Origin of the sequence: Lachnospira multipara ATCC 19207 (assembly GCF_000424105.1) — a bacterium.
In the GTDB taxonomy this organism is placed as follows: Bacteria; Bacillota; Clostridia; order Lachnospirales; family Lachnospiraceae; genus Lachnospira; species Lachnospira multipara.
Window position 1 is genome coordinate 288,358 of the sequence record NZ_AUJG01000001.1, and the last position, 57,671, is coordinate 346,028.

46 protein-coding genes (1 of these 46 running past the window's edge) are annotated in these 57,671 nt (G+C 33.6%); 41 read left to right on the forward strand and 5 right to left on the reverse strand.

What is annotated here, in order from left to right; translation table 11 throughout:
* The 4 genes from G600_RS0101285 to G600_RS0101300 form a co-directional block, all read left to right on the forward strand.
* Positions 1–1,097, forward strand: the 3' portion of a protein-coding gene (locus G600_RS0101285) for a methyl-accepting chemotaxis protein (protein WP_027430310.1). Its footprint begins 631 nt before the window's first position; only the last 1,097 of its 1,728 coding nucleotides appear in the window; the start codon falls outside the window, past its left edge; the stop codon is at positions 1,095–1,097.
* 175 nt (positions 1,098–1,272) lie between these two features.
* Entirely contained in the window at positions 1,273–2,235 is a 963-nt protein-coding gene (locus tag G600_RS0101290) for a calcium/sodium antiporter (protein ID WP_027430311.1), read from the forward strand.
* Positions 2,236–2,308: 73 nt separating this feature from the next.
* Entirely contained in the window at positions 2,309–4,318 is a 2,010-nt protein-coding gene (locus tag G600_RS14865) for an HD domain-containing phosphohydrolase (protein WP_027430312.1), read from the forward strand.
* Positions 4,319–4,702: 384 nt separating this feature from the next.
* Positions 4,703–5,164, forward strand: coding sequence for a leucine-rich repeat domain-containing protein (locus G600_RS0101300; RefSeq protein WP_027430313.1), 462 nt, complete (start codon positions 4,703–4,705; stop codon positions 5,162–5,164).
* Positions 5,165–5,308: 144 nt separating this feature from the next.
* Here G600_RS0101300 and G600_RS0101305 read toward each other — a convergent pair whose 3' ends face one another.
* The gene (locus G600_RS0101305) at positions 5,309–6,265 is read right to left on the reverse strand and encodes an alpha/beta fold hydrolase (protein WP_081669367.1); all 957 of its coding nucleotides are present in this window, start codon (positions 6,263–6,265) and stop codon (positions 5,309–5,311) included.
* Positions 6,266–6,512: 247 nt separating this feature from the next.
* Between G600_RS0101305 and pyrF the strand changes: the two genes are divergently transcribed.
* The 8 genes from pyrF to G600_RS0101345 all read left to right on the forward strand — a co-directional run bounded on the left by pyrF (position 6,513) and on the right by G600_RS0101345 (position 13,510).
* On the forward strand, positions 6,513–7,436 hold the full coding sequence (pyrF, locus tag G600_RS0101310) for an orotidine-5'-phosphate decarboxylase (protein WP_027430315.1): 924 nt from the start codon (positions 6,513–6,515) through the stop codon (positions 7,434–7,436).
* Positions 7,437–7,834: 398 nt separating this feature from the next.
* Positions 7,835–8,629 (forward strand): dihydroorotate dehydrogenase electron transfer subunit, encoded by a 795-nt coding sequence (locus G600_RS0101315; RefSeq protein WP_027430316.1) that lies wholly within the window; start codon positions 7,835–7,837, stop codon positions 8,627–8,629.
* On the forward strand, positions 8,629–9,540 hold the full coding sequence (locus G600_RS0101320) for a dihydroorotate dehydrogenase (RefSeq protein WP_027430317.1): 912 nt from the start codon (positions 8,629–8,631) through the stop codon (positions 9,538–9,540). The genes G600_RS0101315 and G600_RS0101320 overlap by 1 nt, the downstream gene beginning before the upstream one ends.
* Before the next feature lie 177 nt (positions 9,541–9,717).
* On the forward strand, positions 9,718–10,401 hold the full coding sequence (pyrE, locus tag G600_RS0101325; RefSeq protein WP_027430318.1) for an orotate phosphoribosyltransferase: 684 nt from the start codon (positions 9,718–9,720) through the stop codon (positions 10,399–10,401).
* 52 nt (positions 10,402–10,453) lie between these two features.
* Positions 10,454–10,606 (forward strand): hypothetical protein, encoded by a 153-nt coding sequence (locus G600_RS15880; RefSeq protein WP_169449134.1) that lies wholly within the window; start codon positions 10,454–10,456, stop codon positions 10,604–10,606.
* Positions 10,607–10,666: 60 nt separating this feature from the next.
* Positions 10,667–11,125 carry a VanZ family protein gene (locus G600_RS0101335; protein ID WP_051195303.1) on the forward strand — a complete coding sequence of 153 codons (459 nt, stop codon included), beginning with the start codon at positions 10,667–10,669 and terminating at the stop codon, positions 11,123–11,125.
* Positions 11,126–11,139: 14 nt separating this feature from the next.
* Positions 11,140–11,454 (forward strand): DUF6142 family protein, encoded by a 315-nt coding sequence (locus G600_RS0101340; protein ID WP_027430320.1) that lies wholly within the window; start codon positions 11,140–11,142, stop codon positions 11,452–11,454.
* 1 nt (position 11,455) lies between these two features.
* On the forward strand, positions 11,456–13,510 hold the full coding sequence (locus G600_RS0101345) for an aminopeptidase (RefSeq protein WP_027430321.1): 2,055 nt from the start codon (positions 11,456–11,458) through the stop codon (positions 13,508–13,510).
* Positions 13,511–13,603: 93 nt separating this feature from the next.
* On the opposite strand, the gene G600_RS0101350 is transcribed toward G600_RS0101345, so the two are convergent.
* The 3 genes from G600_RS0101350 to G600_RS0101360 form a co-directional block, all read right to left on the reverse strand.
* Positions 13,604–14,344: an amino acid ABC transporter ATP-binding protein gene (locus G600_RS0101350; protein ID WP_027430322.1), complete on the reverse strand. Its 741-nt coding sequence runs from the start codon at positions 14,342–14,344 to the stop codon at positions 13,604–13,606.
* Positions 14,334–15,863, reverse strand: a complete 1,530-nt coding sequence (locus G600_RS0101355) for an ABC transporter substrate-binding protein/permease (RefSeq protein WP_027430323.1) — start codon at positions 15,861–15,863, stop codon at positions 14,334–14,336. Before G600_RS0101355 ends, G600_RS0101350 begins: the two co-directional genes overlap by 11 nt.
* Positions 15,864–15,990: 127 nt before the next feature.
* Positions 15,991–17,367: an MATE family efflux transporter gene (locus tag G600_RS0101360; RefSeq protein ID WP_027430324.1), complete on the reverse strand. Its 1,377-nt coding sequence runs from the start codon at positions 17,365–17,367 to the stop codon at positions 15,991–15,993.
* Between the two features lie 431 nt (positions 17,368–17,798).
* On the opposite strand from G600_RS0101360, the gene G600_RS0101365 reads away from it, so the two are divergent.
* From G600_RS0101365 to G600_RS0101450, 18 genes are all read left to right on the forward strand, one after another.
* Positions 17,799–22,319, forward strand: coding sequence for a vWA domain-containing protein (locus G600_RS0101365; RefSeq protein WP_027430325.1), 4,521 nt, complete (start codon positions 17,799–17,801; stop codon positions 22,317–22,319).
* 508 nt (positions 22,320–22,827) lie between these two features.
* Positions 22,828–26,535 carry a vWA domain-containing protein gene (locus G600_RS0101370; protein ID WP_027430326.1) on the forward strand — a complete coding sequence of 1,236 codons (3,708 nt, stop codon included), beginning with the start codon at positions 22,828–22,830 and terminating at the stop codon, positions 26,533–26,535.
* A gap of 364 nt (positions 26,536–26,899) precedes the next feature.
* Complete coding sequence (locus tag G600_RS0101375) at positions 26,900–29,059, forward strand: hypothetical protein (RefSeq protein ID WP_027430327.1); 2,160 nt, start codon at positions 26,900–26,902, stop codon at positions 29,057–29,059.
* Positions 29,060–29,335: 276 nt separating this feature from the next.
* On the forward strand, positions 29,336–29,875 hold the full coding sequence (locus G600_RS0101380; RefSeq protein ID WP_027430328.1) for a UBA domain-containing protein: 540 nt from the start codon (positions 29,336–29,338) through the stop codon (positions 29,873–29,875).
* Between the two features lie 60 nt (positions 29,876–29,935).
* Positions 29,936–30,643, forward strand: a complete 708-nt coding sequence (locus tag G600_RS0101385) for a response regulator transcription factor (RefSeq protein ID WP_027430329.1) — start codon at positions 29,936–29,938, stop codon at positions 30,641–30,643.
* A 3-nt stretch (positions 30,644–30,646) separates the two neighbouring features.
* Positions 30,647–32,011: a sensor histidine kinase gene (locus G600_RS0101390; protein WP_027430330.1), complete on the forward strand. Its 1,365-nt coding sequence runs from the start codon at positions 30,647–30,649 to the stop codon at positions 32,009–32,011.
* Positions 32,012–32,212: 201 nt separating this feature from the next.
* Positions 32,213–32,719 carry a 5-(carboxyamino)imidazole ribonucleotide mutase gene (gene purE / locus G600_RS0101395; RefSeq protein WP_027430331.1) on the forward strand — a complete coding sequence of 169 codons (507 nt, stop codon included), beginning with the start codon at positions 32,213–32,215 and terminating at the stop codon, positions 32,717–32,719.
* Positions 32,720–32,872: 153 nt separating this feature from the next.
* Positions 32,873–33,898: a phosphoribosylformylglycinamidine cyclo-ligase gene (gene purM, locus G600_RS0101400; protein ID WP_027430332.1), complete on the forward strand. Its 1,026-nt coding sequence runs from the start codon at positions 32,873–32,875 to the stop codon at positions 33,896–33,898.
* Positions 33,892–34,482 (forward strand): phosphoribosylglycinamide formyltransferase, encoded by a 591-nt coding sequence (gene purN, locus G600_RS0101405; RefSeq protein WP_027430333.1) that lies wholly within the window; start codon positions 33,892–33,894, stop codon positions 34,480–34,482. The genes purM and purN overlap by 7 nt, the downstream gene beginning before the upstream one ends.
* An 83-nt stretch (positions 34,483–34,565) precedes the next feature.
* Positions 34,566–35,843: a phosphoribosylamine--glycine ligase gene (gene purD / locus G600_RS0101410; protein ID WP_027430334.1), complete on the forward strand. Its 1,278-nt coding sequence runs from the start codon at positions 34,566–34,568 to the stop codon at positions 35,841–35,843.
* 840 nt (positions 35,844–36,683) lie between these two features.
* The gene (locus G600_RS0101415) at positions 36,684–37,541 is read left to right on the forward strand and encodes an ABC transporter ATP-binding protein (protein ID WP_027430335.1); all 858 of its coding nucleotides are present in this window, start codon (positions 36,684–36,686) and stop codon (positions 37,539–37,541) included.
* Positions 37,541–38,194 (forward strand): hypothetical protein, encoded by a 654-nt coding sequence (locus G600_RS0101420; protein WP_027430336.1) that lies wholly within the window; start codon positions 37,541–37,543, stop codon positions 38,192–38,194. The genes G600_RS0101415 and G600_RS0101420 overlap by 1 nt, the downstream gene beginning before the upstream one ends.
* 10 nt (positions 38,195–38,204) lie before the next feature.
* A complete protein-coding gene (locus G600_RS0101425) occupies positions 38,205–38,579 on the forward strand; it encodes a GntR family transcriptional regulator (protein WP_051195304.1) in 375 nt (124 codons plus the stop codon).
* Positions 38,580–38,665: 86 nt separating this feature from the next.
* Positions 38,666–39,334 (forward strand): ATP-binding cassette domain-containing protein, encoded by a 669-nt coding sequence (locus G600_RS0101430; RefSeq protein ID WP_027430338.1) that lies wholly within the window; start codon positions 38,666–38,668, stop codon positions 39,332–39,334.
* Complete coding sequence (locus tag G600_RS0101435; protein ID WP_027430339.1) at positions 39,321–39,851, forward strand: hypothetical protein; 531 nt, start codon at positions 39,321–39,323, stop codon at positions 39,849–39,851. The genes G600_RS0101430 and G600_RS0101435 overlap by 14 nt, the downstream gene beginning before the upstream one ends.
* Before the next feature lie 135 nt (positions 39,852–39,986).
* Complete coding sequence (locus G600_RS0101440) at positions 39,987–40,325, forward strand: hypothetical protein (protein ID WP_027430340.1); 339 nt, start codon at positions 39,987–39,989, stop codon at positions 40,323–40,325.
* Between the two features lie 187 nt (positions 40,326–40,512).
* The gene (gene hisS, locus G600_RS0101445; protein WP_027430341.1) at positions 40,513–41,793 is read left to right on the forward strand and encodes a histidine--tRNA ligase; all 1,281 of its coding nucleotides are present in this window, start codon (positions 40,513–40,515) and stop codon (positions 41,791–41,793) included.
* Positions 41,794–41,987: 194 nt separating this feature from the next.
* Complete coding sequence (locus G600_RS0101450) at positions 41,988–43,304, forward strand: MATE family efflux transporter (protein ID WP_027430342.1); 1,317 nt, start codon at positions 41,988–41,990, stop codon at positions 43,302–43,304.
* Between the two features lie 57 nt (positions 43,305–43,361).
* Here G600_RS0101450 and G600_RS13425 read toward each other — a convergent pair whose 3' ends face one another.
* Positions 43,362–44,252 (reverse strand): ion transporter, encoded by an 891-nt coding sequence (locus G600_RS13425; RefSeq protein WP_155885913.1) that lies wholly within the window; start codon positions 44,250–44,252, stop codon positions 43,362–43,364.
* Between the two features lie 226 nt (positions 44,253–44,478).
* Between G600_RS13425 and G600_RS0101460 the strand changes: the two genes are divergently transcribed.
* From G600_RS0101460 to G600_RS0101515, 11 genes are all read left to right on the forward strand, one after another.
* Positions 44,479–47,754 (forward strand): PD-(D/E)XK nuclease family protein, encoded by a 3,276-nt coding sequence (locus G600_RS0101460; protein ID WP_027430343.1) that lies wholly within the window; start codon positions 44,479–44,481, stop codon positions 47,752–47,754.
* Position 47,755: 1 nt separating this feature from the next.
* Positions 47,756–51,562 (forward strand): helicase-exonuclease AddAB subunit AddA, encoded by a 3,807-nt coding sequence (addA, locus tag G600_RS0101465; RefSeq protein WP_027430344.1) that lies wholly within the window; start codon positions 47,756–47,758, stop codon positions 51,560–51,562.
* Between the two features lie 16 nt (positions 51,563–51,578).
* The gene (locus G600_RS0101470; protein WP_027430345.1) at positions 51,579–51,935 is read left to right on the forward strand and encodes an arsenate reductase family protein; all 357 of its coding nucleotides are present in this window, start codon (positions 51,579–51,581) and stop codon (positions 51,933–51,935) included.
* A gap of 4 nt (positions 51,936–51,939) precedes the next feature.
* Complete coding sequence (locus G600_RS15320) at positions 51,940–52,089, forward strand: DUF488 family protein, N3 subclade (RefSeq protein ID WP_278244382.1); 150 nt, start codon at positions 51,940–51,942, stop codon at positions 52,087–52,089.
* A gap of 295 nt (positions 52,090–52,384) precedes the next feature.
* Positions 52,385–52,588: a hypothetical protein gene (locus tag G600_RS0101480; RefSeq protein WP_027430346.1), complete on the forward strand. Its 204-nt coding sequence runs from the start codon at positions 52,385–52,387 to the stop codon at positions 52,586–52,588.
* Between the two features lie 70 nt (positions 52,589–52,658).
* Positions 52,659–53,183, forward strand: a complete 525-nt coding sequence (locus tag G600_RS0101485; RefSeq protein ID WP_027430347.1) for a hypothetical protein — start codon at positions 52,659–52,661, stop codon at positions 53,181–53,183.
* Between the two features lie 685 nt (positions 53,184–53,868).
* A complete protein-coding gene (locus G600_RS15605) occupies positions 53,869–54,603 on the forward strand; it encodes a hypothetical protein (protein ID WP_155885914.1) in 735 nt (244 codons plus the stop codon).
* A complete protein-coding gene (locus G600_RS0101500; RefSeq protein ID WP_027430349.1) occupies positions 54,597–55,259 on the forward strand; it encodes an ATP-binding cassette domain-containing protein in 663 nt (220 codons plus the stop codon). The genes G600_RS15605 and G600_RS0101500 overlap by 7 nt, the downstream gene beginning before the upstream one ends.
* Entirely contained in the window at positions 55,246–55,758 is a 513-nt protein-coding gene (locus G600_RS0101505) for a stage II sporulation protein M (protein ID WP_027430350.1), read from the forward strand. The genes G600_RS0101500 and G600_RS0101505 overlap by 14 nt, the downstream gene beginning before the upstream one ends.
* Positions 55,759–55,767: 9 nt before the next feature.
* Positions 55,768–56,463 (forward strand): ATP-binding cassette domain-containing protein, encoded by a 696-nt coding sequence (locus tag G600_RS0101510; protein WP_027430351.1) that lies wholly within the window; start codon positions 55,768–55,770, stop codon positions 56,461–56,463.
* 1 nt (position 56,464) lies between these two features.
* Complete coding sequence (locus G600_RS0101515; RefSeq protein WP_027430352.1) at positions 56,465–57,397, forward strand: hypothetical protein; 933 nt, start codon at positions 56,465–56,467, stop codon at positions 57,395–57,397.
* The last annotated feature ends 274 nt before the right edge of the window (positions 57,398–57,671 follow it).

Genomic DNA, 57,671 nt, shown 5'->3' on the forward strand with positions numbered 1-57,671 from the left:
TAATGATTAGATATATTAGAATTAATCTTGTTAAGGTGGATGATGATATTAATACTTTAGCTAATAATGATTTGGCTTTTGACCCATTTATTCTAGATAATAACGATGAAATTGGTTCTTTATCTAAGTCGGCAGATAAGCTACAGGAAGGATTATCAGATATTGTAGGTCAGATTTATGATTCTTCTGATAGCGTTTCAGCTTCAAGTAGAAATATTTCACAACTTGCTTCAGTTTGTAATGAGCAGATTGAATCAGTGGCTCAGGCTGTTAATGATATGGCTACAACAGCCACAACACAGGCTGGTGATATTACTCAGTTATCTAACAACATGAATGATATTCAAGGTCTTATTGATGAGAATGGAAATGCATCTCAAAACCTTGCAGATGCTTCCGGTGAAATTGATAATGTAACAGCAGAAGGTATGAAGGAAGTAGAAAGACTTATGGAGGTTACAAAGGCATCTCTAGAGTCATTCAATCAGATTTTCTCTTTGCTTACAGGAATTACAGAATCTGCTACAAAGATTGGAGAGGCAAGTTCCCTTATTACAGATATTGCTTCTCAGACAAATCTCCTTTCATTAAATGCTTCTATTGAGGCAGCAAGAGCAGGTGAGGCAGGTAGAGGTTTTGCTGTTGTAGCAGAACAGATTAGACAGTTATCAGAGCAGTCAGCAGGTTCTGCTAGCACAATTAATGAAATGTTAGATGCCTTAAAGAAGGCCAGTGATTTAGCAGATAAACAGAGTAAGGTAGTTAAAGATAACGTTAATTTACAGAATGAGTCTGTTGAGGCTACTAGAGGTAAGTTTGTAGATATTGTTGATTCTATTAATAAGGTTAATGAAGCTATTAAGAGAATTACAGAGGTTAATGACGTTATTAATACAAACTTCTCACAGGTTAATGACTTAGTAACTTCTCTTTCAGCAGCGGCAGAGGAAAATGCAGCAAGCAGTGAAGAGATTGCTGCTACAACAGATATGATTAAGTCTAGTGTTGGAAATGTTTACGAAGTATCTAAGGAAATCGATAGGGAAGCAGATACCCTTGCAGATGAGGTTAAACATTTTAAGATTAGAGGCCGTTAATACCATAAGTATATAAAATACACACAAAAAATCGGAAACGTGCGAAATTTGCACGTTTCCGATTTTTAAAGTTCAGTATAAAAAATTGACCTAGATTAAGAAATTACATATCATTAATATATTGTTACAAAATTATGTAACAGAATATATTAAAAAATAAATCGGAGGAATGAATATGGATATTTTAAGCCTATTAAAATTCATTTTATTTTTAGTTGTGGGCTTTGCTTTATTAGTTAAAGGCGCGGATTGGTTTGTAGAAGGCGCTGCTGGATTAGCTGTTAAATTAGGTATTCCAGAAATTATTGTAGGTTTGACAATTGTAGCTATGGGTACTTCAGCTCCAGAAGCCGCTGTTAGTATTACATCAGCGTTTAAGGGCAGTGCCGATATTACAATTGGTAATGTAGTTGGTAGTAACATTATGAATGTTGCTATTATTCTAGGTTTAACAGCGGTTATAACAACTATTGCTGTTTTAAAGACAACAATTTTTATTGATATTCCATTTACACTTGCAGTAACACTTGTACTTTTAGTACTTGGTCTTGATGGTCAGGTTAGCAGAGTAGATGGTGTTATTTTATGGGTATTATTTATTGGCTATCTTGCTTACTTATTTATCTGGACTAAGAAGAATAAGGATAATGGCGAAGCAGAGGAATCAGATGAAATTGAAGCAGGTAAGAAGTTACCAATCTGGAAGTTACTTTGCTTAATCGTTATTGGTATTGTCTTAATTGTATTTGGTTCAAATGTAGCAGTCGATGGTGCAAAGGGAATTGCTAAGATTTGCGGTATGTCAGATAGACTTATTGGTCTTACAATCGTAGCATTAGGAACTTCACTTCCTGAACTTGTAACATCTGTTACAGCAGCAAGACGTGGTAGTGCAGATCTTGCAGTTGGTAATATTGTCGGTAGTAACATTTTTAATATCTTATTTGTTGTAGGTACTTCTGCTCTTATTATTCCTGTTACTTTCCAGGCAGCATTTATTGTGGATTCTATCATCGCAGCAGTTGTTATGGTGATTTTATTCCTTTGCGTAGTAAGAAAGAAGGAACTTAATAGATTAGGTGGATTTGTGTTACTAATTTCCTACTTTGCTTACTTTATTTATTTGCTTGTAAAGTAGCATAATTACTTGATTAAAACAGCTGCAATAGTTATAATATAGTTAAATCATTTGTTGTAAAGGGGAGGAGTCTATGAACGTTGGTTTACTAGTATTATATTGGGCAGCAGCTGTAATGTTAATCGGACTCATGATTAAAGTATATAAAGAACATGAAGCTATAGGTAAAAGTTTACTTATGGCTTCATTTTGTGCTATTGGATCAATTCTTAGTTATTCCGTAAATTTTCTGACTAACGATTACACAGTAATGTCCATAGGCGTTAGTATCAATTTAATTTTCCAAGATTATTTACTTATTAGTTTGCTTCACTACTGTGTGGATTTTACAAGACTTAGAAATCTCTATTTAACAGTAGTTGAGTGGATCTTTATTATTGTAGGGCTTGCAGATGCCTTCGTGTTTATTATGAACATTTTCAATGAAAGAGCACTAAAATTTAGCTATAACATGGTGGGTAACGGCTATGTTTTAGGCTATGAGGCAAGTACAGGCTTTGCAATTCATGCTATCTATGACATTTTCATTTTGGCATTTATTATATCTATATTATTTATAAAATGTCTTCGAATCCCTTATGTTTACTGGGGAAGATACAGTTCTTTAATCATTGGTAGCATATCAGTTTTATTAGTAAAGTATCTTTTTATTTCAGATTATGTGGATATTCGATTTGATATTTCTATTTTGTTTTACGCTTTGTTGGGAGTGTTGCTTTATTGGAACACCTTCTGGTATTCAAAAAAAACAATGCTTCATATCACTCATACCATGATTATTGACCACATGAGGGTGCCGGTAATTCTTTTTGATTATGAGGGCGTAGTTGCGGATTTTAATACAGCCCTAGCAGAGATTTTCCCAGATATTGAACTTGATAACAGGGATCAGACTATTGAATGGTTTATCTTTAATAAAAAATGTAAAGACCTTGCCGCAAAGACTGAATTTACTTGGATTGTTAATGAAAAAATCTATGAGTGTAAGGTTCACAAGCTTTATAGTAGTGCGAGGAGATTACTAGGCGTAATCCTTGTAATGCAGGATGTAACGGATTTAACAAAGGCCTATGATGACTTGGAAAGATCAGTTACCTTTGATGCTCTAACAGGACTTTATAACAAGCGCAGCTTTTACAGAGAGTGTGCCAAAAATCTAAACAACTACCTTACAATCTGCGTCACAGATATAGATAATTTAAGCCGTATTAATGACAATTACGGTCAGGACGTGGGAGATAGAGTACTTATGGGCTTTGCCAACATTTTAACAGAAAAAACTTCTAAGAAGGATTTCATAGCACGTCTTGATGGTGGTAACATCGTAATCCTTTCAAGAAAGAGGGATAAGGCACTATACCTTGAGATGGAAGAGATTATGGAGACAATTCAGAAGCGACTTTCTACAAAGAAGATGAGAGTTACTGCGGAATTTGGTCTTGTGGCTCTTAATAAAAATGAACCAGTAGACACCAATGTAAACATCGCCATAACTTCTATGCGTAATAAGAAAATGTTGTCGAAGGATTCAGCTAGAAGCTCCCTTGTGGACTCTCTAAAGCAGGGACTTAACGAGTATGACACAGGTGCTGATAAGCAGATTGAAAGAGAGAGAATTCTTTGTAATAAATTTGCATTGGCTCTTGATTTAACAGAATTAGAGATGGGACAGCTAGCCATGCTTGCTACTCTTCATGATATTGGTAAGGTTTCAATTCCAAACTCTGTGCTTATGAAAAATGGAGCACTTGACGAGGATGAGAAGGCGCTTATGAGAACCCATGCAGAAAAGGGTTATAGAATTGCAAAGGCAGCCAAGGAGCTTGAAGGCATCGCCGATGCCATTCGTTCACATCATGAAAGATATGATGGTAGCGGCTATCCTGATGGTCTTAAAGGAGAGGACATTCCCCTCCTTGCAAGAATCTTTTCTATTGTAGATGCTTACGATGCTATGACCCACGATAGACCATATAGAAAGACTCTTACAAAGGAAGAGGCTGTAAAAGAACTTATAGATTTTAGCGGAAGCCAGTTTGATCCAAAGCTAGTGGAGGTTTTTGTAACTAAGGTTATAAGATAGGATTTTTGTGACTTGTTAATTTATATCCGATTCGGTAAGACTTGCTTTTGCAGGCGACATTGGCCTATGAATCGGCGATTGAACGCAGTGTAAGCAATCCCCCGCTTCAAAAGCGTAAGCTTTAAGCGGGGGTATAAAGCTTACTAGTGTCAGAAGGGGTTAAAGCCCCTTCTGACAGGTGGCACAAAGTGCCACTGCGTTCATGAGGAAGTAGCGAAGCGGATTCCGAATGTCCGCTTTACAAAATAAGAGTGGGGGAGCACTATGAAAAAGAGGGGAAGACATAATTTCAAATCTAAAACAGAGCAAAATCTCATATCCATAGGAATTGGCCTAGTGATAGGCATTGTGCTGATTATATCCATAATCGGAGTAATACAGCTAATGAGCAAGAACAAAAGCATAATAAAGCCAAAGATCTTTAGCTATGAGATTGATGAAAATGATGAAGTTACCATTCTTGGACTATCTGACTGGGGAAAGGATGCCGCCCTTGTGGTTATCCCAGAGACTATTGATGGAAAGCGGGTTGAGTCAATTGCAGACAATGCCTTTAGCGACAACAACAATATAACCAGCATCAGCCTTCCAAATGGTCTTGAAAAGATAGGCAACAGAGCTTTTTATAATTGCAGTAAGCTAACAGAAATCACACTGCCGGATAGCCTAATTTCCGTAGGCTCTGAGAGCTTTGCAAATTGTGGTGTAACTACAATTCGCTTCCCGAAAAACATGGTAAGCATAGGAATTAACGCTTGCCTAAATATTGAAAATGTAGAGTATTATAGCGGCTTTGTCACAGGAGCCCCTTGGGGCGCAGCTAATGCAACGGCTGTGACAGAATAGTGGGGCTAGATACATTTTCATAATTTAAATGTAAGTCAAAAATAAGCCAACTAACGGATTGCAATGCTTTCAATTAGTTGGCTTTTATTATTGTTCTGATTGAATATTAAAGCTTAAGTCTTAAATCTTAAACTGGTGTAGTTTCTACTTTCCAAGCTGGACTAAAATCCAATTTAAAATATCCTGATAAACTGTCTCTCTATCAAGTTCGTTTAAAATCTCGTGGCGGTCGCCCTCGTAGAGCTTAAGAGTGATATTGTTAATGCGCTTAGAATATCTTTGATAGAGCTTCTTCACATCCTTAGCATAGCCACCTACTGGATCCATAGTGCCGGAAGCCATAAGCATAGGTAAATCTGCTGGAATCTTGTCGATGTTGTGTTGCTTTGAGATATACTTGATAGTTCTAAACATACCCTTGTAGGCATTGATTGTGAATAGGAAAGTGCAGTATTTATCGTGCACGTAGCGGTCCACAATCTCCTCGTCGCGGCTAATCCAGTCGCTTGGAGTCTTTGGATTCTTGATTTTATTGTTGTAACTTGACATCATGGCATTTGCAAGAAGCTGTGAGCGGTGACGCTCCCCCTTAAATAAGCCGATAATGTTAGTTAATGTTAATGCAAATGAGATCAATGGCTTTGCCTGGTTTCCTGTGCCAGAAAGAATCACGCCATCAAGTTCGTCTCCGTAAATGCTAATGTACTTTCTTGTCATAAAAGAGCCCATGCTGTGACCTAATAGAAAATATGGCACATTAGGGTATTTCGCCTTGATTATGTTAGTTAAGTGGTGCATGTCGTGAACCAGCGCATTCTCTGGATTCTCGTGTCTAAAGTAGCCTAAGTCCTCATCGCAGCTTGCAGTATGACCGTGTCCCAGATGGTCATTGCCTACCACTAAGATTCCTGCTTGTGTAAGAAAATGTGCAAAGTCCGCATATCTTTCGATATACTCCACCATGCCATGCGCAATCTGTAAAATTGCAATTGGTTTTGGATAAAGAGCCTTATCAGGCTTCCAAATCATCACGTGTACATTTGATTTTTGGTCACATGATATAAAGTTTCGTTCTCCCATATTATGTCGTTGTCCTTTCATTTCCTCTACTCTTTATTCAGTTTTTCACTGTACTTATTATACATTTTTAGTTAATTAAAAACAAGATTAATTAGCCGGCATAAAAGGTGACTTCTAAGGAATTCCCCCAAAATTTGATGTTGTATTTTGGGCTTTATTACTGTATAATTTTTCAGATAAGAAAGTTGTACGTAATTTTTTTTATCCAAACAGGAAGATATGACCTAAGAGCATATACTATTTATGTTTAAGAGAGAAAGGAAAAATTATGATTAGTAAATTAATTAAGAAAATTGTTGAGACAGATGCACCAATCGTTGTAGGTCTTGACCCTCAGATGAAGTTCATTCCACAGCACATTAAGGAGGCTGCTTTTGAGGAGTATGGCGAAAGTTTAGAAGGCGCAAGTGAGGCTATATGGAGATTTAACAAGGAAATCATCGATAAGATTTATGATGTTGTTCCAGCTGTTAAACCACAGATTGCCATGTATGAACAATTTGGTATTCCTGGTTTGGTAGCATTTAAAAGAACTGTTGACTATTGCCACGAAAAGGGCTTAGTAGTTATTGGTGATGTTAAGAGAGGCGATATTGGCTCAACTTCAGAGAGCTATGCAATCGCTCATATTGGTAAGATTAAGGTTGGTTCTAAGGAATTCACACCTTTCGATGAGGATTTTGCAACAGTAAATCCATATCTTGGTTCAGATGGTATCGATCCATTTGTTAAGGTTTGTAATGAGAATGACAGAGGTTTATTCATTCTTGTTAAGACATCTAATCCTTCTTCAGGAGAATTTCAGGATAGATTAATTGATGGCAAGCCACTTTACGAAGTAGTTGGTCAGAAGGTAAGAGAATGGGGCGAGGCTTCAATGGATGGAGATTACTCTAACATTGGTGCTGTAGTCGGTGCTACATATCCAGAAATGGGTAGAGCACTTCGTAAGATTATGCCTAAGAATTTCATCTTAGTACCTGGTTACGGTGCTCAGGGTGGTCAGGGTAAGGACTTAGTAGATTTCTTTAACCCAGACGGTTTAGGTGCAATCGTTAACAGCTCAAGAGGAATTATTGCAGCATATACAAAGGATGCATATGCTAAGTTTGGTGATAAGAACTTTGGCGATGCAGCAAGACAGGCTGTGATGGATATGAAGGCGGATATTAACGGGGCTCTTGGTAAGTAGAGAAGCGAGTAGCTGCCTGAGTTTTGATAAGAATCAAACTTAGCTGGGCTTGGTTAGTTTGATATATATAAAGGGGTGGCTCTTTCTAAAAAAAACACGCTTTCGCTTATTACGTCTCGTAGCGGTACTAAACTTTTTCCTGGGTCGAATTTAAAAGCTTGCTTTTAAATTTCTCCCGCAAAAAGTTAAGTGCCGACGGACGTAAACAGTATTTTTTTAGAAAGGCCGCCCCTATTATAAAATTCAACGAAAGCCCAGCAAAGTTTATTCCACAAAATCTCAGTCAGGATATGGCTTTCTACTTACTGCGAAGTGTGATAGGGCGTGAGAAGGCTGAGGGCTACTGCAATGAATGGGAGTTTGTGGCTTAATTACAGGTGATTAAAGAAGGAGATTTTATGACTTTTAGAGAAAATGCAACTATTACCAAGGCAACTAAACTTGCTACTGGTGTTTTTGAAATTTGGTTTGAAACTAAGGACATTGCCAAGGCTGCAATTCCAGGACAGTTCATTTCGGTTTATTCTAATCACGGGGAGAGATTGCTCCCTAGACCAATTAGTATTTGTAGGATAGATGGAAATTTACTTAGAATCGTATATAGAGTTGTAGGCGCTGGAACTGATGAATTTTCACAGATGAAGGCCGGCGAAAAGCTTACAATTCAGGGGCCACTGGGAAATGGCTATGAACTTGATAAAATAAAAGCTGCCCTTGAAAGCAAGGGCGGAAACTTTAAGAAGGCTCTTTTATTTGGTGGTGGAATTGGCGTGCCTCCAATGCTTGAACTTGCAGCAAGTCTTGATATTGAAACAGATGTAGTTTTAGGTTACAGAGATAGTGAGAATTTCTTAAAGGATGAATTTGAAAATGTATCAACTGTTCACATCGCAACAGATGACGGTTCAGTTGGTTTCCATGGAAATGTAATCGATGCGGCTAAGGCAGAAGAGCTTAAGGCTGATGTTATATTTGCATGCGGACCACTTCCAATGCTTAAGGGAGTAAAGGCTTATGCTAAAGAACTTGGCGTTCCTGCCTACATTTCCCTTGAAGAGAAGATGGCTTGCGGCATTGGCGCCTGTCTTGCTTGTGTCTGTAAGACACATAAAAAGGACGAGCATTCACAGGTAAACAACGCAAGAGTATGTAAAGAAGGTCCTGTATTTGATGCAGCGGAGGTGGAAATTTAATGAGTAATGTAAATTTAGGAGTTAGCCTTTGTGGCGTTGATTTTAAGAACCCTGTAACAGTTGCTTCTGGTACATTTGGTTCAGGTATGGAATATTCAGAATTTGTTGATCTAAATAGACTTGGCGCAGTTACAACTAAGGGCGTTGCTATCACACCTTGGGCTGGTAATCCTACACCTAGAATTGCTGAAACTTATGGTGGTATGATTAATGCTATTGGTCTTCAAAATCCAGGTCTTGATACATTTTTAAAAAGAGACATCCCATTTCTAAAAAACTACGATACTAAGATTATTGTAAATGTATGCGGTCACTCTGAGGAAGAGTATGTGGAAGCGGTTAAGCGCCTTGCAGATGCACCAGTTGATATGCTTGAAATCAATATTTCATGTCCTAATGTTAAGGAAGGCGGTATTGCCTTTGGTACTGTACCAGCTTCTGCTGAAAAAATCACTAAGGCAGTAAAGGCAGTTGCAAAGCAGCCTATTATTATGAAGCTTTCACCAAATGTAACAAGTATTGCTGATATGGCTAGAGCTTGTGAGGCTGGTGGCGCTGATGCAGTTTCTCTTATTAACACTCTTACAGGTATGAAGATTGATATTAATAGAAGAACATTTGCCGTTGCTAATAAGACTGGTGGTATGTCAGGTCCTGCTGTTAAGCCAGTGGCTGTGCGCATGGTTTACGAGGTTGCTAATGCTGTTAATCTTCCTATCATTGGTATGGGTGGTATTAGAAATGCAGAAGATGCCCTTGAATTCATCATGGCCGGCGCAACTCTTGTTTCTGTTGGTACAGCAAACTTCAACGACCCACTTACAACTATTAAGGTAGTTGAAGGCTTAGAAGCTTTCTGTGAAAAGAATGGTGTTAAGGATATTAATGAATTAATCGGTTGCGTGAAGTAGTTGTAAGCTCCGACTGAGTTAAACGCTCACCTAGCTTTAAAGGCGCAGGTGAGCGTTTTCTTTTGTTTTTGCTAGGTCTAATTTCACATTGAAACTGATAAAAAATTATAGTAGAATAGAGAAGATAATGATGGGCTTACTAGGAGTCCGTAGAATATATAGTGAGGAAACAAGATAATGGAACAGTATAAGCAGGAATTTATTGAATTTATGGTAGATAGCGACGTGTTAAGATTTGGAGAATTCACTCTTAAGAGTGGTAGAAAGTCTCCTTTCTTTATGAACGCTGGATTATATGTAACAGGACAGCAGTTAACAAAGCTTGGCGAATACTACGCTAAGGCTATTCATGATAACTACGGTGATGACTTTGATGTATTATTTGGACCAGCCTATAAGGGTATTCCACTATCAGTTGCAACTGTAATGGCATTCCACAAGTTATATGGCAAGGAAATCAGATATTGCTCTAACCGTAAGGAAGCTAAAGACCACGGTGATGCAGGCATTTTACTTGGTAGCCCAATTAAGGATGGCGACAAGGTAGTTATTATTGAAGATGTTACAACAAGTGGTAAGTCAATTGAAGAAACATTCCCTATCATTCAGGCTCAGGGCGATGTTGAAATCAAGGGTCTTATGGTTTCTCTTAACAGAATGGAAAGAGGAAAGGGTGAGAAGTCAGCATTAGTTGAGATTCAGGAAAAGTATGGCTTCCCAGCTAACGCTATCGTTTCAATGGCTGATGTTGTTGAGCATTTATATAACAAGGAAGTTAATGGCAAGGTTGTAATCGATGATAAGATTAAGGCTGCTATTGATGAGTATTATAAGCAGTACGGCGCTAGTGATTGCCAGTAATAATTGATATAACTAACATGTAATAACTAATAAACACTAGGAGGTAGAGATAATGGATGAAAAGCTTTATAAAAAAGTAAAATCAGTAGGTGTTTCAAATCTTGTGTTTGGAATAATTACAATTGCAGCAGGCATTGGCATTGGAATTGTAATGCTTGTGAATGGTGCTAGATTATTAGCTCATAAGTCTGATACATTATTTTAATAAGATTACTAGAAGATAATGTCCTAGCAATAGGGCATTATCTTTAGTTATGGAGACAATATGAAGAACGAAAAAACTAAATTGCTAGCTTATTGGTTTGCATTTATTTGTTATATTGCAGTTGTTGTTTACTTGGTATTTTTTGCTGAGAGCCTAGGTAGAAGTGGTTCTTGGGCAACAACAACTGATAATGGATATAGCTATAATTATATCCCTTTAAATGAAATTAAAAGATTTATTGAGAGTCTATCTGTACCAGAATATAGAGAGATGGCAATACTTAACCTAGGGGGTAACATTTTATTATTCCTTCCACTAGGCTTTTTATTACCAACAATTCTTAGAAGGATTGGATTCTTAGGAACAATGATGTCTGCAGTGGTACTTAGCTTGCTTATTGAGCTTACTCAGCTTTTTACAAAACTTGGCACCTTTGACATTGATGATATTATTCTTAATACTTTTGGAGCTTTACTTGGCTTTATATTTTTCTTGATTATAAGGCCCATTAAGAATTAAGTAAGGAGTATAACATGAAGGTTTTTAATAAGTATAAATTTTCCAATAAAAATCAGACTCTAGGCGGCACAATTTCCACAGCCCTTGGAGTTTTATCCCTTGCAAGTTTATCTTACGGAATTCATATTTCCGTAGTGGCTAACGGACATGCAGGTTTAAAGGTTGGAACTTTGGCACTTTTAAGCTTAGTTTTAGCAGTAAGCGGTACAGTAATTGGCCTACTTAGCTTTAGAGAATCAGATAAATTCTATGGTTTATCAAAGGTTGGCTCAATGCTTTGCGGCGTATTAACTGTATTTATGCTAGCTGTGTTATTGATGGGAGTGTAATATGTTTAAAGATAATTTAGATGAAAGATTTGACCTTTCCTTTGAAAGAATTAAGGAGATAAGTCTAAATCCAGAATTAGAGAACAAGAGTTTAGCTAGCTACTATAAATATGTAGCAGCTTTTATTGTAAAGCTTGAAGGTCTATATAGAGACTTAAAGGCTGGAAAGCTTGAGAATTTAAGCCTTGAGGAATTATCAAAGCTTAACAAGTCCCTTTACGAGGACGTTTTAGTAGAGAATTATGATAAGTCTTACGCTAATCCTACATTTTCAAAAAAGGAATTAGGAGAGAAGTTAGGTAATTTACTATCTTTCCTTTATGTAGAAATTAGAGGAATGATTGTCTTAGTATATGAGGACAGAATCGATGAGATGGTAGCTTTAATGGAATTATTCATTGAGTGTTACTGCCTTGGCGAGGATGCAAGCCAGGTTAAGGAATCTATTTACTGGTATGTAAGCGATTATTCAGATGACTTAATCGAGGAGAGAATCAAGGAATTACTTGATCCAGACTATGATTTTGCAACTAAGATTATTATGGAGTCTGACTTAACAGACCTTAGATATCTTTATAAGTTTGGTGAATACATTACTGATAATGAAATTAAGACAGCTACTTTCATTAACTCATTATCAGAGGCTGAAGTTAATGCTATGGCAAGAACCTTTACAGAGGGCTATAGAAAGGGCTTTGAACTTACAGGTAAGGATATTACAAAGAAGAAGACAGTTAACATTAGATTCTGCCTTGGTTTTGAAAGACTTGTAAGAGAAGAGATAAAGGAATTTGCAAAGATTGGTCTTAAGCCAACAATTTATAGAGCAGCAACAAATTCAATTAATAAGACTATTAGCGGCGCTAAGGTAGGTTTCTATGGAGCAAGCCCTAATAAGCAGTATGAATTTGATCATAGACAGGATTATGCCCTTTACTTTAATGGGGATTTTGTTGAAAGAAAGCTTGGAGCTACACGTTTAGCTTATGAGCATTACAAGGATTTGGCAGCAGTACACGGCGGCCCAGCAGTTATGGAAGTCTTTGGTGAGATTCCATTTGAGCCAGCTAATAATGCAGATGCCTATAAGTTATCAGATAAGCAGCAAAAGCTTGTGGTTAAGTACTCTAATGAAGCCTCACAGATAGTCAATAACTATATTAAGGGCGAAGAGAGAAGCTTTACAATTATTGCTTATCCAACAGCAGAAATTGGAGATAAGTTTGAGGAAATTTTTGCTGAAACAGTAAAGATTAATACTCTTGATTATGAGAAGTATAAGGTAATTCAGGAACACATTATTGACGCTCTTGATAAGGCTGAATATGTAGAAGTTAAGGGAACTAACGGCAACACTACAGACATGAAGGTTTCTATTATGAAGGTCAAGGACCCAGAAAAGGAAACTGTTTTTGAAAATTGTCTTGCAGACGTTAACATTCCACTTGGCGAAACATTTACATCACCAGTATTAAAGGGTACAACAGGTGTTTTAAACGTTTCGTCTGTATTCTTAAACGATCTTAATTTCACAAACCTTACAGTTAAGTTTGAGGACGGTTTCGTTACAGATTATAGCTGCGATAACTTCAAGGACGAAGAAGGCGGCATGGAAAAGGGTAGAGAGATGTTTAAGGCAAATGTACTTTATAACCATGACACACTACCACTTGGAGAATTCGCCATAGGAACTAATACAACAGCTTATGTAATGGCTAACAAGTATGACATTGTTTATAAGCTTCCAATTCTTATTGTTGAGAAAATGGGACCACACTTTGCTATTGGTGATACATGCTATTCAAAGTCTGAGGACGTTAAGGTTTATAATCCAAACGGCAAGGAAATCATCTCAAGAGATAACGAAGTATCTATCTTAAGAAAGACAGAGCTTGATAAGGCTTACTTTAACTGCCATACAGATATTACAATTCCTTATGATGAAATTGGTAATATCACAGTTGTTGAATATGACGGTAAGAGAGTGGATATTATTAGAGATGGTAGATTTGTTCTTGAGGGAACTCTAGGACTTAATGATGCTTTTGAGAACTAGTTAAAGTGTTACTATTAAAGCTGTATGCTTAAAAACTACAATTAACTATAAAAATAAGGCAGTTACCAAATCTGGTAACTGCCTTTTAATATTCTATAAGACTTTACTTAAGAAGTCCTTAAGTCTTTCTGACTTAGGATTAGTAAAGATTTCTTCAGGTGTAGAATCTTCTGCTATTATACCTTCATGTATAAATAAAACTCTGTTAGCAACTTCTCTAGCAAAGCCCATTTCGTGAGTAACAACCACCATTGTCATGCCGTCTGCTGCAAGCTCTTTCATGAGGCTTAAAACCTCTCCTACCATTTCAGGATCAAGTGCTGAAGTTGGTTCATCAAAAAGCATTACATCAGGATTCATAGCAAGGGAACGAGCAATGGCAATACGTTGCTTTTGTCCACCAGATAACATATCTGGATAGCTATTAGATTTGTCTGGAAGTCCAACTCTTAAAAGAAGTTCATCAGCCTTCTTTGAAGCTTCTTCCTTTGTCATCTTGCCTAGTTGAACTGGAGCAAGCATTATATTTTCCTTAATAGTCATATTAGGGAAGAGGTTGAACTGCTGGAAAACCATACCAATTCTTTCGCGCATCTTATCGATGTTAATCTTAGGATCTGTGATATCATTTCCTTCAAATGTAATAGTTCCGCTTGTTGGTACCTCTAATAGGTTAAGGGAACGAAGAAATGTTGACTTACCACATCCAGATGGACCAATGATTGCAATAACCTCGCCCTTACTAATAGTTGTTGAGATTCCTTTTAAAACCTCATGTTTATCAAAGGACTTATGCAAATCCTTAACTTCAATTAAAATTTCATTATCGTTCATTTTTTCTTAGACTCCTTTCGAGTTTAGAAACAAGTGCTGAAAGTATTGTTACAAGTAAAAGGTAGATAATAGCTACAGCTGTAAGAGGTAATAAAGCCTCATAAGTTACGCTTCGAATAATATCACTACCCTTTGTTAAGTCCATAAGACCGATGTAACCACTAATAGATGTTTCCTTAAGTAAGGTAATCATTTCATTTCCAAGGGCTGGTAAAATGTTCTTAAAGGCCTGAGGTAAAATGATTAATCTCATGGTCTTGTTATAAGGAAGTCCAAGAGAACGTCCTGCCTCAAACTGACCCTGGTCAACAGACATGATACCTGAACGAACTACCTCTGCTACGTAAGCGGCTGAATTAAGACCAAAGGCAATGATTGCAACAACGATCTTGCTTACATTTACAGATGAAAATACAACATAGTATATAATAAGTAACTGCACCATAGTTGGTGTGCCTCGAATGATTGTAAGATAGAGTTTAGCAAAGAAGTTTAGTATTGTTAAACCGCCATTCCTATCATGTGTTGTTCTTACAATAGCAAGTAAAGAACCAAGTACAATACCAATGATTAAGGCAAAGAAAGTGATAATTAAAGTGTTTCTTAAACCTGTTAATAAATAGTTATATCTTCCATTTTCAATGAAGTTCTGATATAGCTTTTCAGAAAGTGAAAGACTACTGTCTGAATCACTAGATTTTACAATAACAACCTGTTTAGCGGTTGTATAAGAACTAGTAAAATCAACATTTTTTTGTCTGTCCTCTGTAACTGTTAAACCAGCAGCACCAACGTCTGCCTTGCCTGTACGAATAGATGTGATAATAGAATCAAATTCCATATCTTCAATTACAAGCTCGTAACCTAATTTATCGCAAACAGCCTGCATAATATCGATATCGATACCTACAATGCTATTATTTTCATAATATTCATAAGGTGGGAATGTAGCATTAGTAGCTACTACAAGCTTTCCATTCTCACGAGATACATCCTGCTTAACATAAGGTGTCTGGCCAATTTCATCTTCTGAACCAATATAGTTATTAATTATAGAAGTAATTGTTCCATCTGCCTTTAACTCTTCAAGTGCAAGATTAATAGAAGCAGTTAAACTAGAATTGTCCTTTGAAATTGCAAAGGCATATTCTTCTTCAGTGAATGCCTCATCTAAAATTGATAGTGATGAATTTTTGGCTGTATAAGCCTTTGCTGGCTGTTCATCAATCATAACGCAGTCGATTTTGCTTTGAAGAAGGGCCTGAATTGCATCTGTACCTTTATTGTATCTAACAACATTAGTACCTGCATCGTCTCCCTCGTATTCATCAGCTACATATATATCAGCTGTTGTACCTAACTGAACACCAATAGTTGAACCAGCTAAATCCTCCACGGAGCTGATAGTTTTCTCTTCCTTATTATTGCCTTTTAGCTTTACAAATGCAGTAACTGCCACAACAATTGCCACAAGAATAAAAGCTGCTAAGGCAAAATATTTTTTATTTTTAGCCCTCATAATGGCTCCTCCTATAAGTAAATGTTTAAAATGCATGCAAGTATTAATATTACTGCATGTGATTTTAAAAGTAAAGGATTTTGTGAATATTTATGCATGATTTGTGAATAAATATTCAAAGCTGCCATTATAAGGAATTCTTATTCCCCTTGATCTTAAATATATAAACAGTAAGGGCTATCATTAATACAGCACAAACAACAAAGGATGTTGGATATGTAAGTAACACTCCCCACATTGAATTAAAACGCTTTGCAATAGTTAAAATCCAAAAAATTCTAAATAGACATAGGGATAAAAGCATAATAACCATTGGAGCAAAGGTGTTTCCAGTTCCTCTAATTGTGCCAGCTAGAGAGTGGCAAATGCATAAACAAGCGTAAAATGGTGCAAGAGCCTTTATTGACAGAATTCCGTAATAGATTACATTTTCATCATTAGAAAATAAACTTATAATCTGTCGACTAAAGCAAAGCATTACGGTTGTAATGATGCCTGTATATATTATACCCATGGTTAAAACTGCCCACATACCTTTATATACACGATCTTTCTTTTTAGCTCCTATATTTTGTCCAACAAAGGTAGTTGCGGCTAAACTAAAGCTAAGAATAGGTAAGATGTTAAAGCCATCCACCTTCATATATGCAGCAAACCCGGCAGTAGCGTTGGTTCCGTAAGAATTGACACCAGCTTGGATAAGTACATTTGAGAAGGCAATAACTGCATTTTGAATGGCAGTTGGTAAACCAATCTTTAAAATTCTTATGCACATATCAAAGTCTGGTTTTGCTTTGAAAATGTTAACTCTATAGGGAAGTCTTGTCTTTGCTAGGTAGATTAAAGCAAGGGTGCTAGAAATAAACTGACTAATATCAGTAGCGATAGCAGCACCTGCGATACCTAGATTTAAGAATTTTACAAAGACAAAATCTAAAATGATATTGACGATTGAGGCGATTGCTAAATATAGAAGAGATCTTTTAGAGTCTCCAAAGGCGTTAAGTATACCAGATGCCATATTATAAATTACATTAAAGATTATTCCAATAAAGTAAAGTCTTAGATAAATACTGGCATCATTTAAAACATCATCAGATGTATTAATTAATATAAGTAGAGGCTTGGCACTAAACACACCTAATACAGTTGTTATTAAACCTATAACCACTCCAATAAAAAGAGTAGATTTTAGGGCCTTGTCTAAGTTTTTAAAATCCTTAGCTCCATAATATTGGGCAAGTAAAATTCCGGCGCCACTAGCTGCGCCTAAAAAGAAGCAAGACAAAAGATAAATTAACATGCCGCTAGAACCTACTGCTGCTAGGGCTTGCTTACCTACGTAATTACCAACAATAAGCGAATCTGCGGTGTTATATAACTGTTGTAAAAGATTTCCAAGTATCAAAGGTATGGAGAAAATAAGAATGGATTTAAAGATACTTCCATTCGTCATATCCATTGTGTTTTTTGCAATTTCTTTTTGTGTGTTTTGAGTTTTCATAAATTAAATGGCTATAGGCCTCCTCCTAAATAGTAAATTCGTACTAGACAAATGAATATATTATCACTTTTTATGTATTAAAGAAACATTTTAAGTAGTAAAAATATACACCACACATAGAGGGGGTCTGTACTGTTTATATATTAAAAGTACTAAAAATATAGGGCAAAGGTACTTGAAAAAACAAGAGTACTAGCCCACATTGTACTTAGATAAATACAATTTCTTGTAAAAAATGACTTTTTACCTCCTCCTTTAGGGTATTTAGATAAAATACTCTCTATTATTATAATATATATCATATAACCGATACGAATAAAACAATACGAGCTGAATATTTGGGGAGAGTTAGCTTGTAAGTTTTATAAATGATTGGAATCGGAGAATGTAGTCGGTTAAACAAGGCAGATCATATTAAGGAGGGTACATGCATGATAAAATGGGTTAAAAAAGAAAAATGCAGAAGGGTATTAAGTTTTTTACTCTCAGCTATTTTAGTTCTTACTACAGTATTTGGCGCTGTAGGAACTGTAGCTATAGCAGGAGATACTTCAGTATCTTCAGAATTAACTTTAACAAAAACAGCACAGGCTGTTGAAGGAGAAGAAAATACATGGCAGATTACCCTAACTGCATCAGGTAGTAATGTTGAATACACAACAGAAGTTGCAATGGTAATCGATACTTCAAATAGTATGAATGGTGATCGATTAAGGCATGTTAAAGAAGCAGCTAAAGCAGCAGCAGATACATTATTAACTAATGATCAAACAAAAGTATCATTAATAACATATAATCATGATTATTCATATCTTGGCGTTTATGGAAAAGATGATCTTGAAGCTTTAAAATCTGAAATTGATTCTTTTGATGTTACTTCTGGTACAAATATTAATGCAGGTTTACACGGTGCAAGAGAACGACTTGAACAATCAGACGCTGATAATAAGTATATTATGTTAATGACAGATGGAGAACCAACATATAGTTATAGTATTGATACTATTAGTTTAGATCTTAGTTCTTATTATAGACCAAATAAGACGAAAAAATTTGATACAGAAACTGCTTGGAGAGCATATAATGCAAGTGGAGATGAAGGTTATATAACATATTTAAAAAATGTAAGTAATTACGATATTACAGCTTTAAATTATAATTATATAATTGGTAATGGCTATAATTCTAAGTATCAATTATATAGAGCAATTCCAGAAGGTGAAAACGAATATGCAGGTTATATAATTAATTACGCAGGAATTACTAACTGTATAGTAAAAGCAACATATTTTGAAGCAGATGCAATTAAAGATTCTGGTATTCCAATTTATGGTATTAGTGTAGGATTTAGTGAAGTACCTGATGTATTACAAAATATTTCTTCAGGTGATGGTTATGCATATAATGCTCAGGATAATCCTGAAAGTATTAAGGATGTATTTGTAAATGTTGTAGGTTTAATTAGAAATGCAGCAGAGAACGCACAAATTACGGATCCTATGGGGGAATACTTTAATTTTGTAGGGGATGTTTCTAATGCTGAAGATATAAGGGCATCTCAGGGATCAGTTAGCTATGATCAAGAAAGTGATACACTTTCTTGGAATGCAGGTACTATTGTAGGCGGAGTTACAGCAACTCTTACTTATAAAGTAACTGTTGATCCTGAATTATTCAATACAATGTCTGAAGATGAAGAATATGATACAAATAAGAGAACATACATAACATACATTAATAATCAGGGTGAGCCAGCAACACAGGATTTTGAGATTCCAAAGGTACAAATCACAAAACCAACGCTTAATGTAAAACGTGTAGAGGTTGATGATAGCGGAGCTATTGTACAGACATTTAGTTCTAAGTATATTGATGTAGATGGAAATTATGTAGATAATAAGACAGCTACAGCTGTAAATGTTGAAAGAACAATAACAGCAGAAAGTACTTATGATGATGAGACATCTAGATATGATTTTGTTGGAATTGATGTAAATGGTGTAGCAAATGTAGAAGATGCTAATAATTCTGTTACAGTAACACCAACAATTAAGAAAGCTACTAATGAAGTTGTTATTAAGTATAAGAAGAAGACACAGGCAGATGTAACAATTAAATATTATAAGGATACAATTGAAGATAATAATAAGATTGGTGATGATGTAATTTTAGAAAATCAAACTGTAGGAACATCTATTGAACTTACAGCAGAACAAAAAAATGCACGTTTACCAGAAGGATATGAAGAACCAGGTGTAGTTTCAGGTGCTACAACAGTTTCAACTAAGTCAGAAGATAATATTGTAAATGTTCTTTATAGCACAAAAGCAGATGTTGGATATATCATTGAGTATTATAAAGATAGTACAGATGGTGAGCCATTTGCAACAGATGAAGACAATTCAGCTATATTTGAAACAACAGTAACAATAACAGCTGATGAAATTGATGCAGAACAACCTGAAGGTTATAAAGCCGGTAGCGTAGTTGGAGAAAATACAATTACAATTTCAGCTAATAAGAATGAAAATGTATTTAAGGTGTTATACACAAAGGATTCCTTCAAATATACAGTAAAGTATTATAAGGATGAGGTAATAGATGATGCTGATCACTATTTAGATTCTATTGATGGAGATGAAGTAGAGTTTGGTACAGTAGTTGACAATAACACAGTTTCATTAATAGCTTATAAACCAGAAGGATATAAGGATGGTGAGATAACTACAGGAGAATTAACAATTACAGCAGATGAAGAAAATAATGTTATTAAGGTATTATATACAAAGGATTCATTTGATTATGTAATTGAGTACTATAAGGATGAAATAGTTGACGATAAAGATAGTCCTAACTATTTAGGTGTAAGTGAACCAAGAAGTGCAGTATTTGGCTCTGAAATAACTGAATTATCAGCTGAAGATTTAAATGCCGAGAAGCCAGATCCTGCCACCGGTTATCAAGATGGTACAACTAATGATTTACCACTCGTAATTACAACAGATGCTACAGCTAATGTAATTAAGGTATTATATTTAAGAAAAGTAATCGGATACGATATTCTCTACTATGTAGATGAAGTATCAGGTGATCCTATAGAAATCGATTCAGTTGATGCAAGTTTTGGAGATGCTATTGATGTAGCAGATGCTTTAAATGCATATAAACCAGAAGTTGGTTATAACGATGGTGAAATTCAGCCTGGTAGCGCAACAGAAGTTACTGAGGTAAGAGAGAACAACAAGGTAATTATTCTTTATAAGAGAGATTCATTTGCTTATACAGTAAAATACTATAAGGATGAGTTATTAGATGATGATGATCACTATTTAGGATTAGAAGCTCATGACGCTGTTGAATTTGAAACAGTAATTAAGGCAGAAGATGTTGATATAACATTAAATAAGCCAGAAGGATATAGGGATGGTATTGTTGTATCAGGAGACTTAACAATTACAGCAGATGAAGAAAATAATGTTATTAAGGTATTATATACAAAGGATTCATTTGATTATGTAATTGAGTATTATGTGGATGAAATAAAAGATGATGAGGATCATTATTTAGGTGTAAGTGATACAAGAAGCGCAGAATTTGGCTCTACAATAAGTGAATTAACAAATGACGATTTAAATGCCGAGAAGCCAGATCCTAAAGCAGGATATCAAGATGGCGTAGCTGATAATTTACCACTCGTAATTACAACAGATGCTACAGCTAATGTAATTAAGGTATTATATTTAAGAGAAGTAATCGGATACGATATTCTCTACTATGTAGATGAAGTAGCAGGTGATCCTATAGAAATCGATTCAGTTGATGCAAGTTTTGGAGATGCTATTGATGTAGCAGATGCTGTAAATGCATATAAACCAGAAGTTGGTTATAATGATGGTGAAATTCAGCCTGGTAGCGCAACAGAAGTAAGTGAAGATAGAGAGAATAACAAGGTAATTATTCTTTATAAGAGAGATTCATTTGCTTATACAGTAAATTACTATAAGGATGAGTTATTAGATGATGAAGATCACTATTTAGGATCAGAAGCTCATGACGCTGTTGAATTTGAAACAGTAATTAATGCAGAAGATGTTGATGTAACATTATATAAACCAGAAGGTTATGAGGATGGTATTGTTGTATCAGGAGACTTAACAATTACAGCTAATGAAGAAGAAAATGTAATTAATGTAGTTTACACAACAAAGTCAGATGTAACTTACACTATTGAATACTATAAGCAGGTTTATGATGAAGCTACAGATACTATTACTGAAGAGATGATTGGAGATCCTTTCGAAGGTACAGCAAAATTTGAAACACCAATTGAATACATTGAGTCAAATGGCGCAACAAGATTTGCATCATTAGCAGGAGAAGAAAAGATTACAGTAGACATCGGATTATATTTAGAAAATGGCTACAAGAAAGAAGTCCTTGTTACTGGTCCAGAGGGTGATAAGCTTGGCTTAGAAAATAATTTGATTAAGATTGTATATCAGATTGATAAGCACACAATCACTACTGAATACTATTTCGATAATGAAATCGATGATAGTAAGACAACAACAACAGAACAGTACAATGACACAACAATTAATGAAGTAACACCAGAGGAAGTAGCAGGCTACGAGGTAGATAGAATTGAATACCCAGATTCTGATAAATTAACAGAAGATGTAACAATTAAGGTTTACTACAAGAAGATTGTTGTACCACCTCCAACACCTGAACCTGAAACAGAAGTTGCAGCAGATGAAGATGAGATATTACCACCAACAACTGAGCCAGTACCAGAAATTGCAGCAGATGAAGAAATTGTTGAAGAAGTTGCAGCTGATGAAGCTCAAACAGGCGACACAAACAATATGTTTATCTACTTTATGGCAATCATGTTATCAGCTGGATGCTTAGTTGTAACAGGAAACAAGTATTTTAAAAAGGAGGATTAATAGTTCACCTTTTTAAGATAAAGGTTAGATGTAGAAATACATTTGACAAAGCACATAATTAAGATATTAATTATGCTAGTAACTGGATAAAGTGTACCCACACTTATATATATCCTCAAAAAAGGGGCCCTGCCAACAAGACGTTGGTGGGGTCTTTTTTATGTCACTTTTGTACAAAAAAGAATACAAAAAAGCTCATATTTAAACAAAATAAAACTATTTTTGAATAAAATTTACCAACTAGTACCATAATCCTATGCACATAGTTCTAAAGATGTCTATTTTTTACAAATTGTATCCATAATAATACAATATTAGCAATATTTTACTAGATATACCCACCATAAGAGGGTATAGGAAAATGTAAATAAAACGTATTATATTGTCTAGTCGGTAAGGTGAAGCTAGATGAGGGATATGGTTTATATTTTCACGATATAGGTCATAGGGAGACAAGAATTTAATATACTTTATTGATAAAAGCAACAAATCATATTTAGGAGGATATATGATAGCTATTACTAAGAAACATAAGAGTAAGAGAATTTTAAGCTTCATTCTATCAATGATTTTAGTTCTTTCAACTGCCCTCGGCGCAGCAGGAACAGTAGTATTAGCAGATGAAGCAACAACTAATGAGAAAGACGTAACTCTTAATAAGACAGCAAAGTTAGTCGATGGTAAGGAGAATACTTGGGATGTGACATTGTCACTTACGGGGGAAGAACCAGACATCACAGAAACTGAAGTGGTTTTTGTTATTGATGTTACAAAAGAGGAATTTAAAGAGGCTGCTAAAATTGCAGCAGAAGGTTTATTAACAAATGATTGTACTAAGGTTGATCTTGTTACATACGGAAATTCTGGAGAACAGAAAGGTCAATTTAGCGATTTAGATTCATTAAAAAATGCTATCGATGGAATCAAATTTAATTTTAAAGAAAAGCAATTTGTTCAAGCAGGACTCCTTAAGGCAAAGGAATATTTAGATTCTTCAACAGCTAGTAAAAAGAACATTATTCTTTTTTCAGATGGTGAGGCAACTCGTAGCTATAAGTTTTCTACAGTAAGTATTAATATTGAACATTATTGTGATATAATTTACCATTGGTCTTTTTTTAGTTATTATCCAGAACATACTTGGAAGGAAAAAGACTATGATGATAGCTGGTTTAAGGATGACTATCATATTAATGCAAAAAATAATTACGAGATATCATCTTTAGATTATAGTAATCCTTTTGATTATAATGATAAGAATTCTTTTGTAGATTTAGATGCAGCAAGTAAAACATGTAGGCATGGAGAATCTTATAAAAAAACAGTACATATTGACAATGCTATAGCTAAAGCAACAAAATATGTAGCAACACAAGTAAAGAATGCTGGTTATGATATTTATAATGTTAGATGTGAATCTAATTATGAAGCAGATGATTTGTTAGGAAAAGACAACATAAAGTCATCTGTAAGATATAAATCAAATGACTATTTTAATACATTTGCAGAGGCTCTTGCAGGTAGCAAGAAAGAAATAACTAACGCTACAGTAACAGAAGTTGTTTCTGAGAACTTTAACTTAGTAAATGCAAGTAACTTAACAGATTCTAATGGAAATCCTGTAACTTATGACGAAGCAACAAATAAACTTACTTGGTCAGTAGATACTGTATCTTCAAAGCCTGCTACTTTAACTTATAGAGTAGAAGTTAAGAATGATAAGTTAGCTACTTTAGATAAGAACACAGATTATTCTATTAGTAAGACATCATCAATTAGCTATACTAATAAGAATGGTGCAACAATTAATGATGGTTTCCCAGAAGCAACAGTAAATGTTTCTAAGAGATCTATTAAGCTTAACTTCAATGAAGTTGATGAAAATGGCAATGTAATTGCTACAAAAAAAGCTTCTGAGTATGTGTCAGGTGATAACTCAAGATCAAGCGAATATAGCTTATTAACATATGCTAAAACATATGTTGTTAAGGCAGATGATTTTACATCTGATAATTATGTATTAAAGAGCATTGATTACAATGGTCATAATTATACAGATACAGATAAGGTCTCAGTAGTTTTAACAGCTGATAATTCAGAACAGGAAGTAACATTTAATTATTATAAGAAAGAAATGTCAAAAGTAACAGTTAATTACTATGAGAATTCATATAGTAAGGATGCTACACCAAAATACACTGAAACTATTGATTTACCAGTAGGTTCAAATGTAACATTAACAGCTGAGCAGATGTCAATGCATAAGCCAGATGGTTATGTGACACCAGCTGCTGTTGATAGCTCAAGTTCAACAGTTGTTACATTAAAAGATTACGAGACAGTTGTAAATGTGGTATATACAAAGGATTCATTCCCATATACAATTAACTATTATAAGGATGAAATCTCTGAGGCTAATTTAATAGGTTCTGACTCAAAGGAAGCAGTTGAGTTTGGTTCAGAAATTAAGGCAAAAGACGTTGATGTTACATTACATAAGCCAGATGGTTACGAAGATGGTGCAGTACAGTCAACTGATTTAATAATCACATCTGATGCTGATAAGAATGTTATCAATGTCCTTTACTCAACAAAGTCAAAGATTGGATATGAAGTAAGATATTATCATGATTCAGTAGATGATTCGAATCTTATTGATACATATGTAAATGAAGATGCAGTATTTGAAACAACAATTGATTTTGATGTAGATCTTAAAAAGGGTGAAGGTTATAAATCAGGCGTAATTCAGTCTAATAGTGCAACAACAGTTACATCAGATAGAGATAATAATATTGTATATGTAGTATACGAAAAGGATTCATTCCCATACACAATTAATTACTACAAAAAGTCAGCTTCTGATGAAGAAGTAGAACTTGGAACAGTAACAGGAAGCGCAGTATTTGAGTCAACAATTGACGTAGATGTTAATGCTAAAAAGCCAACAGAAGGTTATAAGGAAGGCGTTATTGTAGAAGGAACTACAACAGCCAAAGCAGGAGAGAATGTAATTAAGGTAGTATACGAAAAGGATTCATTCCCATACACAATTAATTACTACAAAAAGTCAGCTTCTGATGAAGAAGTAGAACTTGGAACAGTAACAGGAAGCGCAGTATTTGAGTCAACAATTGACGTAGATGTTAATGCTAAAAAGCCAACAGAAGGTTATAAGGAAGGCGTTATTGTAGAAGGAACTACAACAGTCAAAGCAGGAGAGAATGTAATTAAGGTAGTATACGATAGAGATACATTCGGCTACACAGTTAATTACTACAAGGATTCAGTTTCAGAAGATAATAAATTAGAAACTGATCCAACTTCACATGAAGCTTTATATGACACAGTAATTAAATCTGAAGATGTTGATTTAACAATGTTTAAGCCAGATGGTTATGAAGCAGGTGTAATTGAAACAGGTAACTTTACAATTACAGCAAATGAAGCTAACAATGTAATCAATGTAGTTTATAAGACTAAGTCAGATGTAGATTATACTATTGAATACTATAAGCAGGTATATAACGAAGATACTGATACAATCACAGAAAAAAATATTGGAACATCAGTTACAGGCACAGCAAAATTTGAAACACCAATTGAGTATATTCAGTCAGATGGTGCAACAAGATTTGCCACAACAGGAGAAACAGATAAGCTTACTATTGACCTTGGTGCTTACTTAGAAGCAGGTTATAAGTCAGAAGTTCTTGTTACAGGTCCAGAGGGTGATAAGCTTGGATTAGAAGATAATACAATTAAGATTGTATATCAGCTTGAAAAGTACACAATCACTACTGAATACTACTTCGATGATGAAATCGATGATAGCATGACAACAACAACAGAACAGTACTTTGCTACAACAATTAATGAATTAACACCATATGCAGTAGAAGGCTATGAGTTAGCTACTGTTGAATATCCTGAGTCAGATACATTATCAGGAGATGTAACAATCAAGGTTAACTACAAGAAGCTTGTAGTACCTGAGGTTGCAGCAGACGAAGATACAGTATTAGCGCCAGCTGCAGATACAGTAGTAGCACCAGTTGCAGAAGTAGCAGCTGATGAAGAAATTGTTGAAGAAGTTGCAGCTGATGAAGCTCAAACAGGCGACACAAACAATATGTTTATCTACTTTATGGCAATCATGTTATCAGCTGGATGCTTAGTTGTAACAGGAAACAAGTATTTTAAAAAGGAAGATTAATAGTTCACCTTTTTAAGATCAAGGTTAGATGTAGAAATATATTAAAAGAAAAGAGGCTCTGCCAACAATAAGTTGGTAGGGCCTTTTTTATGGTGTGCGCCTAGCGACGCGCTAAAAGTTGTAAGTTCTAAACTTGATTATTTGTAAAAATTAACAACATATTGTATACAATATTGAGCAATGTTGTAAAACTTTAAATAAAATCTCCCCCTAAAAGAGGGGTGCGAGAGGGGGTATAGAGGGGGTAATATTGTTCGTGTTAATGGTTCGAGATAATTAAATATTATAATTTGAAATTGGGGCGGTCAAATTGTAAGTTGGAGAGAAACTATTTCGAATTAAAGTAAATAAAGGAGGATATGAAATGTTTAACATTGAGGGGAGACTTATTAAGTCTAAAAGATTATTATGTTTAATCTTTACACTTATTTTTGTTCTTACAACTTTAGTGACATCAGTAGGACAAGCAAGCGCAGTAGGAGTTTTGGGAGCAGAGAATGATAATGACAACAATAATACTTCAGACGAAACATATAGTATTACTACTGATTATGAGCCAGTAGATGGAGAGGATAATAGCTATATTGTTACGATTAAATGTAAGCCTGATAATTATTTGGATCGTATACATTGTCATCTCACTGTTAATATGGATAGACATTTTAAATGCGTGGAAGAAAGTATTTTAGTAGATTGTGATGATTCTTCCACTTTTGATATGTCTTATTATCCAAACGGACAAGGTTATGAATTCTGTCTAGGAGATTTAAATAGTGAAGTAACAGTTAAATTTAAAGCTGTTGCTGATAAAGCTTCCTTATCAGAAAAACCAACTAATGAAAGCCTTTATATTACACAGACTTCTTATTTTCAGATTTTTGCAGATTGGCCTAGGTCAATAAAAATACCAGCAATTGGACCTGTAAATAAAAGAAATGTTGTTATTAATTATTATAAGGACAAGGTAGATGATTCAGTAGATGAAAATGGTAATTATTTATATTACTTAGGATCTGATACTGAACATTTTATAAATCAAGAAGTTGGTAGTGCTATAAAAAAAGAAGATGTCCCTAATAAGAATACATTTATTCCAGATGGATATAAGGAGAATGCAGAATTTGCAACAGAATTTGATGAAAATGATGAATTTATAGTTTCAGCTAATGGTGATGAAAATGTAATTAATCTAGTTTACAAAGAAAAAGAAAGTTATCCATATTCTGTTTTATATTATAAGGATAGTGAAAGCGATGAAAACTTATTAAAAGATATTTCTGTAATAGGTGAAGCTGAATATGACTCAGAAATACCTTTCAATTTAGAAGATGCCGCAACATTAATTGAAAAGTTTAGACCAGTTGGTTATACAGGTCGTTATAGTATTACATATGATGCTGAACATTATACAGGAAGAATTCAGTCATTTAAAAATGGTTTGTATAATAAAGTAAAAATTGTATATACAAAAGGTGTATACCCATATAAGATTGTATATTACAAGGATAGTATAAGTGATGGCAATAAACTAAAGGTTGTTGCCTATGATGATGATAGCAGAGTGTTAGAAAAAGAATATTTATCTGTAGTTCCATTTAGCGAGGTTAATAAAAATCTTTCACAGCCAGAAGGTTATAATGAAGGTGTTATCATTGAAGAATCAGATACTAATACAGGACTTACAATCACTGAAAAAGATAATGTAATTAACGTTTTATATACTAAGAAAATCTTACCATATACAGTTAATTATTATGTTGAAGGTGAGGATGAACCATTTAAGACTGAAGAAGGTGAGGCAGAATATGAATCAGAAATTCCTTATGTAGATAAGACAACAGATTTAGGCGAGGAATATGAAGATATCCTAAAGGGTTATGAAGAAACTGGTGAAGTTACAAAATACAATGAAAAGGGTGTTATTACAACAGATCCAGACAAAAATGTAATTGATGTAGTATTTAAACTTAAGGATGTTGAATATTTAGTGGAATACTATAAGGAAGTTCTTGATCCAGAGACTAATGAAATTAAGCAGGAAAAGATTTCATCATATGATGGAGTATCAAAGTATGGTAATGAATTTGCTTATAGTGAAGATGATACACAACTTGATGATGAAAATATTATTAATGTATTAGTTAATAAAGAGCATCCAGGAGATGGCTATGAAGATTTAGCTCAAAAATTATTAGCTCCTGAAAAACTTGGTCTTACTAAGGAAGAAAATACTGTAAAAATTCTCTATAAGTTAATTGTCCCAGAGGAAATTGCAGCAGACGAAGATGAAGTAAAGCCAGAAGAGATTGCAGCAGATGAGGATGAGGTAAAGCCAGAAGAAGTAGCAGCAGACGAAGAAGTAATAAAGCCTTTAGTTATAGAACAAGAAGTAGCAGCAGATTCAGCAGAGGTAAATACAGCTGATATAAATGCTATAGCAATAAGACTATTATGTGTATTAATGCTAGGATCTATTCTTTTAGTTGCAACAGTAATTCTTAATAACAAGAAGAAGTCTTTATAAAATTAATTTAAAGGGACTTCAATTATAAACTTAAATTAATTATGCCTGAAAGATTTGGGATTTACTCAAAACTTTTCAGGCATTTTTTAATCTTATTTTAATCTTAGCTACATTTGACTTTAATTTAATTCTTGTATTCTATAATCAAGTTAAGGATATGAATTTCTTAGTTAAAGAGACGTGCACACTGTTTAACTTATTACCTTATTACAGAAATTTATAGACATAACTTCTAGGGAATATTAAAATTAATTATAGAATAAAGGAGATATCATTATGGATAAGTTAGAGAAAGTTGAAAAGATAATTGAAAAGACAGGGGTTAGTTACGAGGATGCTAAAAATGCCCTTGATCAGTGCAACGACGACATCTTAGATGCCATCTGTCTACTTGAAAAGGAAGGTAAGATTAAGAATAGTTACACAGCAAGTTATACAAGCTTTCCAGGTGGTAATGAAACAGATGAGAAATTTGCTAAGGCACAAGCAAATTATGAGAAGTCAGTTAAGGAAGAAAAATTTAGTGACATATTATCAAGTTTCTTTAACTGGACTAAGAAAATTGTAGATAAGAGCTTTAAGATTTGCCTCTTAGTTAAAAGACACGGGACAGAACTTGCAAAGATCCCACTATTTTTCTTCTTAGTATTAATGATTTTAGGTTTCTGGTTTTTCGTTCCAGTTCTAATCATTGGCTTATTTTTAGAGTGTAGATACAGTTTTGTTGGGTTAAATTCAGAAAAAGTAGACATAAATGATGTATGCGACAAAATGGCTGATGGTGTGGATGATTTTAAGAAGAATATCAACAAGTAATTAACAAGTAATTGATAATTGATAAATATATAGTAAACAGATTAGAAAAGGGTTTTGATTATGAGTAAGTTGCTAATTATAGAAGATGAAGTAAAGATTGCTCGATTTGTGGAGCTAGAATTAAAACATGAAGGCTATGAGGTGGATTCCTCAATGGATGGCAGAGAAGGGCTTGAGAAGGCGCTTACAGGCAATTTCAATTTAATTTTACTAGACATTATGTTGCCAGGCCTTAATGGCCTTGAGGTTTTGCGCCGCATAAGAGCTAACAATATTAAAACTCCTGTGATTATGTTAACTGCTAGAGATGCAGTAATGGACAAGGTTTCAGGCCTTGATGCAGGAGCCGATGACTACATAACAAAGCCCTTTGCTATTGAAGAACTGCTAGCAAGAATTCGTGTAAGCCTTAAGCACAATAGTCTTTCTGAAAATGTGACAAATACGGGACATGCAAAAAAAGACCTAGATGTTACATTTTCAATAAAAGGAGTAGATTTAAGCGTGCCAAGACACGAGGTTTTGGTAAAAGGGGATGTTGTGGAGCTTACCAATAGGGAGTTTGAGCTCTTAAGGACTCTTATGGAAAATAAAAATATCGTCCTAAACCGTGAACAGCTTCTAAATAAAGTCTGCGGATACGACTATATGGGGGAAACTAACATAATTGATGTCTATGTCCGTTACCTAAGAACAAAAATTGATGATAAATACCAGATAAAGCTAATCCAGACCATTCGCGGCGTGGGTTACGCAATAAAGGAATAAAATATGGAAAATGAGAAGAATAAAAAGACCACATCTATTGCAAGAAAGATAAATTGGAAAATATGGCTACACTCGCTTAAACATCTAATTATCATGGATATCGCTATCCTTGTAGTCAGTTTTTTTGTATTTATTTACACTTGCCTAGAGGCTTCAGAGCTAAATGTCTACGATGTGGTTAACAGGGTGACAAACTACGAGCAGGAAGTTAATGCCATTAGGATTAATAGGGATGATAGTGGAAACTTCTATAATAGTGCTTATTTATATGTAAATGTAACTTTTAACGATGACAGAGGAACTAAAGAGTACCGCTATTACATTAGGGATTTTTACAATCCATTTCGTTTGATGGCATGTGTTTGTCTAGTAGCGGAGCTTATTTACATTTTCCAGATGACTCTTAATACAAGAAGAATTAGAAAGTCCCTTAGGCCCTTTAACGAGCTGGCTATTAAGGCGGAGGCTTTGGCAAATGGAACGAATGTTGATAGTCTTGAACATCTAGAAAAGGTGCTAATGCAGGCAGATGAGTCGGTTACATCTATAAAAACAGGCGACAAAGATCTTGAGAGCTTAGAGATAGCTTTAAATAGTTTGATTACTAAGATTCAGGAAGCAAAGAAAAGTCAGGTGCGATTTGTATCGGATGCCTCTCATGAGCTTAGAACTCCAATCGCAGTAATTCAGGGCTATGTAAATATGCTTGATAGATGGGGCAAAGACGATCCAGAGATACTAAATGAAGCGGTGGAGGCTCTAAAAAATGAGTCAGAACACATGAAGGAACTTATTGAGCAGCTTCTCTTCCTTGCAAGAGGTGATAGTGGCAGAAATAGCCTAAACAGGCGAGATTTCTTCTTTGAGGAAATGTTACACGATCTTTGGGAAGAGTCTCTTATGATAGATGAAAAACATCAGTACAAATTAGATAACTGTGAGGCTATAGAGGAAGTGCTAGCAAGGGCTGATGGCCTTAGTGATGAAGCAAGAGATAGGCTTTATGAGACACATTTTCACAAATATAATGGAGATTATGGCATGCTAAAGCAGGCGGCTAGAATCTTCTTATCTAATGCGACCAAGTACTCAGGGGAGGGCTCAACTATTAGGCTTTCCTATTATGAAAATGCAGAAACGGCCTTTAAGGGTTTCTTAATTCAGGATGAGGGAATTGGCATGAAGGCTAGTGAAGTTGGACATATCTTTGAGAGATTTTATAGAACTGATGGGGTTAGAAATTCGGAAACTGGCGGCACAGGACTTGGTCTTTCTATAGCAAAGTGGATAGTGGATGCCCATGAGGGCAGGATTGATGTCCTTTCAAGAGAAGAGTTTGGAACTAGGTTTATGATAAGCTTTCCTTAGTTGTCTTGACTTTGATTGAAATTGATTGCAAATAATCAGATAATGCCCCGGGTTTTACCTTGACGGTCATTGTAAAAGCAAGTAAAATATTATGGTGTTTTGAGGTTTTGATAATCCGCAAGATTTATTAACAAAATCACAAAACACCATATTTTGTCATTTAGACGATAAATTTTATAAAAATTAGGAGGAACGAAGACTATGGCATTAGTTGGAATTGTCATGGGTAGTGATTCTGATATGCCTGTTATGGCTAAGGCAGCAGACATCCTTGAGAAGTTCGGCATTTCATATGAGATGACAATTATCTCAGCCCACAGAGAACCTGACGTATTTTTTGATTACGCAAAGACTGCAGAGGAGAAAGGATTTAAAGTAATTATTGCAGGAGCAGGTATGGCAGCTCATTTACCGGGTATGTGCGCGGCTATTTTCCCTATGCCAGTTATTGGTATCCCAATGCATACAACTTCTCTCGGAGGAAGAGATTCGCTATATTCAATCGTACAGATGCCTTCAGGCATTCCAGTTGCAACTGTTGCAATTAATGGTGGTGCTAATGCAGGCATTCTCGCTGCTAAGATCTTAGCTACATCTGATTCACAATTATTATCAAAGTTAAAAGATTATACTAAAGAAATGAAGGAAGGCGTTCAGGCTAAAGACGCTAAACTACAGGAAGTAGGATATAAGAATTACACAAAGTAATTTACGATAAGTGATTTATAATAAGTAATTTATGGTAGATTACAGTTGGCAATTTAAAAGGTAATTTACACAAAGAGATTTGTGTGAATGATAGACACATTTGCTTAAAGCTTAGGCAAATAAAAAATTATTTATAAAGAATGAGGTATGAAAATGGATTACAAAAAGTCTGGTGTTGATATTGAGGCAGGTTACAAGGCAGTAGAGCTTATGAAGGAGCACGTTGCTAAGACAATGAGACCTGAGGTACTTGGTGGTCTTGGTGGTTTCTCAGGAGCATTTTCTTTAGAGAAGTTCAAGGGAATGGAAAAGCCTACATTAGTTTCAGGTACAGATGGTGTTGGTACAAAGCTTAAGATTGCTTTCACACTTGATAAGCATGATACAGTAGGTATTGACTGTGTTGCTATGTGTGTTAACGATATTGCTTGTGCAGGTGGAGAACCTTTATTCTTCCTTGACTATGTAGCTTGTGGTAAGAACGAACCTGAAAAGATTGCTACTATCGTTAAGGGTGTTGCTGAGGGATGTCTTCAGTCAGAATGTGCACTTATTGGTGGTGAAACAGCTGAAATGCCAGGTTTCTATCCAGTTGATGAATACGATTTAGCTGGTTTTGCAGTTGGTATCGTTGATGAGAAGGATTTAATTACAGGTAAGGACATTAAGGCTGGTGATACACTTATTGGTATTACATCAAGCGGTGTTCACTCAAACGGTTTCTCACTTGTACGTTCAGTATTTACAATTACAGAGGAATCTCTTAACACATACTATGACTCACTTGGTAAGACATTAGGAGAAGCATTAATTGCTCCAACTAAGATTTATGTTAAGGCTTTAAAGAGCGTTAAGGCAGCAGGCGTTAAGATTAAGGGCTGTTCTCATATTACTGGTGGCGGTTTCTATGAAAATATCCCAAGAATGCTTCACGATGGTGTAAGAGCTGTAGTTAAGAAGGATTCTTATGAAGTACCAGCAATCTTTAAGATGCTTCAAAATGACGGTGACATCGAAGAAAAGATGATGTATAACACATTCAACATGGGTATTGGTATGGTTCTTGCAGTAGATCCAGCTGATGCAGATAAGACATTAGAGGCTTTAAAGGCAGCAGGTGAAGAAGCTTATGTAATCGGTCAGATTGAAGAAGGAGAGAAGGGAGTTACTGTATGCTAAGAGTAACTGTCTTAGTTTCAGGTGGCGGAACTAATCTTCAGGCAATTATAGATTCAGTTAATAATGGAACAATTAAGAATACTAAGCTTGTGGGTGTTATTTCTAATAATGCAGGAGCTTATGCCCTAGAGAGAGCAAAGAAAGCAGGTATTCCTAGCTTTTGCATTTCTCCTAAGGACTATGAATCAAGAGAAATCTTTAACGATACACTTTTAGCTAAGGTTAAGGAGCTTGAAACTGATTTAGTAGTACTTGCTGGTTTCTTAGTTAGAATTCCAGAAAAGATGGTTCATGAATTTTCTCATAGAATCATTAACATTCATCCATCACTTATTCCATCATTTTGTGGAGTAGGTTACTATGGACTTAAGGTTCATGAAGCAGCTCTTGCTAAGGGAGTTAAGGTTTCAGGTGCAACAGTTCATTACGTAGATGAAGGCATGGACACAGGAGAAATTATTTTCCAAAAGGCCGTTGAGGTTAAGGAAGATGATACTCCAGAAACTTTACAAAGAAGAATAATGGAAGAGGCTGAATGGAAGTTACTTCCAGCAGCAATTAATAAGATAGCTTTGAATAGTTAACCTGTGCTTAGGTTAATTTACGGGGCCAAAGGCTTTTGGCCTTTGACCCCTATTTTAAAATTGGATTTTGGGAAGGAAAAATTATGAAGGTTTTAGTTGTAGGTAGCGGCGGAAGAGAGCATGCAATTTGTTGGAAATTATCTAAGAGTGCTAAGGTTGATAAGATTTACTGTGCACCAGGAAATGCAGGTATTGCAAGTGTTGCAGAATGCGTTGATATTAAGGCTATGGAATTTGAAAAGCTAGTAGCTTTTGCTAAGGAGAAGGAAATTGACCTTACAGTTATTGGTATGGATGATCCTTTAGTTGGCGGTATTGTTGATGAATTTGAGAAGGAAGGACTTAGAGTTTTCGGACCTAGAAAGAATGCAGCAATCCTTGAGGGTAGCAAGGCATTTTCTAAGGACTTAATGAAGAAATACAATATTCCAACAGCTGCTTATGAAACATTTAATTCAGCAGACGCAGCTAAGAAATACTTAGAAGAAGAGGCAGAATTCCCAATCGTACTTAAGGCTGATGGCTTGGCTTTAGGTAAGGGAGTTTTAATCTGTGAAACTAAGGAAGAGGCTCTAGCTGGTGTTGATGAACTTATGCTTGATAAGAAGTTTGGTTCAGCAGGCGATAGAATTGTAATTGAAGAATTCATGACAGGTCGTGAAGTTTCAGTTCTTTCTTTCGTAGATGGTAAGACTATTAAGATTATGGCTTCAGCTCAAGACCACAAGAGAGCTAAAGATAATGATGAAGGCTTAAATACAGGTGGTATGGGTAACTTCTGTCCATCACCTTTCTATACAGATGAAGTTGATGACTTCTGCAAGAAGTATGTATATCAGGCAACTGTAGATGCTATGGCTAAGGAAGGCAGAGAATTCAAGGGAGTTATCTTCTTTGGTCTTATGCTTACACCAAAGGGACCAAGAGTATTAGAGTACAATGCTAGATTTGGTGATCCAGAAGCTCAGGTTGTACTTCCAAGAATGAAGAATGATATTGTTGATGTATTTGAGGCTTGTATTGACGGAACACTTGATAAGATTGACTTAGAATTTGTTGATGATGCTTGTGTTTGTGTTGTATTAGCTTCTGATGGTTATCCAGTATCATACGAGAAGGGCTTTGAAATCAAGGGTATGGAGAAGTTTGAAGGAAAGGATGACTACATCCTATTCCACGCTGGAACTAAGTTTAATGAAGAAGGTAAGATCGTTACAAACGGTGGTAGAGTTCTTGGCGTAACAGCTCTTGGCAGTAGCCTTAAGGAAGCTAGACGTAAGGCTTATGAGGCAACTGAGTGGGTTGAGTTTGAGAACAAGTACATGAGAACTGATATAGCTAAGGCTGTAGAGAATATGTAATAAAGGCTTTTGGACGTGTGAGTATTGCAGACGTTTAGGGCTTGTGGGAAGAGTGACTGCTTGGCAGTCACTCTTTTTTTGTTGTGGTGGGACTTGTTTGAGGCCTAGTGGGGGCGGAGAGTATGGTGGGGTTTGTTGTGGGGACTATTGTGGTGGGATTTGGTGGGGGTTTCTGCAGGTAATTTAGCGAGTTTCCCCTTTTACCTGTATTGAGGAAGTTGTTGTTTTGGGGTGATGCAGTCAATTGGCTATATTTATAGAATTGGGGGTATCAAACTTGCTTTAATTTTTTAACAGTTACGGGTAAAGAAAGAAAAAAGTAAATATAACTGTAGTGGGCTGCTAAAAAGAATTTAATAAGTTACGGGTAATTCTAAAAAATAAGCAAGTTGATTGTAGAGGAACTAATCTAACTTGCTAATTAGTACTGAAAGAATACAGTTAATTTGCGGGTTTTAAAGGATTGACTGTATAGTGAACCGAAAGGTCCTATAGGCCAATACGATCAAATAAGAATTCTTGTGGATTTACCTGTAGGACTTAAAAATCTTAAACTTTCTTTCATACAGTCAACTGAAGAAAAATAATGCTTTGCCGGTAATACTTAAGAAACCTTTTGAATAAAAAAGATAAAGAACAGTTATTGACGACATATGGAAGAGGGAGAGGGTAGGCCGCCATCCCTCCACATATCTAAAAAATCAATTTCCCCAATCCCCTTGACATATCTGTTTATAGAGTGTATATATTTATATATACAGTAGATGTACACAGCGAATACAGCTGTTAGATCTTGCTGCATTTGCTGCAATACTACTACACAAACAAGAAGGAGTTTATATGATAGAAATTAAGGATTTAAAGAAGAAGCTTGGTGCTATGGAACTTAATATGTCTCTTGAAATCCCTGAAGGATATATATGTGGACTTATTGGTAGGAATGGTTCTGGTAAGACAAGCTTGTTTAATTTAATAACAGGTTTAATGAGTCCGGATGAGGGCAAAGTAGTAATAGATGGCTTAGAATATGGGAAAGATGATAAAGCTATATATGCTAGAATCGCCTTAGTATCTGAAGATGGTTTATTAGATGGCTATTGTACAGCTAAGGAAAATGGCCTTATTTATGGGAGATATTATACAGGATTTAATATGACTAGTTTCTTGTGCTTACTGAATAAGTATAGAGTTAATCCTAATATTGCTATTGATAAGTTATCAAGAGGTGAGAAGTTAAAAGTACAGTTTGCATTTGCAATTAGTACAAGGCCTAAATATTTAATTCTCGATGAGCCAACGGCTAACTTTGATCCAGAATTTAAGAAGGCATTTCATGAAGAAATAAATAAGTTAATGTCAGATGGTAAACATACAGTAATATTTGCAACTCATATAACTTCTGAAATAGATAGATTAGGAGATTATTTATTATTCATACATGAAGGAAAGAAAGTCTTTATGGGAGATTTAGAAAGCTTTAGAGATAAGTATAAGTTAGCAGTAGGAGAAGAATTCTATATAGATAGATTAACGAAGGAAGCACTAATATCTAAGGATGTAAATAAATATTCTACAAGGGCTATGTTTGATATGGATTTAATTAATAAGGATTTAGATGAAAGATACATGAATCACTTAGAATTTAGTCCGGCAACAATAGAAGACTTTATGTATTTTTACACTAAGGAGGTAGCATAATGAAAGATAGATTAAGAGTGTATTTATCAGCTTTTAAATTAAGAAAAATAATAAATGACCGTGGCCTTGGAATTTGCTTTATATGGCTAATCATAGTTATAGATAGAATAAATGATCATGGTGATGAATTTTTTTCAAACTCAGTGTTTATAGGTTTATTAGGGGTGCTATTACCCATGTTTTTAATTGTAGTTTCTATGTTTTTTCATAAAATAAACTATGACAAGGTATTTTATCTTTTGCCAATGACATTAGAAGAAAGAAGAAAAACCATAGTATCTAACTATTTATTTACTGTAATGATACATTTAATTATAGGAATTATTCCTTTATGCCTTGTTTTAATAATGGCTAGAGTAAACATTTTTACAGCAGCTTTTATGCTATTAAATGTAATAATCTTAAGCTTTATGATTATACCAAAGGGCTTTAATGAATATGTTTCCGTAAGATTTGTAATGGTGGTTGTAGCATGTTTTATAACTCAACTAATTGAGGTGGATATGTTTTATGAAACAAGAATAATGGTGCATGCGTTTATGTGGCTTATAATGTGTGTTTTCATTATTCCAATGGCTTATAGCTGTAAGAAAAAAATAATAGAAGAATTTGATTATGCCATGACTTATAAAGAAATAAAAAAGGCTAAGTAGAGGTGAATATATGGATTTGACAATAAAGATATATCCCCAGGGCACTCTTGCAATTTATGAGCAGATAGTGATGCAGTTAAAGAATGCCATAGTTTCAGGGGATTTAAAGGCAAATGAGGCGCTACCTTCAATTAGACGCCTTGCCGCAGATTTAGGCGTAAGCGTTATTACAACAAAAAGAGCCTATGAAGAACTTGAAAAGGAAGGGCTTGTAAGGTCAGTGGCAGGTAAGGGCTTTTACGTTTGCGAATACAATACAGACTATTTAAAAGAGAAGCAGTTAATGATTATTGAGAAAATGTCACAAGAGGTCATAGCTGAAGCTAAGGCTGCAGGACTAAGTCTAGAGGATTTTATTGAGATGATAAAGGCACTTTATGACTAAGGGACTTTGAATAAAATGGACAAGATTATAAGTGTCTGATTGAATAAAAAGGACATGGATAAATTAGCATAAAAGGATAGGATATTATGAATAAGATACTTGAACTTAAAAATGTAACTGTAAAAAATAAGAAATTCAAATTAGAAAATATAAATTTTGCCCTTGAAAAAGGCTATGTTTATGGCTTGGTTGGTAAAAATGGTGCAGGTAAATCTACTCTTTTAAAATCAATATATTTTGAAAATTGGCCATATAAGGGAGATGTTTTATTTTCTGGATTTGATATAAAGAAGAATAGAAGATCTGTAATGGAAAAAATAGGCTATATCTCTGAAGATTTTAGCTTTATAGATGATAGAAGTATGGCTGAAAATGCTAGACTTTTTTCTATTGCTTATAGTGATTTTGATAAGGAAATCTGGGAAGAAATGACAAAAAAATTAGGAATTAATTTAAACACTAATTATATGGATTATTCTAGAGGTGAAAAGATTAAAGCCCAGTTAGCCTTTGCATTTGCCCACAAGGCGGAATTGTTAATTATGGATGAAGCAAGCGCAGGACTTGATGCAGTTTTCAAAAAGGAAATGTATGACCTAATTAGAGAAGGACTAGTGGATGGATTAACTGTTTTATTAACAAGTCATGATTATGAAGAAATAAAGAGAAATACTGATTTCTTCGCAGTAATTAAAGATGGAGTTTTTGGCGAATTTAAAGAAACTATAGAGGAGAAGGGTTATGAATATCTTTAAAAATGAGGAAATGTGTGAAATTGATGATTTAATACAAGAAGTGAATAAAGATTATAGTTATAGAGGCTTGCAAAAATTATTAGCCTATGTATTTACTAGCATTTTTATTTTTTTTATGCTCTTTTATGTTGGCACACAAGAAGAATTAAATAGCATTATAGTCATTGTATTTGTATTTTTTTATTTAGGGAAAACATTTTTTAATAACGACAAAAGAGTTTTATTTCATAACAATAATTCTCGGGCTCAGCAATTAAGATTATATAAAATTACCATGATTAGTCAGTTAATATTGTTATCTCCATTTAGTTTAAAGAATTATTATAAGCTTTGTTTTTATTATCATGTAAAGTTTATAGTATGGACTTCTTTAGTATTATTTTTGATATTAGGTTTTTTTGTCTTAGTAGGTACTTTACATTTTTATCCTATGAGGTTATTAGTATATCTTCTTATGATTGTGCTGCAAATGCTTGCAGAAATTTTGGATTATATTTTAATTGCTAGAACAGCATAAATATTGACTTATGTTTGTATTTGCTAAATAATTTAGTTTGCTACCACGATAAATTAAGTCTAGAAATCTTAAGAGCTTTGTTGTAGGATATATAGGACTAGACTATAATGAAAGAATATGAGGAGAAACATGAAAATGGACGATAATTATAAGTTATTAAAAAATTCAATAGACGAAATTCTAGAATTTTTAGGCGCCAGTACAGTTAATCCCATATCTGTAAGTAATTTTTGTATTAAGATGGGATTCTCTATTGAGGAAAAGGAATTAATGCAAATAAAGTTTTGTAAATTGGCATCAGATACAATTGAAGATGGTAAAACACTAAAACTAGAAGATTGTAGAAAAATTATAGAGGAAGTTCATCCATCCAATTTAGGAGTACCTTATTCGGATGATGTTATAATTGGATTTACAAGAGCTTATGCTAATATTATTCCGGATTTAAAAGAATTGATTAAAGAATGGAAATAAAAATAAGGCTAATTTGAGATTTTCAAATTAGCCTTATTTTTTAAAACATGAATATAAATAATGACAAGAAATAATTTAGTTTGCTACCACGATAAATTAAGTCTAGTAATCTTAAGAGCTTTGTTGTAGAATATATAGGACTAGGCGATAATAAAAAGTATAGACGAAATAAGAAAGGATCCGAAATATGAAGATTACATCAGTTAAGGGTACTAACGATTACCTACCTAATGAAGTGGAAATTAGAGATTATTTACAGAGTGAAATTCTTAATACATACGTTGCTAACGGATTTGAACATATTACAACACCAGCTATTGAAGATATTGAGAATCTTGATAAGTCAGAGGGTGGAGATAACTTAAATCTTATTTTTAAGATTATGAAGAGAGGCGATAAGCTTGATAAGGCTATTGCTTCAGGTGTTACATCTAAGAACGAGAACGTACTTGCAGATATGGGTCTTAGATATGATTTAACACTTCCTTTAAGCAGATATTTTGCTAATAATAAGGATAAGTTATCACTTCCAATGAAGTGTATCCAGATGGATAGAGTTTATAGAGCTGAAAGACCACAGAAAGGTCGTTTAAGAGAATTTGTTCAGTGTGATATTGATATCATTGGTTCTGATTCAAGAGATTCAGAAGTTGAGCTTATTCTTACAACAACTAAGGCTTTAAAGAGAATCGGTATGAAGAACTTCAAGGTTAAGATTAACGATAGAAGATTACTTAGAGCCTTCCTTTCAAATTGTGGATTTAAGGAAGAAGAATTAGATAGTGTATGTATTACATTTGATAAGATGGATAAGATCGGACTTGATGGAGTTAAGGCTGAATTAGTAGAGAAGGCTTTTGATGAGGCTGCAATCACTAAGTTTACTGACTTCTTAACAGGAGTTTCATCACCTTCAGAAATCAGTCTTGAATCAGTTGAGGCAATCTTAGAGGATAAGACACCAGCTGATAGCTTAAAGTACATCATTAACACAGTTAAAGAAATGACTGCAGGAGATGAAAACGCCTTTGATGTAGTATTTGATTTATCTTTAGTTAGAGGTCAGGGATATTACACAGGTACAGTATTTGAAGTAGAAAGCATTGACTTTAAGGGAGCTATTGCAGGTGGTGGCCGTTATGATAACCTTATTGGTAAGTTCTTAGGTCAGCAGGTTAGTGCAGTTGGTTTCTCTATCGGTTTTGAAAGAATTTTCTCAATTCTTATGGAAAATGGCGTAGACGCTAAGTCTCGTCCAGAAAGAATTGCAATTATGTATGATGATGGCGAAGTTGTTAAGGCTTATAAGATTGCTGAAAAATACAGAGAAGAAGGTAAGAGTTGTTCACTTTATCTTAAGCCTAAGAAGATGGGTAAGTTCCTTGGAAAGCTTGAAGAAAGAGGATATAAGGGCTTTGTAAATGTAAGCAATGGCGAAGATATCAGTTTCTTTGGCGAGGAAAAGTAGAATTAAATAAGTCTTGCTATAAAAAAATAATTATGTATAATAGTTATTGTTCATCGGAGGATGTGTAAAGGAAGATTATGCGTCGGATAAGATGACAGATTGATTCTGTTATTCTTTTCCGGCGCTTTTTTTAAGCTTAACATTGGATAAGAGAATAAATTTTAGTTATGAGATTTAATTATGAGAGGTAATGTATGGATTTATTAACAGAAAAAATAAGCAAGATTTATTTTAAGTACTTAGCAGCTGCTTTTGGTAGTGCTCTTATTGTTTCAATTTATGCTTTAGTTGATACGATTGTAATTGGAAGATATGAGGGTCCTAATGGTACTGCGGCTGTAGCTAATTTTATGCCTATGTGGTCAATTATGTTTGCTCTTGGAATTTGCTTTGGCATAGGTGGTTCGGTGCTATTAGCACAGCGAAGAGGTGCCGGGAAATTTGAAGAGTCTAATAAATATTTTACTACATCAGTGATATTATCAGTGATTGCCTCAGCAATTATTTTTATAGTATATAACCTTTGGGCAAGAGAATTACTTTATTTATCGGGAGGTCGAGGCGCAGTTCTTGATTTATCGACTAAGTACTGTTTTTACATAGCCTTTGCATCTCCACTTTTTGTGATTGGGCAAATGTTAATACCCCTTGTAAGAGTAGATGGAAAGCCTTTCATTACAACAGTTGCTGTAATTGCAGGTGGTGTATTTAACGTATTTGGAGACATTTATTTTGTTTTTGGCCTTGATATGGGAATTCTTGGCGCTAGCCTTGCAACAGCAATAGGTCAGCTAATTTGTATAATAATATTATTGTGTCACATTTTTTCAAAAAAATGTAAGCTAAGACTAAACTTTAAAGATTTAAAATTAGGAAAGAGAATAAGACAGGTAGTTTCTACAGGTAGCGCAACCTTTATTGTAGATATTGCTATTGGCGTTGTAACAATCCTTGTAAATAACCAGATTATGCGCTATTCAGGAGAAACAGCCCTGGCAGTTTATGGTGTAATTAGCTCATATGTAACAGCAGTTCAGTCAGCAAGTTATGCAGTAGGTGAGTCAGGACAGGCTATTATTTCAACTAATTATGGTGCAGGAAATGCTAAGCGTGTAATAGAAGCAAGACGAGTAATGCTAATAACTGCCTTAGTTGGTGGAATTTTCTTTTGTATAATTGCAATGCTTTTCCCTAATGCATTACTTAGATTATATATGAAGCCAACTGCCGAAGTTTACGCAATAGGTGCAGGGGCAATTAGACTTTACTGCCTAGATTTAATTTTCCTTATGTTTAACATAGCTTCAACCTACTATTTCCAGGCGGTTAATAGATTAAGGGTATCCCTAGTAGTTTCCCTAGCTAGAGGTTTCTTTGTAAATGGACTATTAGTTATGTTACTTCCAATTATTTTTGGAATTAATGGTGTCTGGATTGCAATTCCAGTGGCTGAATTTATTGTAGCTATTTATGTTGTGTTGATGCTAAGAAAGAAGTTGGTGATAAAATAAAAAAGCATATCAGCTTAAATAGGACATGTCATAGAACATATGGCATGTCTTATTTTTTCAATACCTACTAAAGAGCTTATGGAAAATGTATCCCCAACCGCTTTTTTTAATTTCATATTTTTCATGTACTTTCTCATATTCTTCAGCATTATAAGTACCATTAAGAAGGGACTCCTTAAGTTTTTCAAATTCATCCTCTTCTTCGTGGGCTTTTTCCTTATTCAATTCATTCATAATTCCAGCTGTAATAATACCACTTGGCATGGCAACCATGGCAATGCCAAAGAAGGAACTAATCATAGCAATAAGTCTACCAAGATTGGTTATAGGATAGATGTCTCCGTAACCTACAGTTGTAAGAGTAAGACAAGACCAGTAAACAGCATCAAAAAAGTCCTCGAAACTATCAGGTTCAAGATTAAAAATTAGAGTAGCTGAAATTAGAATATAGGCTACAGCTAATGTAAAGACAGAAGCAAGGGCACCTTTTTGATTTTTAAGTACATTTTTAACAAGACGAATAGTTCTTGAATATCTAAAGATTCTAAAGATTCTAAGGAGTCTTGAAAATCTAAAGATACGTAACAATTTTAGATTGTTACTAAGAAAAGTAAAGGCTGGAAGTATGGTAACAAGGTCAATAATTGCATTAATTGTAAAAGGATATCTTAAAAATGATCTGATCTTAAATTCATTAAATTTAAAATCAGCGGTAGAAAATCTTAAGACATAATCAAATATAAAAATGCCAGCAACAGTTTTATCAAGTACACTAAGCCTTGGAGTCGAGTACTTAAAGGCTAGTGGCACAATACCAAGAATTATTGAAATCAGCATAATCCAATCATAAAGATTAAGTTTTGATGTATTATCCGTAACGGTTGGTTCAATAGCATAGAAAATGTTCTCTCGAATTATATGAATTTTGCTTGAAGTGATAGTTTTCATAATTATCCCCCATTATAAATCTCTTCTATAAGTGTCTAATAAATTATCTAATTAATCACGAACCCAATTCTCTAGAGATTATATCGGAAAAATGCAACTAATAATTAAGAGCGTACTTTTGTAAATAATAGACAAGTTAAAAAATATTTCGAACATACTTTCTATTAACATCTTGTTATGGTATAATTTTTGAGAAAGGAATTCTAATTATTAATAGGGAGGAATTATGGCGTTACAGCTTATTTTTGGCGGTTCAGGTGCCGGTAAGTCAACATTTATTTATAAGAAGATAATAGATGAATCAATTAAGAATCCAGATAAGAACTATATAATTGTTGTACCAGAACAGTACACAATGGCTATACAGAAGAGAGTGGTAGAATTACATCCTCATAAGGGTATTTTGAATATTGATGTTGTATCTTTCCAAAGACTAGCTTTTAAGGTCTTTGAAGAGGTTGGAGGAGTTAATTTTCCTATTCTTGATGATACAGGTAAGAATTTAATTATAAGAAGAGTTTTAGAGCAGAATAAGTCTAAGATGTGCTATTTTGCTAGTAATACAAGTAACACAGGTTTTACAGAACAGATGAAGTCCGTAATTTCTGAGCTTTTACAATATGATATTGATAAGGAAAGATTAGCTAAGATAAAGGAAGACTTCAAGGATAATACAGTTCTTTCATATAAGCTTGAAGATATAGATTTAATCTACAACGGCTTTAAGAAATTTATAGATAATTCTTATATCACTAACGAAGAAATTCTTGATGTATTAGCAAGGGTAGCCATAGATTCTAAGATGTTAAAGAATTCTACTATTGTTCTAGATGGCTTTACAGGTTTTACACCAGTGCAGTATAGGCTTATTAGAATACTTCTTGAAGTTACGGATATGATTTATTTAACACTTACAGCAGACGTAAGAGAGAAGACTAATGTAGATACTGGCATGGAGAATATCTTCTTTATGACTAAGGAATGTGCCTTTGAACTACGAAAGATTTGTGATGAAGAGCATATTGAAATGTTAGAGGATATTAAACTAGAGGATAATTATAGATTTAAAGAGAATAAGGAATTAGCCTTTTTAGAGGCCAACCTCTTTAGAAAAAAATGGACACGTTATAAGGAAGATGTTAAGGACTTAGTTATTTATTCTGGCAATTATCCTAAGGATGAGATTCATTATGCGACTAATGAGATTTTAAAGCTTACTAGATTGTCTGGATTTAGATATTCAGATATAGCTATAGTTACTTCTGATATGGAAAGATATGGAAAACTTACAGCTAATATCCTTGAACAAAATAGCATACCATATTTCCTTGACTATAAGAGACATGTTACATCTAATCCTTTAGTTGAGTTTATTCGTGCTGCCCTAGAAATTGTAACTAAGAACTTTAGTTATGATGCGGTTATGCGCTATTTAAGAACTTCTATGACTGACCTTTCAGTTGATGATATTGATTTAATTGATAATTACATTAGAGCTGTTGGAATTAAAGGTAATAAGAAATGGATGAATCCTTGGACAAGGAAATTTAGAGGACATATTAACGAGACAGACCTTGAAAAGCTTAATAACCTAAGAGAAAGGATAGTTACACCACTTGCTAAATTAAAGGAAGATTTTAGGAAAGCTGAAGGAAATGTACATAAATTAACCCTCGCTCTTTATGATTTCCTATGTATGCTTAATAGTGAAGAGAAGATTATTAACTTAGGCGCAGATAGTGATTTAGCTGATGAATTTGAGAAGGTTTATGCTTTGGTAATGGATCTTTTTGATAAACTAGTGGAACTACTTGGAACTGAGAAAGTAAGCCTAGGAGAATATGTTAAGATTCTTGATTCAGGCTTTGAAGAAATAAAAATTGGTCTTATTCCACCAAGTAATGACTGTGTTGTAATTGGTGATATTAATAGAACAAGACTTGATGATGTTAAGGTATTATTTTTCCTTGGAGTTAATGATGGACTTGTTCCTGCAAGATCTGATTCAAGAAGTATTTTATCTGAAACGGATAGAAGAAGTTTAGAAAGTATGGATGTAAAGCTATCTCCAACTAATCAGGAGAAGGCTTTTGTTCAGCGTTATTATTTATATTTGTTCCTAACAAAGGCATCTAAGAAGCTTTATATAAGCTATGCCAATAAGGATACAGAAGGAAAGTCAATTTTACCATCATATATGATACGAACACTTAAGAAGCTGTACCCTAAGTTAGATGTTATTTATGGTGGAGAGGAAAGTATAGGTGATTTTTATCTTACATTTCCTAAATCCGAATTGAGTTTTGATGATGAAGGTATTATTGATACAATAGCTGCAGCTAAGGCCTTAAGCTTATATGGTAAGGAACTTAGGGGAAGTGTAACATCCTTTGAAGATTATGAAAGATGTCACTACGCATATTTTCTTCGTTATGGCCTAGGGTTACAGGAAAGAGAAGAATATTCTTTTGAAATTAAGGATTTTGGTACAATTATTCACTCAGCCCTAGAACACATTTCATCAGAAATTATTAAGAATAAGATGTCTTTTTCTAATATAAGTGATGAAGAGAGAGCACAGTTAGTTAAGAAGGGTATGGAGGCTGCAATTGATGAAAATGCTAAATCTTTACTTACAGATACTAAGAGAAGTGAATATCTAATTAAGCGAATGACAGATATTATTGACAGATCAGTTTGGACAATTGGAAAGCATCTTGAATCAGGACTATTTAAGCCTGATATGTTAGAAGCTAAATTTTTAACAGATGTGGAATCTATGCCAAAGGATGTTAGCTTTAAGATGAATGGTAAGATTGATAGAGTTGATATTTGTGAAGATGAAGATAATCTCTATGTTAGGGTAGTTGATTATAAGTCAGGTAAGCAAGATCTTGACTTATTATCTATGTATTATGGACTTAAGATACAGCTTATAACTTATCTTAGAGAGGCTATTGAACTTGAAAAAAGAAGATATCACAAGAAAAATTACGTGCCTGCAGGTATTCTTTACTTGAATGTGGACAATCCTATTGTTGAAGCTAATCCAGATGATAGTGATGAAATAGATGAGGCTATATTGCAGGAACTTAAGATGAAGGGCTTAGTTAATGATAATGAACATGTCTATAATCTTATGGAGGATATGACAGATAAGAAGGAAGCTAAATCTATTCCTATAAAGCTTAAAACTGACGGAACTCTTGCTAAGGCTAGTAAGGTAATGTCTACAAGGCAGTTGGAGATGCTTTCTGATTATACTGTTAAGGAGAATATAAGGAAGGCTAATGAAATTATAGAGGGTAATATTGAGATAAACCCATATATAAAGGGTAAAAAAACAGGTTGTGATTACTGCCCTTATAAGAGTATTTGTGGATTTAGTGCTGATTTATCCAAGAAGGGATTTAGAAGACTTGCTAATCTAGAGGATAAGATTATATGGCATAACATAAAGACCACACTTGGGGAAATTAGCGAAGAGGAAGGTGAGGAATAACGTGGGTAAGAATTGGACTAAAGATCAGTTATTAGCGATTAAAGAACGTGATAAGAATATTCTTGTTTCAGCTGCAGCTGGTTCTGGTAAGACAGCCGTACTTGTTGAACGTATTGTAGAGATGATTACAACAGAGCCGGTTACTGATATTGATAAATTCGTAGTTGTTACTTTTACTAAGGCAGCAGCAAGTGAGATGAAGGACAGAATTAGAAAGGCACTTGAAGCTAAGTTAGATGAGAATCCACTTGATACTAATTTACTTAGACAGCAGACATTACTTAATAATGCTCAGATTACAACTATAGATAGTTTTTGCCTTTGGATTATTAAAAATCATTTTTCGGAAATTGACTTAGATCCAGGTTTTAGAACTGCAGACCAGGGAGAAATTAAGCTTCTTGGAGCAGATGTGTTAGATGATTTAATAGAGGAATATTATGAAAAGCAGGATAAGGATTTCCTTAATCTAGTGGAAGCTTATGCTACAGGTAGGGATGATAGTAAGATTAATGACCTAATTGAGAAGGTCTATGACCTTGCTAGATCTAATCCCTGGATTGATGAGTGGTATGACAAGGTTCTAAAGGTATATGAAAGCATTGATTCAGATGATGACAATGCAGCAATAAAGGACTGTTTATCTAGTATTGTATTATCCCTAGAAGGATACGCCGATTTATATGAGGGCATGATTGAGATTTGCGATAGACCAATGGGACCAGAAAAATACAAGTCAACCATGCAAGCTGAAGCAGCAGGAATGAAGAGTCTACTTGAAAGTAAGAATCTTAAGGAATTTATTGAAAAATTAGGACGAATCTCCTTTGATAGAATGCCTTCAATTAGATCAAATCCTGATATAGACGATGATTTAAAAAATCAGGTTAAGAATGCCAGGGATGATTATAAGAAATATATTGAGAAATTAAAGAAGACTTTTTCTAGAGATTATGATGGTCTAATAGCAGATGTTAAGCATTGCTACACATATGTAAGGACCATAATAAAGCTAGCTAAGGAATACAATGAAAGATTAGCCGCAGTTAAGAAAGATCGTGGAATTATTGACTTTAATGATATGGAACATATGGCCCTATCAATTCTTATAAAAAAGGAAGATGGGGAAATAGTTTATACGGACACAGCCAATGAATTAGCTAAGAATTTTGATTATATCATGATTGATGAATATCAGGATTCTAATATGTTACAGGAAGTTATTCTTAATGCAGTATCAAAGCTTAGATTAAACGAACCTAATAATGTATATATGGTAGGTGATGTAAAGCAAAGTATTTATCGCTTTAGACTTGCTTGTCCAGATCTTTTTATTGAAAAATACGATAGTTATAAATACGACTCAGATGAATTTAAGAAAATCGAGTTAAAGATGAATTTCCGTTCAAGAAAGGAAGTACTTTTTGCAACTAATGATGTATTCTTAAACGTGTTTAATAAGGCCTTTTGTGGCATTTCCTATACAAGTGAAGTTAGCCTAAACCCTGGATTTCCTTATCCGGAAACTAGTAGCCATAATAGCTTTGCTAATAGTCCATGCGAAATACATCTAATTGATGGAAAGGGTGTGGATTTTATTGAATCTGATGATGATGACAGCTTAGATGCAGATATGTCAGCTAGCTATGAAGAAGGAAGTTACAACAATAAGGAATTAGAGGCACTTCATATAGTTTCCTTAGTAAGAAAGATAGTTAATGAGGAAAACTATGTGTTTGATACAGATCTTGGAGATTATAGAAGAGCAAGTTATAGGGATATTGTTGTACTTGTAAGATCTAATAAGGGTTGGTCAGATAGACTTGTTAATATTCTTATGAATAACAATATACCTGCTTATAGTGATTATAGTGAGGGCTATTTTAATGTTAGGGAAATTAGCGTGTTACTTAGTTTCCTTACAATAGTAGATAATCCGGTGCAAGAAATTCCTTTATCGGCTTCGCTTTTATCATACTTTGGTGGCTTTAATTCAGAAGATTTGGTAAATATAAGAGTTCTTGGCCGCTATTTAAAGAAAGAAAATTGTCTTGAACATCCTAATCTTTATCATGAGATGCTTGCAATTGTAGAGGAAGTTGATGGGGTATTAGATGAGGCCTTTGAGGCTATTAGCTTAGAAGAAATAAGACAACTAGCTAATAAGATAAGTGTCTTTTTAACTGAATTAAATGATTATCGTAAGAAGTCTAATCTTTTAAATGTATATGACCTATTGTGGGATATTATTTATAATTCTGGTTATTATGACTATGTTGGTACAATGCCAGCAGGTAAGAGACGTCAGTTGAATTTGGAAATATTCCTTGATAAGGCTGCAGCTTATAGTAAGACAAGTTACACAGGCTTGTTTAATTTTCTACGCTATATAGAACGTTTGAAAAAATTCGACATTGATTTTGAAGAGGCATCAACTCTTTCTGAGAATGAAGATTTAGTTCGAATTATGACAATTCATAAGAGTAAAGGCCTAGAATTTCCAATCGTTATTATGGCTGGAGTTAATAAGCAATATAACTTACAAGACTCTAAAGGAACTCTAATTCTTGATTCTAATCTTGGTATGGGAATGGATTATATAGACTTAGATACAAGAACTAAGACAAGCACAATAGTAAAGGGAGCAATTAAGAATAGAATTGATAGGGAAGCAAGAGCTGAGGAACAAAGAGTACTTTATGTTGCAATGACTCGTGCAAGAGAGAAATTAATAATGGTTTCAGCTGTTGATGATGCTAATAAGCTAATTGAAACAGCAACAAGTGAGGCAACACTAGTTAATAACGCCAATGGCTTTAGTTATATGCAGCTTAATAAACATAATAGCTTTTTAGCTATGGTGCTTCCAGTTGCGCTACTCCCTAAGGAACGACAAACAGGAGACTTCCAAATTGATATATTAGCTGCAGCAGATGTGGTAAAGGAAGCACAGTCAGTTGAAGTTGTTGAAACAACCATGACTAAGGAAGATTTCAAAAAAGGAAGCCTACCACCACTTCCAGATTATGTAATTGACCCTAAGGCAGAGCGTCCTGTTAAAGTTACAGTATCAGCTCTTAAGAAGATGCAGGCAGATGCTGACTTTGATAGTGAAGCCATGTCTATAATAAAGGAAGACTACAAGGATCAGGAAGAAGTTATGGAAGATTCTAAGGAAAATTCTATGGTAGATCCTAGTATGGAGATACAGAAAAGCCTAGAATCCAAGGATAATCTAGAAAGTCAAGAAACAGAACTAACTAAGGAATACGAGAATAAGCATGTCCCTAAGTTTATTAAGAATACAGTGGATGAACTTGTGGGCAATGAAAGAGGTAGTGCTTATCATAGAATATTTGAATGCCTTGATTATAGTAAGGTTGAGACTCTAGAAGATATAAAGGATAATCTTCATAAGATGCTTATGGATGAGAAGATAACTAAGCAACAATATGATTGCATAAAGCCAGAGGATATCTATAAATTTACAAAATCAGAAGTAGGTAAGTTAGCAACTAGGGCAAGCAGTCTTGGTAAATTAAGAAGAGAGCAGCCCTTCGTCTTTGATGTAGACGGACAGCTAGTTCAGGGTATTATAGATATGTTTATTATAGAAGATGATGGTATAACAATCGTAGACTATAAGACAGATCGTGTTCGATTTGGTAAAGCAGGCATTGATGAATTAAAGAAACGTTATAAGATTCAGCTTGATTACTATGCTATGGCTATAGAGCAGATTACTGGACTTAAGGTATTAAGAAAGGTGATTTATTCAGTAGGTCTTGGCAAGGAAATTGAGCTTTAGTCTAGGAGGTAGATTTATGAAGGTGTATTGTTACAGTAGATGTTCAACTTGTAAGAAAGCATTAAAGTGGCTAGAGGACAACAATATTAACTACGACTTAATAGATATCAAGGAAAATAATCCAGACCAGAAAACTTTAAAGGAAGCCTATGAAAAAAGCGGCAAGGAATTAAAAAAGTTCTTTAACACTAGCGGTCAACTTTATAGAAGCATGGAGCTATCTAAAAAGTTAAAGGATATGTCAGAAGAAGAACAGCTAAAGCTTTTAGCTACAGATGGCATGTTAGTAAAAAGACCATTAGTTATTACAGAAGATGCCGTATTGCTAGGCTTTAAAGAAGAGGAATGGCAGAGTTTAAAGCAAAGAAGATGATATAGTGAATAATAAGATTTTAATTAAGAGAGCTTATGAAAATGTATCAGAAACCGATGGAACTAGAATACTAGTAGATAGACTTTGGCCAAGGGGTAAGAGTAAAGATATCATTAAACAAAGAGTTAGAGCATTAGCTTTAACTCTTATTTAATTTATAGAAAAGGAAACTATTTTGGTGGGTTATATGTTTTATATATAAAAAGTACTATGTTTTTAGTAAATTAATTAGAATAGATATGAAAAAAATAAGACTCTCGAACTATTGAATATTTTTAAATTTCGCATATAATAATATCATATTTCGAAATAAAAAAAGCTAAAGACTAATTGAAGCTTAGCCTTTAGCAATCTAGTATTCTTAAAAATTAAGAATGACATAATTATATATCATTCTTTATACCCGGGCAAGACATTTAAGAATTGACATCAAAAAGGAGGTATAAAATATGAACAAAATTGTTAGTTTAATAGGTTGTTCTTTCGAAACGGCATCAGTTATCCTCAATGCGTTAGATGTAGCATCATTTATAGGTGTTTTATGTGCATTAACAGGAATTGGTGCAACGGCTGGCGCAGCAATACTTGGATATAAAGCTGCAATAACTACAGTGGCTAAGACAGCAGGTAAATATGCGGCAAAGGCTATGTAATAAATAATACAATATCAATAATCACATAGGAGGTACCAGTCCTGGTACCTCTTATCTTTAAGGAGTATAGATGAACAAAAGTAGAAAAATTATGAGTATATTAATTATATTGATTATCAATGTATTGATATCTGTATTTAATTATGGAAATGTTCTAAATAGCAATACAACTCTATTAAGTGACTATAAAGATATAATAAACAATAATAATCTCTTTATCATAATCACAGTTTGTATAATACAGACAATTCTTTTGCTTATTATGGTTATTATAGACTTATTTCTTCTTGTAGTGATAAACAATATAATTGTAGATAATAAGATATCAATGAAGGAAAATGCATTCAAAATACTTGTGGTTGATTTTCTGATAGTTGTAATTAATTTTCTGGTTTTGATAATAATAGGGGATTATAGGATAAACACAATTAAGCTTATTAATATAATACCATTATCAATTGTTATAAAAGGAATATTGATATATTTTGCTATCTATAGGAATAGATTTAAATCAAAGTATGTAATCACTGTTTTATGTACCGTAATGATTGAATATTTGATTAGTATTGCTTTTTGGTTGATTAATAGAATATAGGAGAAAATTATGAAAAATAATAATAAAAAAATAAAGAAGACACTCATGCTGAATTTGATTATTTGTATTGTAAATGTCATTGTAGGTATTGTAGCGATTGTGTGGGCTTTAAGTTAATATGAAGGAATATCTTAGATTGCATAGACTAATTAAAAAAAGAAGTCTAGAGGAGAGAATAGCATTTACAATTAAACCGCTAATTAATATTTTTGTCGATGAAGATAAAAAGTATATTGTGTCTTTTTTTTACTATTTATATATCTTAACAGAAGTTCTACAATATGTTTTTTTAGCAATATTGTGTTTAATAATCACACATTTTATAAACTATGAAATCCTTGAAATTAGTATTATATGTGCTGTTACAAATTTATTTATTGTCTATAGCTTTGATAATAACGAAGTAACAGAATTTTTTCTAGAGTTGAGATTCTTTCTTACAAAGGTGAACATAAGTAAAAGAAAAAGAAAAAATATAGTATGTCTTTTTTTAACAAAAAACATGTGGCTATACATAGTTATAAGTGGGATAGCGATATTCTTTGTTTTAAGATGTCACATATTGGTAAGAATAGCAATAACACTAATATCGTTATTAATAAATCTCATAATCTCTTTTGTTTTACTTAAGCTTTATAAAAAAATAGACATGATCGCTTTAGTGCTAAAAAACGATAATAGTGATTTGGTGCAAGAAAAAGATACTACCATTAGTATAACAGTTGAGAAAAAAAGTGAATTTTATAAGTTACTAAAAAGGAAGACTTATTATGAATATAATGGTAGTTTCTTTAGAGTAAACAAAAAAATAATAACGGTAATTATAGGATTAATAATTGTTGGAATTAGATTTATAGGTATTGATAGAAACTATGTTTACATATTATTTGCATCGCTAGTTGCAACAATTACTAACGTATATGTGTCATATTATTACAAATATATTATTTCAAGCCAAGATATGAGAATTACGAATTTTTATTTTATAAATAAGTTTAGAGTAAGAAATAAGTATATTAAGTCAACATTTTTATTCTTGCTAAGTGAGTCTTGTATTGATGTAATAATCTTGGCTGTTAGCGTAATAATAGCAGGTAGATTTGAATGGGTTAGTCTGTTGGTTAGTGCTATCACGTTTATAATATATACATGTGCGTTAATGATTTGCACGTCTAGAATGTACAATCCTATGACTGCAGATTTAGACGAGATTAAAGATGACTTAGATACAAATCTTCTTAAAGATTATTTTGAAGATTATATCATTATGGGATTACCTGTAATTATTATTAGTTACTGGCTTGCTATTTATAAGCTAAAAGGTGATATTGCATCTTTTTTATTTTATATAAGTGGTTATAGCTGTTTTTTACTAGCTTACATAGTATTAATGAAAAGAATGGAAGATAGAAAATGTTGAGTGTCAATAATTTATACAAAAATTATGCTGATAGAGAAGTGTTTAATACAATATCATTTAGTATACCTCAAAAAGCCATAGTTTCGCTTTTTGGAAAAAATGGACAAGGGAAGACGACGCTACTAAAAATTATAAGTGGACAAATAAAATACGAAGGTAGAATTACATATAATGGTATCAGCCTTGAAAATGATTATAATGAGTTTATAAAAAATGTTGTTTTAATTAATAACAGTGATTTTTTATATTCGCATCTTAGCTTAATGGAACATATAAGTTTAATAAAGAATCTATCTGACAGTGAAGTATTAGCTGATGAATTGTTAGATGAACTGATAGATATCTTAGGAGTATCAGAATACAAAGATATGTATATCAAGAATTTATCATTGGGTACAAAACAAAAAATGCAGATTATAACAAGTTTATTAACAAAGCCGAAGGTGATTCTTTTTGACGAACCTTTTGTTAATTTGGATGAAAAATCTGTTATTAATCTTTTGAAATTTCTAGAGGAATATAATGAAAAGAATAATGGTATTATAATCTTTTCAACTCATTCAAGGGATGAAAAATTACAAAAGTTCTCAAATTATAGAATGGAGTTGCTAGATAAAGATATGGTCAGTTTGGAGGTTATAAATGTATATAACTAAGAATAAAGCAATACAGCTATATTGTATTTTCTTTGCTTTGACAATTGTATTTATACTATTAGGTTTTACTATTAATATTAATATAGAGGCTGATTATAATTTAGATCCAAGCTTGCTAGAAATCCTTATAAATAACTTAGTCGTAAATGGGGAAGCGATTCTATTTACAATAATAACTGCAGGTATATATTCTATTTTATACCTTTTTCGTGAATTTGTGTTTTTGGGTGCGGTAGTTAATTCATTAAGAAGAAAAACAACATTTATTAGGGCAATATCTTTTGTGGGTATTCATGGTGTAATTGAAGTTCCAGCTATTGTTTTATCTGCAACTCTAGGTGTGATTATTTTTTTATCTATACTAAATTACTTAAAATCAAGAAAGGCTAATTGGAAATTTATAGGTAAGTTACTGATTATAGATTGTTTAATGATAATAATGGCCGCTCTAGTAGAAAGTTTCATCACGCCTTTTATGCTTAAAAATTACATACTTTAGGAGATTATAGTGGAATTAATATTTAGAAATCTATGCATTAAACATGGCAAAAAAGTAATTATAAAAAATATGAATATGGATTTTAAAGGTGGGCAAGTGGTAGGCCTTATTGGATATAATGGAGTCGGTAAGACAACACTTTTAAAAGCGATATCAGGCCTTAAGGAATTTGACGGTGAGATTTTATTTGATGGAATGTCACTTACCAAGTATAGAAAGAAAAATGATTATCCAATATCAGTTCTATTAAATGATATAGGAATATATAGGGATTTATCAGCTGTTGATAATATAAAAATTGAGGCAATCTATAATAATATTCATGCTAGTAATGTAGAAAGTTTAATTGATGCTTGTATTGGTTTAGCTGGACTAGAAAATGATAAAAAAATACCTGTTAGAAAATATTCATTAGGTATGCTTAGACGATTACAGATATCAATGCTTACAATAAGAAAGGCTGATGTGGTTTTATTAGATGAACCATTTAATGGACTTGATCAAGAAGGCATACTGTTGGTTAGAAAATTAATTGAACAGTATAGAAAGAATAGAAAAATAGTTTTCGTGTCTAGTCATACGTTACAAGAATTAAAGCTGGTTTGTGATAAGTTTATGTTTGTTAATAAAGGTGAAGTTAGCGTAAGAAATAATGATAAGGATATCGATATAGATAAACTATATGAGGATATAATAAAGAGGTAGTATGCTAAAGTTAATAAATTTTGAGATTAAGAAAGTTTTTTCAGGGAAAATATCATACATAATATTAATTTTAATTGCGGTGTTAATAGGTTTGTATTCTTTGATATTTGAAAAAATATCTTACGAAAAGTTATATGATTACTCAGTTGGATTATTAGCCGAAACAAAAAATGCTCAGAATGGGATTGATTTAAATTCAACGTCAGATACGATAGAAATTCAAAATCTAATTGATACTAGTGTTAATAAAATTGCTTTTTGTGTAGAAAACAACATACCAGTAAATTTGTCTAATGTTTGGTTTTTTATGGAAAAAATTAATATGTTATATCTTGTTATAATTATAGGAGTTCTATTGCTATTATCTAGACTATACTATATTGAATTAAGAGATGAGACACTTACTAGGCTCTTCTTTTCAAAATGCGGTTTTCTAAAAATACTAATATCTAAGATTATAGCTACATTTATTATCTCTATTGGAAGTGTATTCTTTATTTACTTTTGTTCTTTCATGCTAGGTTTATTAAGATTTGGTTTTAATGGAAATGTGTTAAAAACTGTAGTTGAATTAAATGGACAATTTGAAATTGTAAATATAATAAGGATTATTATTTATCAAATATTAGTCATTTTACTACAGATCAATTTGTATGCTTCATTTTTTGTACTCTTAATAACAATAACAAAAAGCGATAAATTATCATTAATACTGATTGCGTTATGGGTATTTTTTAATAATAATATTAGTCTAATGTTAAATAATAAGTACTTAGAAAAATTATTACCATTCAAAGCATTATCTTTAGGATATAAAGAATTATTGGAGAAAGAAACTTCATTTATAGTAGTAATGCTTGTATTTACTATTATGTTTTATATTTTATCAATTATACTAAATTATTATTTTGGCAATAAAAAGAAGTATTTATAAAATACAAAAATAAATTAATGTATTATGGAAGATTCTAGTAAAGTTAAGAAGAAGGTAATCTACGCAGTGAATATGGGACGTGAGATTGAAGTGTAAGTTGTGTGTTTGAGAACCTTGTTAATTTGTACATGACTTAAATAGCGGTTCGTTTTCCCAATCCTTTGAGAACTTTATTGATTTATGTAAATTAAGAATTTGATAATTGTTTAAGATATCATTAAACTAAGAGTTAGAGTATCAATTAGCTTTAACTCTTATTTAATTTATAGAAGCA

What these genes read in the sequence shown, in the direction of transcription:
- G600_RS0101435 (WP_027430339.1), top strand. Translation starts at nt 39,321, where the DNA reads ATGAATATCTTTAAAAATGAGGAAATGTGTGAAATTGATGATTTAATA.
- G600_RS0101480 (WP_027430346.1), top strand. Translation starts at nt 52,385, where the DNA reads ATGAACAAAATTGTTAGTTTAATAGGTTGTTCTTTCGAAACGGCATCA.
- G600_RS0101485 (WP_027430347.1), top strand. Translation starts at nt 52,659, where the DNA reads ATGAACAAAAGTAGAAAAATTATGAGTATATTAATTATATTGATTATC.
- G600_RS0101470 (WP_027430345.1), top strand. Translation starts at nt 51,579, where the DNA reads ATGAAGGTGTATTGTTACAGTAGATGTTCAACTTGTAAGAAAGCATTA.
- G600_RS0101290 (WP_027430311.1), top strand. Translation starts at nt 1,273, where the DNA reads ATGGATATTTTAAGCCTATTAAAATTCATTTTATTTTTAGTTGTGGGC.
- G600_RS15880 (WP_169449134.1), top strand. Translation starts at nt 10,454, where the DNA reads ATGGATGAAAAGCTTTATAAAAAAGTAAAATCAGTAGGTGTTTCAAAT.
- purM (WP_027430332.1), top strand. Translation starts at nt 32,873, where the DNA reads ATGGATTACAAAAAGTCTGGTGTTGATATTGAGGCAGGTTACAAGGCA.
- G600_RS0101425 (WP_051195304.1), top strand. Translation starts at nt 38,205, where the DNA reads ATGGATTTGACAATAAAGATATATCCCCAGGGCACTCTTGCAATTTAT.
- purD (WP_027430334.1), top strand. Translation starts at nt 34,566, where the DNA reads ATGAAGGTTTTAGTTGTAGGTAGCGGCGGAAGAGAGCATGCAATTTGT.
- G600_RS0101375 (WP_027430327.1), top strand. Translation starts at nt 26,900, where the DNA reads ATGTTTAACATTGAGGGGAGACTTATTAAGTCTAAAAGATTATTATGT.
- G600_RS0101355 (WP_027430323.1), bottom strand. Translation starts at nt 15,863, where the DNA reads ATGAGGGCTAAAAATAAAAAATATTTTGCCTTAGCAGCTTTTATTCTT.
- G600_RS0101505 (WP_027430350.1), top strand. Translation starts at nt 55,246, where the DNA reads ATGTATATAACTAAGAATAAAGCAATACAGCTATATTGTATTTTCTTT.
- G600_RS0101415 (WP_027430335.1), top strand. Translation starts at nt 36,684, where the DNA reads ATGATAGAAATTAAGGATTTAAAGAAGAAGCTTGGTGCTATGGAACTT.
- G600_RS0101385 (WP_027430329.1), top strand. Translation starts at nt 29,936, where the DNA reads ATGAGTAAGTTGCTAATTATAGAAGATGAAGTAAAGATTGCTCGATTT.
- G600_RS0101335 (WP_051195303.1), top strand. Translation starts at nt 10,667, where the DNA reads ATGAAGAACGAAAAAACTAAATTGCTAGCTTATTGGTTTGCATTTATT.
- hisS (WP_027430341.1), top strand. Translation starts at nt 40,513, where the DNA reads ATGAAGATTACATCAGTTAAGGGTACTAACGATTACCTACCTAATGAA.
- G600_RS0101305 (WP_081669367.1), bottom strand. Translation starts at nt 6,265, where the DNA reads ATGAAAGGACAACGACATAATATGGGAGAACGAAACTTTATATCATGT.
- G600_RS0101380 (WP_027430328.1), top strand. Translation starts at nt 29,336, where the DNA reads ATGGATAAGTTAGAGAAAGTTGAAAAGATAATTGAAAAGACAGGGGTT.
- G600_RS0101515 (WP_027430352.1), top strand. Translation starts at nt 56,465, where the DNA reads ATGCTAAAGTTAATAAATTTTGAGATTAAGAAAGTTTTTTCAGGGAAA.
- G600_RS0101430 (WP_027430338.1), top strand. Translation starts at nt 38,666, where the DNA reads ATGAATAAGATACTTGAACTTAAAAATGTAACTGTAAAAAATAAGAAA.
- G600_RS0101340 (WP_027430320.1), top strand. Translation starts at nt 11,140, where the DNA reads ATGAAGGTTTTTAATAAGTATAAATTTTCCAATAAAAATCAGACTCTA.
- G600_RS0101450 (WP_027430342.1), top strand. Translation starts at nt 41,988, where the DNA reads ATGGATTTATTAACAGAAAAAATAAGCAAGATTTATTTTAAGTACTTA.
- G600_RS0101320 (WP_027430317.1), top strand. Translation starts at nt 8,629, where the DNA reads ATGAGTAATGTAAATTTAGGAGTTAGCCTTTGTGGCGTTGATTTTAAG.
- G600_RS13425 (WP_155885913.1), bottom strand. Translation starts at nt 44,252, where the DNA reads ATGAAAACTATCACTTCAAGCAAAATTCATATAATTCGAGAGAACATT.
- purE (WP_027430331.1), top strand. Translation starts at nt 32,213, where the DNA reads ATGGCATTAGTTGGAATTGTCATGGGTAGTGATTCTGATATGCCTGTT.
- G600_RS0101350 (WP_027430322.1), bottom strand. Translation starts at nt 14,344, where the DNA reads ATGAACGATAATGAAATTTTAATTGAAGTTAAGGATTTGCATAAGTCC.
- purN (WP_027430333.1), top strand. Translation starts at nt 33,892, where the DNA reads ATGCTAAGAGTAACTGTCTTAGTTTCAGGTGGCGGAACTAATCTTCAG.
- G600_RS0101300 (WP_027430313.1), top strand. Translation starts at nt 4,703, where the DNA reads ATGAGCAAGAACAAAAGCATAATAAAGCCAAAGATCTTTAGCTATGAG.
- G600_RS0101370 (WP_027430326.1), top strand. Translation starts at nt 22,828, where the DNA reads ATGATAGCTATTACTAAGAAACATAAGAGTAAGAGAATTTTAAGCTTC.
- pyrF (WP_027430315.1), top strand. Translation starts at nt 6,513, where the DNA reads ATGATTAGTAAATTAATTAAGAAAATTGTTGAGACAGATGCACCAATC.
- G600_RS0101360 (WP_027430324.1), bottom strand. Translation starts at nt 17,367, where the DNA reads ATGAAAACTCAAAACACACAAAAAGAAATTGCAAAAAACACAATGGAT.
- G600_RS0101440 (WP_027430340.1), top strand. Translation starts at nt 39,987, where the DNA reads ATGGACGATAATTATAAGTTATTAAAAAATTCAATAGACGAAATTCTA.
- G600_RS14865 (WP_027430312.1), top strand. Translation starts at nt 2,309, where the DNA reads ATGAACGTTGGTTTACTAGTATTATATTGGGCAGCAGCTGTAATGTTA.
- G600_RS0101315 (WP_027430316.1), top strand. Translation starts at nt 7,835, where the DNA reads ATGACTTTTAGAGAAAATGCAACTATTACCAAGGCAACTAAACTTGCT.
- G600_RS0101460 (WP_027430343.1), top strand. Translation starts at nt 44,479, where the DNA reads ATGGCGTTACAGCTTATTTTTGGCGGTTCAGGTGCCGGTAAGTCAACA.
- pyrE (WP_027430318.1), top strand. Translation starts at nt 9,718, where the DNA reads ATGGAACAGTATAAGCAGGAATTTATTGAATTTATGGTAGATAGCGAC.
- G600_RS0101345 (WP_027430321.1), top strand. Translation starts at nt 11,456, where the DNA reads ATGTTTAAAGATAATTTAGATGAAAGATTTGACCTTTCCTTTGAAAGA.
- G600_RS0101420 (WP_027430336.1), top strand. Translation starts at nt 37,541, where the DNA reads ATGAAAGATAGATTAAGAGTGTATTTATCAGCTTTTAAATTAAGAAAA.
- G600_RS0101390 (WP_027430330.1), top strand. Translation starts at nt 30,647, where the DNA reads ATGGAAAATGAGAAGAATAAAAAGACCACATCTATTGCAAGAAAGATA.
- G600_RS0101365 (WP_027430325.1), top strand. Translation starts at nt 17,799, where the DNA reads ATGATAAAATGGGTTAAAAAAGAAAAATGCAGAAGGGTATTAAGTTTT.
- G600_RS0101500 (WP_027430349.1), top strand. Translation starts at nt 54,597, where the DNA reads ATGTTGAGTGTCAATAATTTATACAAAAATTATGCTGATAGAGAAGTG.